The sequence below is a fragment of the Methylobacterium sp. CM6247 genome (assembly GCF_054817925.1).
Genome location: NZ_JBTXKX010000003.1, coordinates 5,358,599 through 5,412,220, shown reverse-complemented (window position 1 = coordinate 5,412,220; position 53,622 = coordinate 5,358,599). Strand labels below are relative to the sequence as shown.

Below are 53,622 nucleotides of genomic sequence, written 5' to 3'. Positions count from 1 at the left end.
TCCCGTCGCGCACCGACAAAAAGGACGCGCCGACCTACGCCATCCAAGGCATCCGCAACCAAGCGACCCCTGACGGCGTGATCCCCTTCATCCTCGGCAAGGTGCGCTATGCCCCGGTTTATGCTGGCCTGCCCTACACCGAGACGGTGGGCGACGAGCGCTACATCCGAGCGCTCTTCACGTTCGGCTATGGCCCGCTGCGCCTGACGAACTTCCGGATCGGCGACACTCCGATCGAGAAGTACAAGGACGTCCAGTACGAGGTCCGAGAGGGCTACGCCTCTGATGCGCCTGTCACGCTTTATCCGGATCAGGTCATTGAGCGCGCTCTTTCGATTGAGCTGAAGTTCGCGGGGATCGGCGCTGGTCCGCAGTCTCGGTTCACGGCGGCTGACGCGGCGAACGCCTCTATCGACCTCACCTTTCCGGGCGGCTTGGGCGGCGTCGACAAGGACGGCAGAAAGGTCGCCGTCACTCTTGAGTTCGCCGCCCGCTATCGCAAGGCAGGCACCGAGGCTTGGACAAATGCTGCTCCCATCTCCGTGACGGCAAAGCTCTCAGGCAAGCCCTTTACGCGGACCTTCCCGTTCAGCTTCCCTGAGCGCGGTCGCTATGAGATTGAGCTGACCCGCAACAGCGGCGATTTCGACAACCCCGATCAGGATTTCTCGAAGAAGGAGATCCAGCGCACTGGACGCTCTGTGTGGTCGGCGCTGCGCTCGTTTCGCCCCGAGTACCCCATCAACTTCGGCAAGCCCCTGGCGGTCGTGGCGGTTCGCATCCGCGCCACCGGACAGCTGAATGGCACGCTCGACGAGTTCAACGCGGATGCGCAGACGCTCTGCCCGGATTGGGATGCGGCGACCAACGCCTACATCACGCGAGAGACCCGCAACCCAGCCTCGCTGTTTCGCTATGTCCTGAACGGGCCTGGGATCACCTACCCGCTCGCCCAGAACGAGATCGATGCCCTGAAGGAGTGGCACGCATTCTGTGTCGCCAACAGCCTCTTCTACAACCGCGTTCACGACTACGAGGCGTCCGTCCTCGACGTGCTCTCTGACATCGCCGGCGCCGGCCGGGCGAGCCCGCATGACAGCGGAACGAGTTGGGGCGTCGTCGTCGATCGCGCGTTGACGACTATTACGGCGCACATCACGCCGCGCAATTCCTGGGGCTTCCAGGGGGAGACCTCCTACTCACAGTTCCCCGACGCCTTCCGCGTCACCTTCCTCGACGAGACGAACTCTTACGCCCAGGCCGAGCGCATCGTGCCGTGGCCCGGCTTCTCTGGCGATCCGAAGGTGTTCGAGAAGCTGGACCTCCCCGGCATCACGAACCCCGATCAGGTCTGGAAGGAGACCCGCAAGCGCCAGTACGAACTGATCCACCGGCCGCACAGCTACACAGTCAACCAGGACTTCGAGAGCCTCGTCGTCACTCGTGGCGATCGGGTAGAGCTCGGACATGACGTTCTCGACCGCAACCAGGTTGCTGCGCGCGTCCGCACCGTCGTCGGCAACAAGGTGATGCTCGACGAGCCTGTGACGATGGAAGCCGGAAAGAGCTACGCCTGCCGGTTCCGGCGCGCTGACGGCGCCTCGCTCATCCAGCCGGTCCAGACGATCGCCGGCACGACCAACACCATCACCTTGACGGGTACGGGCGACACACCGGCCCGCGATGACCTCGCCATGTTCGGTGAGGCGACGCGCGAAACCCTGGCTTGCACCGTCAAAGGGGTCGAGGCGATGGAGAACTTCACCGCCCGCCTTTCCCTTGTAGACCACGCGCCTCAGATCGAGACGCTGGTGGCGAACGATGTGCCTCCGGCCTGGAGCGGTCGCGCGGGCGGGCCGGCCCAGAGCATTCCGGACGTTCCGCTGGCTCCGATGGTGACAGGCATCGCATCGGGCAAGCTCGCTCTCGACTCCGTCACGACGGCCAATCCCTATCCGGTCATCGTGTCGTTGCAGGCGATCCCGCTCAGCTATGTCCCGCTCGCCTCCTTCGACGTTCAGACCCGCAAGGCTGGCGTCACGGCATGGACCACGACGAGCCGGCCTTCCGGCGCCGGGGCGGTCGTCATCGCCGGCTACACCAAGGGCGATGCACTCGAAATCCAAGCGAGGGCCGTGTCGGCCCGCGGTACGCCCGGCGAATGGACCGCCAGCGTCTTTCACACCGTCGCCGCTTCTGATGCCACCACCCCCATCAATCTCGTCGCTGCGATTGAGCGCTCCGCGATCAACGGCTCGACCACCGCGGCCTTCCTCCGGCTCACCTGCGATACGCCCGCGCGGGATGACCTGTCCCTCATCGGCCGCTACCGCGCGACAGGCGCAACGGCGTGGACCGCGATCCCGCTCAACTCGTCCAGCCGGACTTCTATCCTGGCCGGGCCCCTGACGGACGGAGAGACCTACACCGTAGAGGGCGCGCTTTCCACGGATGCGGGATCGGACATCAGTTCGTACATCCCGGCCGCCGGCTCGCCCATCAAGGCGGTGGCCGACGCCAATCCGCCGGCGGCGCCCACCTACACCTCGGCTGCCTCGTCCGGTGCCGGCACTTACTCAGTCGATCACGCCTTCAAAAACTCGGTCTCTGTCAACGCTCAGGCAGTCCAGGTCTATCAGGCCATCGGGTTCGGCAAGGTCGCGGCCGATGCCGTCGCCGTCGGATCGCCCGTCGCGGGTGGCCCGAGCCAGGCCCTTACGACCACCACCCCGATCGACCTCGGGCTCTACAATTACTGGCTCCGGGCGCTCAACGGGTCGGGGGTCACGTCGGCGGTGGCGTCGGGGGCGAAGACCGCCCTCAACCTGATGCAGGCGAATAATCTCAGCCAGAAGCCCTACGACCTGACGGATGCGGCGATCTGGGTTCGGACCAACCTGTCCACGCCGACCATTAGTGGCACCGGGCCGGATGGTGGCGCGGCGACCCTGCTGACCGAGAGCACCGCCAACAGTTCGCACCGCTTCGCCAACACGGTCACCGGTCTCACGTCCGGCAACCGGGTCCGCACGGCCCTTGCCGTCAAGGCATCCGGCCGGACTAAGGGCCGTCTTGACCTCTACGATACATCCCTCGGTTCTTCGGTGCGCTTCACCTTCGATCTTACGGCCGGGACCATCACGGCGATCTCGACGTCGGGCGCTCTGGTCACGGCTGGCGCCGGGGTGATCTCGAAGCTCACCGCCGATGGTTGGTGGCTACTCACCCTTACCGGCACGATCGCGGCCACGGGCGCAGAGATGCGTTTGCTCTTCGCCGACGATGCAAGCGCGACCTCCTACGTCGGTGACACCACCAAGGGCTTCCTCGTCTCGGCCGCCACCATCGCTGTCATCGCCTAGCGGCACGCTTACTCGACCACCCTCGTCCATCCCATCCCACGATCAGCCTGACGCTATGCCGCTTCCGCGGCCGATGGCGCGCGGGGAGACCCTTGTATGTCGAACGGCCTTCGCACCACCGGTCTAGACTTTGGCGATCTCGTCGAGGTCTTCGGCCATTTCCAGAAGGACGGCATCGGCCCGCTGACGACCGGGCGATGCACGTTTGGCCAGTTTCAGTCCCTCCTCCTCGGGAGCACGACGCTCGTCGGCATGCGCTTCTTGGCACTCGAAGGGCGGGTCACCAACGCCGAAGGGACTATCGCCACCCATACTGGCCAGATCGCCGTTCTTCAGGCGTCGCAGGCCTCCGGCACCCCGGACTATGCGACCCGCGCCGATCTCTTCGCGGACCTCTCCCGGCCGGATAAGTCCACGGCCACCGTCAGTTCTGACCCGACCGCCGCCTACAACGGCACCTATCGCAAGACCGGTGCGCCCGGCACAGGATCATGGTCTCAGACGGTCGGCGAAACGCTTGCCAGCCTCACGGGCAAGGTCCGGACCCTTACCAGCCTCGGTACGCCCGTCACCTTTGGCGGCCAATTGATCTTCGACCAGAAGAACGCGAAGGGCGGCGGAATCGCCGTCTACTTCCCGCGCACCGTGACGGTGATGCGCGGCACGACGGTCATCCTGAATACGACGACGCTTGGGACCGAAAGCACCGAGATCAGGCGCCACATCAAGGTCGCCATTCCGTCCGGCGATCTAACGACGGCTCGGCTTTGGTACCTCGATATCGCCGACACGACCATCAAGGTCGTCTCGGGCACGACCGGCATCGATCTTGGCAGCCTCGGCAACGTCATTCCTCTTTTCGCCGCGCAGGGCGAAGGCTGGTGGTCGCCGCACGAGTCACACCGCGTTGGTGAGAAGCTAGAATACATCGACATCCCTGGTGGACCGAAGTTCGGATACATGGACGCGCAGGGCTACGCGCGCGTTGGCAGGGACGGGACCTACGTCGAAGACTTCGGCGGGCCGGAAGAGGTCGCGCTTATCGACCCCCAAGGCTACGCCCGCCCGCCGCGCGCCGCATCGGCCTCATCTACGGGCGACTCTGCTGCCGCCGCCTACGCCCTGCGCGACAGCCAGAATGCGGCCTACAGCAAGGCCTACATGGAGCGCGCCAACATTCGGGCGGCTCGGCTCTTCTGGAAGTACAACGTGGTGTTGGGTGACGGGCAGTCCTTCATCATCGCGCAGGAGGGCATGCCGCCCAAGACGAAGACGCCGCTGTATGGCAACGTCATGTTGGGCAACAGCCCGCGCCCCTCTTCCCAGATCGAGACTGACACGGGCACGAACGCGGGCATTTACACGCAGTTCGGCACGGCGACATTCCAACCGCTACTTGCCAACGCCGTCTATCAGGGTGCGATCCTGACTGACGCGCAGGTTGCCGCGATCCAGCCCGGCGACAACCAGGCCGGTGCCTTCGGCGAAGACATGGGGGTGGGGTTCTGCAACTACCTCAAGCACCTGTGGAACCGTGCCAAAGGTGTAGAGAACGACCCCGATCACCTCTTCGCCTATGCCTCGTGTGGCATCGGAGCGCGGCGACTGGACCAGTTGGTTAAGGGCGCCGCGAGCACGCCCGGCAATTATCGGCGCCTCGTCAATGCCGCCACGAAGATGAAAGCCGCCGCAGATGCGCAGGGGGCGACCTCCGGGCTCTTCGCCGTGCCATTTGATCAGGGGCAGCAGGATTACACATTCGACACATCGAAAGAGACTTGGAAGGCTCTCTTCGTTCAGTTCATGGCCGATGTAATCGCAGATATCGCGGTCGGCATTTTCGGGCAGACTTCGCCGCCGCTCTTCATCCTCTACCAGACGGGCGGCACCTACACGCGGGACATCAACGGGTCCGTAGCAATCGGGCAGGCACAGCTTGAGTTGGCGCAGGAATATCCGGATCAGGTCGTCATCGTCGATCCGGCAGGCTACGTCCCAAACAACGCGAGCGGCCATCTGACGGCGAACGGATATCGCTGGCGCGGCATGCAGGGTGCCAAAGCCGCCTTCCGTCACCTGATGAACGGCCGGCATACGGCCCCTTTCATCCGCGGCGCCACTGTTTCCGGTGCCACCATCGTCCTCGATTATTGCAGCATGTTCGGCCTGCAGTGGAAGGTTCCATACGTTGGCAGCACAGCTGTGGATAGCAGCTCTAAAGGCTTCTTCGTCAAAGACAGCTTAGGCATCGTCAATGTTGTTCCACAAATCGTCGGGTCGCGCACGGTTGTTCTGACATGCGCTCGGGCTTTGTCAGGTTCGGTGACTGTCAACTGCGGGGACTCAACGACAGGCGGCAACACCTACCTTGCCGACATGGACCTGACGCCCGCGCTCTATAACTACGAATACGCAGCGGGCAGCGGCGACTTCGTTGAAGCCAACATTCCAGCACTCGTAGGCAAGCCCTACGACCTGTCGACTTTCGCCCTTGCGCAAACTCTAACCATCGCGGTGTGATCCCATGACCCTTGTAAACGAGGTTCCGCAGAGCTTCCGGTTCGACACCATGGCCGTGCTGCCCAAATACCCGGTTCGCGGGCTGCGCGGGCTGTGGCGAGCGGAGCCGGATCTGGACTCGACCCGCCGCAATCTCGGCGCCAAGTTCGGGTTGCCGCAGCTCGCGGCGGTCTCCGGTGCGCCCGTTCCGTCGCAGGCCGGGCTCGCCTGCAAGAGTGGCTCGAACTTCCTCGACACCGGGCTACCCGAAGTCCCCACCATGACGGTGTGCATGGTGGTCAAAAGCCTGGACACGTTTGCCGCCAACGCTAATCGGCCGATGCTCTATTCGAATAACCAGGGCGACGGGATGTCGATCTACGTCGGTCAGGCGGGCGACTCTGGCGACGGCTACGCCCGTCTCAACACTAACAGCTACGGCACTCCGCCGGGCGGCTCATCGACCCCGACGTTTACGGTGCTCACCAACGTTCCGATGACGGCGCCGGTGTTCCTGGTCACGATCCACACGCCGACACAGGTCAAGCTCTACGCGCCGGCCCTTGGGCTGACGGCGGCTGTAGCAACCCGCGCCGCCGGCAGTACCCGCGACATGGCCCCGCGCAACATGCGGATCGGCAGCTCATATTCGGTCTATGGTGGGACCAGCAACATCCTGTTCGTTGCCGACTTCAACGTCGAGCTGACGCCGGCCGAGTACAATTTGGTTCGCGCGACGGAACTCAACTGGCACAGTGAGATCGGCTCGGGGATCACGTTCTGAGGGGATGGCACCATGAAGACCGAACTTCTCTCCGGGGTTTCTCATCGCATGGTGGTGGGGGACATCGGGTCAAAAATCGCCTACGGGTCATCGATATCTCTCGGCGTCGAGGGCTGGACGCCGAAGCGCCATCCGCGCAGGCTGCGCCTCCTCTCCGACTGCATCGTCACGGACATCGCGCCCGTTGAGACAGTGACCCTTCACATGACCGCTTGGGATCTGGATCATTAGGCATGACCCTCGAACCCTACGCCTGGGTGCTCGCGGTATTCGAGCCCCGCGTCACCCACGATCTCAGCGACGCGACCAAGACCCTCATCGGACAGACGGGCGTGTTTGAGGTCTACTGGCGGATCGAAGAGGGTTACGACTACGCCGGCGAGTGGGCCATGGCTCTGCCCGCGGAATGGCGAGATCGATCCAGCGAGGTCTGGGTACCGTCTGGCGACCTTCGGATACTGAAACACCTCGACCGCGATGCTCGTGATCCGGACCCCGAACTGAGCCGCATCCGAGAACTCGCCTAACCGACACGCACCTCAGTTGGACCCCAAGGCCGGCGGCAGGGTGAAGGTCAGTGCGGGCCGAACGCCCGGCGCGAACGCCCGACCCGCCGTCGCCCCGCTTGCTTGTTGTGAGGCGAGCACCCGAGGCGACGCGGCGGGATAGCAATCTGATTGTGAGGCGGTCAACCGCCCTCCCGAGCCGGCCGGTCGCCGCGCAACCCCTACATCGTGAGAACTGAACCATGGCAGCCAGCCTGGACCGCGCGGCGTTCTTCGCCAGCGCGCGCAAATCCGTGTTCGGAGGCTCCCTGAGCCAGGGGCAGGTTTCCGGCATGGAGGCCATCCTTGACGCCTGCCCGCCCGATCTGGGAAGCGACTCGCTGGCGTACTGCTTGGCGACCGCCTTCCATGAGACCGCGCGCACCATGCTCCCGATCAAGGAGTATGGGGGTACGGCCTACTACACGAAGATGTACGACCCTGCCGGAAGCCGACCAGCGGTCGCCAAGGCGCTCGGCAATACGATCCCTGGCGACGGCGCCAAGTTCGCGGGCCGCGGCTACGTTCAGCTCACAGGCCGGGCTAACTATCGGCGCGCGACAGGCGAACTCCAGAACCGTGGGTACCTCACCCGCTCGCAGGATCTGACACAGACCCCCGACAGCGCCATGGTGCCCGACATCGCCGCGGCGATCATGTTCATAGGCATGCAGGAAGGCTGGTTCACCGGCCGCAAGCTGTCCGACTATTTCGGCCCGACGAAGAGCATTCCGGTCGGCGCACGGGCCATCATCAACGGCACGGACAAGGCCTCGACCATCGCCGGCTACTTCCGGGGCTTCCAGACGGCCCTGTTGGCCGCTGGGCACCTTCCTGGCGGCGTAGTGGCGACTGTGCCCGTCCCGCCCGTCACCGTGGCCCCAATCCCTCCGACCTCCCCCGGCCCCCTCGTCCAGCCCGCGCCTCGGAACAGTGGCGTGCTGACGCCTGCGAAGCCGCTGCCGGAGCCGACCTACGTGGCGCAGCCCAATCTACTGGCCCGCATCTTGGCCCGTTTCCGCGCAAAATATCCCTTCGAAGGTTGACCCCATGGCTGGCGGTATCATCGGCTCCATCATCGGCGCAGCGTTGCCTGGCGTCCTCCCCAGCATCACGGAAACGGCGAAGATCCTCGTCGAACGGCTGGTGCCCGACCCGGTGGCGCGCGCTCAGGCGCAGCGCGAGGTCGAGGAGGTCATCTCGGCGCGCGAGGCTGCCATCGCCTCCGTCATTTCCGAGCAGAACAAGGCGCAGAACGATCTCAACCTCGCCGAGGCGCAAGGGAACGATCGGTTCAGCTCACGGTGGCGGCCCAGCGTGGGTTGGATCTGCGTCGCTGCGCTGGGGTATCAGTATCTCTTCGCGCCGATCTTCACGTGGCTGGGTGCCATGATCGGCGTCGCGCTCGGCATCGCCTTCCCGGCACCGCCAACGCTCATCATGACCGACATCCTGCCGATCCTCGCCGCTTTGCTCGGCCTCGGCGCACAGCGCACCTACGAGCGCGTCAGCGGCGTCTCCACGGCTGTTCCGGCGAAGCGCTAAGGCATGGCCCTCTCCGGCACGATCTACCGCGTCGCCGTTGAGGTGCCGACCGGCATCCCTACGGGGGCGGGGAGCGATGGCGCAGCTCTGCCTGGCGTGAGCGAAGCCCTCACGCGCATTGCCACGCAGTACGGCTTGCTCGGTTCGCTCTTGGCCTTGGCCTTGGTGGCGATCTGGTACCTCGACAAGAAGGCAAGCAATGCGGGCAAGGCCCATGACGAGGAGCGTGAGGACTGGCAGCGTCAGTTGAAGGCGTCCTACGACGCGCGTCTCGCAGATCAGCGGGAACTCGTCACCGCCCTTCAGAACGCCACGGGCGTCATCAGCGTGAACTCTCAGCGCATGGCCGAGACGGCCGCTTCCTCGCAGGAGGTCGCGAAGAAGCTCGGCGAAGTCGCACTCATCACTCACGGTAACGCCGCTGCCATCACCCCCCTGACCGAAGCAGTGACTTGGCTGACGCGTAGCGTGAAGTCGGGTGGTGGGGGCGGCGCATGACGAAATGGCGCTCCATGATCAACGCCCTTCGATCTTTCTGCGGTTGCCCCGCCCAAACGGAGCGACGCCACTTCGTGCTGCGCGAGCTGCCCGGCGAGGAGAAGCGCAAGGTCGCAGAGGTCGCAAAGAGCTTCGAGCAGGCGCGGATGGCAAACGCGCGCGTCTCAATGGGAGCCATCGTGACAGCCTCACAAGCCATGGCGAACGAGAGCCGGGCGCAGGCCTTCCTGCGCGGGATGCTGGACGAAGTGGACAAGGGTAGGGATCACGATGGCCGGCATTAGGACATTTCTTGGTAACCGGCTGACGTGGTTCACCGTCGCCTACATCGCGCTCTTTTCGACATTCGCACACTACGCGTCGGTTTCATCGGTCGCAGAGACCGCCAGAGCAGGCGCCGCAACCATGGGCCTCATCGGCATGGTGGCCTACGGGGAGACCGCGATCCGGGCCTACAAGGCGCATCGCTGGCCGAACCCGGAACTCATCGGCGCGCTCGGGATGTTCGTCCTCTGCGTCGGCGTCGGGGTCGGCGGCCTTTTCCAGATCCTATGGCGGCTGTCGGAGTTCCAAAACCATGTCGTGAACAACGACATCTACAGCTTCACGGTCTCACTGATCGCGCTGGGGATCTTCATGCTAGTAGCGGCACCCAACATCATCGGGACCGGCGTACCGCGGTGGACCCGCTTCCGCATCAGTCTGGCATGGGCAATCGCTGTCGGTGTCGTCGCGGGCCTCGTCGCCCTGTCACCTGATCTGAAGTGGGTAGCGGAATGGCTACGTCCCGCGCTCTGCGAAAGAGCGGCTTGCGCGCGACCCCCTCCCTAACCCACACCCGACGCGCTACCGCGCCTGTCGGTCTTCCTGAGAGCACGATAGGGCCTCGTTCAGCTTCGGCTGGGCGAGGCTTTCTTCGTTTGGAGAAGATATTCGATTGCGCCATCTGCCATTCAGGATTTCGGTGATATGTGTCCTCCGAATCGCACAGGAGCATCAGAATGGCAGATGGTACTGAAGATCGGCCCCAAGCGACCTCGATCGCCGCCACACAGACGATTTCAGTTTCCCAGTTCGCGCTTGGCCTGAACCCCTCAGAATTTCTTTTGTCGGTGGGACATTCTAGGGTTGTAGTTAATGTCACCGGCGGCATGAATGTGCCAGAAGTGTATACTGAGTGGCTTGCCACGCTTTCTATGAGCCCGACTGCGACTAAGGGCATGGTTGCCGCCCTGCAAGGCGCAATAACTGAGTATGAAAGACAGTTTGGTACCATTCCAATGGACCCTAAGTTTACTGTAAGTACACAGTAGGCTTGGAAGTGCAGATTTCCCGACAGACGCAATTTATAGCTATAACGCCGTATCCCGGCGCCACGCAGGTTGTTTGCTATGCTGATACCTGGGTTAAGAAGCTCGTTCAGCGCGTGCCAATAGAAACTCCCACGATCGTGCAAGCGACTCTATCGACACCAACTGCGGTTGTGGCGGGGACAACCAACCAGGATTACATTGCGTTTGTGAGCGCTTCACACTCTTCCGGTTCAGGAAGCCCGTTCGTTGTGTTCGTAGACCCTCAAGCCAACCCACTGGCCGCGGTTGCCAGCGTTGGACATCGGAAAGATTTTAAGGATTTACAGCAGCACGAACTTTTATGGTCGCCGGATTTGCAGCTGGTGGGGGTGAAAAAGTGAGAGCGGAATACGACGACTCTGTCGACGTCCTGCATATCTTGCTTGGACCAACCATACCCGTAGAAGGCGATGGCCTGCCCCGTGGGGTGGAGCTCGATTGGGCGCTTGACGGAGGCTATCCCTGCGGCGTGACCGTGATTGGGTTCAAACGTAATGGCTGGGCATCTGCGACGGGCGAACTGGTACGGATAACCTCACAGCATCTTTCGATACCGATCGTGACTGTGGAAGAAACGATAAAGGCCGCGATGCGATAAGCCGCCTCGGCTATCCCCTCACCCGCCCGGCTCACGCCGCGGCGGGTTTTTCGTTTTCAATCGAACCAGCGTCGGGGCGTAAATCCGTAGACCGCTAGTAGCGCCAGCGTCGCGATTAGCCAGGGTAGGTCGCTGAGCAGCGCGAACACCAGTAGGCTGACGTAGGTGACAGCCGTTGAGACCATGATCGCTGCCACGCGCGGGTTCATTATGTTGTGCTCTCGTCAGGGATTGCTCCGGGATACATACTCCGATTGCAGCCGCAAGAATTCGTCCGGGACCGTACAGTTCTGGAAATCTAGCGTAATAATGCCAATGCAATCTTGCGTACCCATCGCTCGAAACGTAGAACGGCGAAAAGAAACGTCGGGCGCTAATTATAATGCCAGTTTTTGTAATCCGTTCGGTAGATAGACTGATAAACTGGTTTGTGGACTTATTTTATTCCTTCTATCCAGGCTATCGACTTCGAAAAATTGAAACTGAGATAGCAAGTTTGGACCGTGCGATTGATAAAGAATTGATGATGAGTTCCCCTAAAGAGTCCACCATTACGGAACTTGAGACAAAAATCAGCGAACGTAAGGCAGACAGGGCAAGAATCCTGAAGCAGTGATTGAATAATTGCCTAGTTGCACACTCAAGCCCGGCCGCCGTCAGGGCGGGGAAGGGACCTGACCTCAAACCAACGAAGCAAATAGCCACACACGACCCCGCCTGCAGCGAACCCTCCAGCGGGGTCCATATCCGCCATCCGAAGACCTTGCCGGGCAATCAGCGATACGACTACGCACAGCGCCATATTCAGGATCATGAAGCCGGCCCAACGGAAGATCGCTTCCATGCGCTCGTTCTCCTCTCCGCAGTGCGGATCAGTCTGGGGTGGTGGTCAATCCCCAAGGGTCGATAGAACCACTCGGATCAGAGCGAGAGCAGGGGTGTTCCCGTATTCCGTGTAATCCGTAGGCTCGTCGCGCTCAGGGAAAAGCTCAGCGTGGTAGCCGCCGGTGTCCTTCAAGCTGCCGATTGACCAATCCCAGCCCGGTCGAACCTTTTCGGCTAGCCACGCGGACTGCTCAACGCTTCGGGTATAGCAAAGCCTCGGGGCCTCACCGCGCGCGACCCGCCGTGTCGGCAGGCCGAGGAATGCCCCGAGGTCGTGATCCAATGCACGATCCGGTCCCTTAGCTTTGTCTACCCGCGCGATGAGGTCTTGAAGGGTCATGATGCCTCTACCCCGCAGAGGGGGTAACAATGCCGGCTTCGCATCTTGCGAGTGCCGCATCCCGTTCGATGCGGAGCTTGTAGCAAGCCGCGAAGTAGGACCACGCAGGGACGGGAGACCACACGCCACCCTTCTCATCGGTCCACGTCTCCGTGGCCTTAGCTAGTTCAGCGCGCAGTTTGCTGTTCTCATTCGCGAGCCTTATAATTTCTTTCGCAGCATCACGACATAACTTGTCGGGAAACCAGTCGCACCTCTCTTCAAGCGGTCTTTTCCCCTGTGGATCATCAATAAGTCGGTACTGCAGGCTTGCTACCAGCCAGTTCTGAGCATGGCTCAACGCTTGCTTATTTGAAGAGTCGCTCTCCGCTTTGTTTGTCTCGCTCACCCTTCCCCTCCTTGATCCACCACGTCGAAACTCAGCGCCTCCAGCTTGGAGAGGGGGCGGTTACTTCTCGGCGTTGATGTGCCCCAAGACGTGCCCGGTCGCCTCAGCCGCACGTAGGGCATCGGCAATGTCCGTGAGGTGCCCTTTCGGTAGAGCGAACTCGCCGCCGGCCAGCAAGGCGGATTGCATCCACTTCACGCGGATATTCTTGGCGATTTGCATGGCCCAATCGTCGCCATGCTCGTCGACATGTCTATCGGTCAGCGGAAGAGGGGCGGGGGCCGTGATGCTCTCTCGCGCCCACCGCAATAGCTCGGCATTGCAGATCGCACCTTGCTCACGCTGGTGCTTCTCCCATTCTTCCAGCCCTTCACGGAGCGTCACGCCATTTGCGTTTCGAATTTCATTCATCGTTTCACACCTCGTTGGCGGTCTGGGACGGGACAGGACGGCTCGGGATCAGGCTGCGGAGGTATGTGGCGGCATTAGCGCACGAGTCGGCCGTGGCAGGCTTGTTCAGCTTTCTGAGAACGGCTGCCGCAAGCTCAAGCGAATGGGCGTGGTGGGCTATCTTACTTGTCTCACTCATCACCTGATCTCCTCTTCTCCCGCCGGATGCCCGAGGTGAGGGTTAGGGGGTGGGGGTCTTGCAAGCGGGCGTCAGGATGAGATTTTCGCCTTCCCAAAGGGCGTGCGGCTGATGCTGCTTCGGTGCGGCGTCCACGATCCTGCGTGCGTCCGGCTTGTGGATCTTGAGACGATGCGGCGTGGCGCTCTCGGTGTAGCCAGAGGCGAGGAGGACGAACACGTCGCCCTTCGCGCGCGCCAGTGCCTGCTTAATTGTCTCCGTCATGCGAACTGCCTCCGAAGCTCGGCGATCTTGGCTTCGGCCTCCTCAATGGTCTTGAACGTGAGGCGGCTGTCGCCATCGTCATCTCGTGCCCATCCCGCCCAGCCGTCGCCGTCCACATACCCGTCGATGCCGAAGACCATCGGGTACGATGCGACGTCGGCAACGCTCGTATCGAGCAAGGTGCTGACCCGGAAGTCGGTGATCTTCAGGCCCATTGCAATCTCCAAAAGGCATATGCGATTGCCTAGATAAGCCATCGCTTGCTTACTGATGTTCCGCAAGTTACACATGTTGCCCAACGGCGGCAAGTGGGAGTAGGGCGCGGTGATCGAAATCGTGAGGGCGGGGCGCGGTGTGACGCGGAGGGTCGAACCCGAAGGCCAGCTTGCGAAGGTGCGAAAGCAACTCGTCGTCACTGAGCGCTGGGACGCACGGGTCGAAGAATGGCGATCGACACAGCGCCCGCTGCCGACATGGTCAGAAGCCGTTCGTGTTCTCGTCGAGGAGGCTTTGGACGCCAGGGAGAAGCGCAATGGCAAGCGCTGAGCCTGCATTCCTCTACGTGATAGGAAGCCGCGAGGACGGCCCACATAAGGTCGGACTGTCCGTAGATCCGGGCCGACGGCTCAAGGGGCTGCAGACCGGCAACCCGCGACGCCTAGTCGTCAAGCGCGCGGCACCGTCGCCAACCAATGACGCCAGCGCAGTAGAGCGTTATGCGCATTACCTGCTCCGAGAGAGCGCCATTCTGGGCGAATGGTTCAATGTGACGGAGGAAGCCGCCTGGGTAGCCCTCGTCGCCGCTACGGAAGCCGTCGCCAACGGGCTTTCGGCCCCAGGAAGACCGGGCTTTGGTGGCGCGGGCAGGCCGATGCTATGGCCGGACAAGATCGTCGCGCCGCTGCCGAAGGGCTCGCTGGCAAGGATGGAGGCTGTCCTTCAACCTGCCGAGGACAAGACCGACTTTCTGCGCACCGCCGTCGAAGCCGAACTCAAGCGCCGCGAGCGCAAGCCGAAGACCGGTCCGGGGGAGTGAGGGAGATGGAAGCGCATCAAATCTGGGACGCCTCAATCTATCGCGGACGGCCTCTTTCCGAAGAGCGCACTCGGGCTTTTACGCTTCAACTTCGCAGCTTGCTGGATTGCGAGGACGACTTTGTCGAAGCGGGCATCCAGCCCTCGCTCGCATCTTTTGAGGGGCTGGCCGACCTGATGCGCGTCAATCCTGGCATGAGGCATCCGAACATCTCTATCGACATGCAAGGCCGCTTCGTCGCGTCATGGGTGCCGTATCCACGGGCGAAGCTAGCGTTGACGTTCGCTGGCCCATCTGATGGAACTTGGGTCGGACTGGATCTCCGTGGGCAGACCAGGGACCGGGAATTCGGACTGTTCCGAGTGGATGATACCAGCGGCATCCCGAACCGATTTGCCTGTTGGATGATTGCCACCGAACCCCGTTAGGGTTCCGTTAACCCTTCCCCCGGCATCTTTCGGACTACCCCCGGAGATCGCCATGACGCTCACCATCCTCGATCCGATCTCGGGCAAGCTGGTGACGATCGAGGTTCCGGTCAGGAAGTAGGGCCAAACTCCGCCGTCAGCGCCCGAGCGATGATCTTCGCCATCTCCACCGCCTCGGCCTTCGTGACGCGCTTGGTGCTGGATCGGCGGATCGGTTCGTCCTCGTGGTAGATGTACGCGCAATGCGTCCCCACGGCGTCCAGCACGGCGATGGCCTCGCCTACCTCGGTGATGCGAAGGGGAAAGCGGATCGTGGGTTGGGTCACTTCCCCTCCCTCTCCATCTTCTCGGCCAAGGCCTTCAGCGCCTCAGCATAGACCCCAACCTGATCCTTGGGGATGAACGCGCCCGTCTGGGTCATCGTGGCGAGGCGGGCGGCTGTGGCGCGGAGGTCGGTGGGGGTGTCCATAGAGCTAGGGTAGGCGCGGGGATGCGGCGGGCAAGGGTTCACCCATGGTCAGGTGCTTCCAGGTCTGATTTCCTCGGGAAGACACCATCCACGATGTTCGGTCGTTCCATCCTCTTCGGCCGATAGTCGCCGCGCTTGCGCCGATTGCCGCCCATAGTGACGAACGATCCGCGCGTCACGGAGCCTGCAACCATGGCGGCCTCATCCAGCGCGTTGTCATCATCTCCGTAGCCGCAACAGACGACCTCATGGTCTTCTGCGCCGGTCAGCACTACCAGCGCCGCGTCGGGCTCGGTCTCAAGCTCGTCCCGCTCAATGAAATCCGCCAGCTCGCGAAGGTAGGAGACGAGGCGTGCCCGCTTGGTATGAGAGCGGGCAGCTTCGACTGGAAACCTCACAATTGTCATCGGTCACTCTCCGTCTTTCGCGAGCCCGAGGCCTGCGCCGGGGAGGGGGAGGGTCGGACGGAAGGAGACGATAGGGAACGCCTCTTCGCCGATGTCCGCGAGGTGCTGACGCATCCCGGACACAAAGCCCATCAGCTCTTTCTCGGCCACTTCGCGCGGCGTGCCCTTGATGGTGACGGTGACGTCCATGACCATCATCTCCAAGGGTCCATACGACTCGTAGGGTTCGCCGACCGCGACAGACACGATTTCGTCCGCGAGGAAGCTTGTCCGAACGTACTGGTCGATTTCTGACTGTAGGCTCATCGTCCCGCTCCCAAGAGGTCGTTCGTGCATCCCGCGAGGGGGAGGGGGCGGGGCTCTTGCCTGCGGCCATCAGACAATCCGCGATCATATCCGACCTGTTGCGAGGCAACGGCTGTCACGATCAGCATCGCCCCAAAGACCACGCCGTGAAGTAGGTTTACCCTCATTGTCCGGGTCTCCGGTTAGTGCGAAATTGGGCCACACTACTCATGACCGGAGCCCTCCGATTTGGCTGCGCGAGCGCGCCGAGCGAGTTCCATTTCTCGCGAAAACGATGACGTGCCTTTTTCGATATCCTCAGGCAGCAAGACGTCTCGGCAATGGGGGCAGACAACCCCCATCTTGGCGTTCCAGGTGCGTTCCATTTCTTTTGCCGCCCGTCGATTGACGGTAGCGGTCATTGCCTCATCCGCCTTGGCGTTCTTCCGGCGGACCTCGGCAATCATCGCTTGGAAGCTGCGAGCAATGACCATGAAGGCGTCGAAGTTCTCGACCGTCCGCTCGCAGTCCTGGCACCAGACGCGGCTTTCACCCTCATTGTAGACCAGTGACTTGTGCGCGCACTTCGCCTTAGGGTTCTGATTGCGGCCCCACTCGACGCGAACCGACGCAAGGTCGATCACGTCGCAGACGAAGCGGTCTGTTTCGGCCGGCGGGATAATTGGCTCGTCGCTCACGGCTCCGTCCCTCCCTCAATTGCGGAGGCGGGGAGGGCGAGGGACGGGGCAACCTCAGGACGATCAACCTCGTAGTAGCCCCAGCGCATCCGCGACCAAAGGTTTGCGAAGAACGCCTCGATCTCGGCGATGGTGTCGCCTTGGACGCCAGAAACGTCCACCGTCTCATCCATGTCGTCTCTGACGGAGAACTGGACGTTCGGTCCGACGCTGCGGTGTTCAAGGCCGTCCTGGCGCGCCTTCGTAAAATCGTAGAGGTCGACGTTGATGAAGTAGCGTGTGCCGCGATAGTCTCGGACGCGCTTTTGAACGCTGCCCTGGTACATTCGGTCGTCGATCGGCGTGTGCCGTTCGCCACTGTCCTTCAGGCCGTCGCGGTAGGGCTTGTAGCCGGCGACGAGGAAATCTTCCCGCCAGAGGGTCGTCCGTCCCATTTCAGCGTCCTCCCTGAGCGGCGGGGAGGGGGGACAAGATCCACACGTCGCGCTTGTCTAAGAGAGCGCGAGCCTTCACCTTGCCTTCGTCGGTAAGCACCTCGGCAAGGGTTCGTGTGCACCAATCCGTGCCAAGGCGCTGAATACGGCGGACCAGCCGTCTCGTGATCCGCACCGGCGGCCCATCGTAAACGATGGCTCCCGACCCGGGCATGGGCCAATCTGGCTGGCTCGGCGAGCCTTCGGTACCACCGTCGCCGTCGACATAGACGTACAGCAATCCGCCGTTCGCCATGTCCTCGATTGCACCGCGCTCTTTATCGTTGAGCTTGGGGAACTTAGGGGCGCCCATCGTTCACATCCCCCCAATGTTGGCGGGAAGGCTCAGGCCCAAGCCTGCGGCGAGGAGGAGAGAGAGGGGGGAGGGTGCGGCGAAAAAGACACGTCGAAAAAGTGTGCCGACCATTGTGCGGCCGACAAACACCTTCTGTTCCGCTCTGTCCGGTTTGTCCTGGCGTCTTGAAGGCCATTTCCCTAGGGGGAGATGGCTGGGGCGGGAGGATTCGAACCTCCGAATGGCGGTACCAAAAACCGCTGCCTTACCACTTGGCGACGCCCCATCGACGCAAGGCCGCGCGTTGTCTAGACGCCGCGTCGGCCCGTTGCAACAGCCTGTTCGCTCCGGCCGACGAGGAAATGGAGAGCGCGCATGTCGAAGCGGATCGCGATCGTCACAGGGGCGGGGTCCGGGATCGGCCGGGCGGTGTCGCTCGGGCTCGCACGAGCCGGGTTCGATCTGGCTTTGGCCGGGCGTCGACGGGGGCCACTCGATGAGGTAGCGGATGCCGCGCGTGCGCTTGGGGCTGAGGCCATGGCAGTGGAGACCGATGTCGGCGATGCCGCAGCAGTCGGGCATCTTTTCGCCGAGGTGAAGACGCGGTTCGGTCGCCTCGATCTCTTGTTCAACAATGCCGGCCTGTTCGCACCTTCCGTGCCGCTGGACGAACTCAGCCTGGCGCAATGGCAGGCCGTCGTGGATGCAAACCTCACCGGCGCGTTCCTGTGCACGCAGGGCGCCTTCCGGATGATGAAGGCGCAGAACCCGCGCGGCGGCCGCATCATCAACAACGGGTCGATCTCGGCCCAGGTGCCGCGTCCGAATTCGGCGCCCTATACGGCGACGAAACACGCGATCACCGGCCTCACGCGGTCAACCTCCCTCGATGGCCGCGACCATGACATCGCCTGTGGGCAGATCGATATCGGCAATGCAGAGACGAATATGACCAAGCCGATGGCGGCCGGCATACGCCAGCCCGACGGATCGTTGAAAGTCGAGCCGGTCATGGACGCCCGTCACGTGGCCGATGCGGTGGTCTATATGGCCGGCCTGCCCCTCGACGCCAACGTGCAGTTCATGACCGTGATGGCGACGAAGATGCCCTATATCGGGAGGGGTTGAGGCCCCGCGCTTTCGCCCGGTCCCCGTTCGCATTACAGACGGGGCACGCCCCCGACCTTGTACAGACAAGCCCGCCCCGGCGGACGAGAGAAGCAACCGCCCGCGATGTTGATGCAGACAGAACCCAAGGACGCGACCGGTAAGGATGCCGACAGGGCGAAGGATCCCGTCGCCCGCCGCCGTACCTTCGCGATCATCTCCCACCCTGATGCGGGCAAGACCACGCTCACCGAGAAGCTGCTCCTGTTCGGCGGCGCGATTCAGCTCGCCGGCGAGGTCAAGGCGAAGCGCAACCGCGTCTCGACCCGGTCCGACTGGATGGGAATCGAGAAGGAGCGCGGCATCTCGGTCGTCACCTCGGTGATGACCTTCGAGTATGGCGATTGCGTCTTCAACCTGCTCGACACGCCGGGCCACGAGGACTTCTCGGAGGATACCTACCGCACCCTGACGGCCGTCGATTCGGCGGTGATGGTGATCGACGCCGCCAAGGGCATCGAGGCGCGCACGCGTAAGCTGTTCGAGGTCTGCCGCCTGCGCGACATCCCCATCGTCACCTTCATCAACAAGCTCGACCGTGAGGCGCGCGACCCGTTCGAACTGCTCGACGAAATCGAGAAGACCCTGGCGCTGGATGTGGCGCCGGTCACTTGGCCCATCGGCCGGGGGCGGAGCTTTGCCGGCACCTACGACCTCGGCAATGGTCGTGTTCGCCGGCTCGACGCGGCGGACGACGCCGGCACCGTGGCCGTGTCTGGAGTGGACGATCCGCTCTTCGACCAGTTGCTCACCGAGGAAGGCGAGGTCGCCACGTGGCGGGAAGAGGCGGAGCTCGCCGAATCCGGCCTCAAGCGGTTCGATCTCGAGGCGTTTCGCGAAGGGCACCTCACGCCGGTCTTTTTCGGCTCGGCCCTGCGCAATTTCGGCGTGCGCGATCTCATCGACGGGCTCGCCCGCTTCGCGCCGCCGCCACGCGGCCAGGATTGCGACAAGCGCCTGGTGGAGCCGACCGAGCCGAAAATGACAGGGTTCGTCTTCAAGATCCAGGCGAACATGGATCCCAACCATCGCGACCGCATCGCCTTCATGCGGGTCTGCTCGGGCAGGCTCAGCCGCGGGATGAAAGCGAAGCTCGTGCGCACCGGCAAGCCGATGTCGCTGTCCGCGCCGCAATTCTTCTTCGCGCAGGACCGAGCTATCGCCGACGAGGCCTTTGCCGGCGATGTGGTCGGCATCCCCAACCACGGCACCCTGCGCATCGGCGATACGCTCACCGAGGGCGAGGAGATCGTGTTCCGCGGCGTGCCGAGCTTCGCGCCGGAAATTCTGCGCCGTATCAAGCTCACCGATGCGATGAAGGCGAAGAAGCTGCGGGAAGCGCTTCAGCAGATGGGCGAGGAAGGCGTCGTCCAGGTGTTCCGTCCGCATGACGGCTCACAGGCCATCGTCGGCGTCGTCGGCGCGCTGCAGCTCGACGTGCTGAAGGAGCGGCTCCAGGCCGAGTATGGCCTGCCCATCGATTATGAGCCGACACGCTTCTCGATCTGCCGCTGGATCGAATCGGATGTGGAAACCGATCTCGATTCCTTCATCGGTACCCATGGCTCGGCCATGGCGAGCGACCTCGACGGTGCGCCCGTCTTCATGGCGACCACCGCCTTTTCCCTCCGCTACGAGGAAGAGCGCGCGCCGAAGGTCCGGTTCACCGACATCAAGGATTACCAGAAGCGCGCCGCCTGATCCCAGGCGTAGGCTTCATGAGAAAAGGGCCGCGCGGTTTGCACCGCGCGGCCCTTTCTTGGTTTCGACCGATGCCGTTGAGGCGATCAGCGACCCTGCTGGATCGCCGAGAGAATCCAGCGCCCGCCGCGCTCGCGCACGAAGGTCCAGAGCTCCAGGGCCTCCGGCTCGCCGGTCTCGACGGTCTGGTTGGTCCGAAGGTCGATCGTCACGTCGGTAATGGCGTAGCGCATCGCCACCGTGGCGTATTCCATCCGGCCCTCGCTCCATGATTCCGACAGGTCGCCCTGCAGAAGCTTCACGTTCGAGATCCGATTGACGACCCCGCGGGATTCGTTGCCACGCAGCTCATCGGCGAAGTAGCCCGCCATTTCCGGTGTCGCGAGGTTGCGCAACGCAGCGACGTCGCCTCGGCCATAGGCCGCCTGCACATCGTTGAGGGCGATCTCGAAGCTCTGGAAGTCGCCCGGGCCGATATCGACCTTGCCGACGGTCGGCTGCGGCGCGCCGCGCGGAGCAGCACCCATGGCCGAACCGGCGCCCATGGCGGGACCAGCACCCGCGCCGGGCGTCGAGCCGTAGCCCGCCGGGTTCGAATTGCCCGACATGCTGGAGCGGGCCATGCCGGCGGGAGCCGGATTGCCCTGACGGCGGCGGAACCAACGCACCGCGAAGGCGACGACCATCACGATGAGGCCGACCTGCAGCAGCAGGCCGATCATCGAGGCGATGCCGCCGAGACCACCGAAGAAGCCACCACCCAGGAGCGCTCCAAGGAGGCCGGCGCCGAGAAGGCCGGCCATGAAGCCGCCACCGAAGCGAGGACGCTGCGTAGCGGCGCTCGTCGTGCCGGGATTACCCATGGTCGAACCGGGCTGCGTCTGCGAGCGCTGGATCGGCGCAGCGCTCGGCGCCGTGTTCGTGGACGAGGGCGCGTTGAAGGTCTTCGAGCCGCGCGAGCCCATGCCACCGCCGCCGCCTGGACGGGCCTCGGCAACGGGCGCAGCAACGGCCAGCATCGCGGCGAGCGCGAAGACGGTCGCGGCGCGGGTGCGACGCGTGGAGGGGATGAACATGAATACGCCTCTGAACGAAGTCTGAGAGAGTCCCGGCGGGAATGCCGGATCTTATATGGTGACGTTCGACGACGAGTTTTAGTCCGGCCGCGCCCTGCTTTTGTAATGACGGCGAGACTTGAGAAAGCCGGTGCATTTCAGAGAGCGGCGGGAAAGATCATCCGTACCGTCGTTCCCTCGCCGGGCTTGCTGTCGAGAGACACGGTCCCGTTCTGACGTTTCACCAGGCCGTGGACGATGGCGAGCCCTGCTCCGCGTCCGGCCTCGCGAGTCGTGATGAAGGGCGCGAGCGCCCGTGCCGCCATCTCCGGTGTCATCCCGTGCCCGGTATCGCGGACGGAAAGACCGACCGCACCGTCGCCCGGACGGCGGATCGCCGGGTCGCTCGGCGGCACCACGAAACTCGCGATCTCGATGCTTCCGCCGGACGGCATCGCCTCGCAGGCATTGGCGACGATGTGAGACAGGGCCAGATCCACCTGGGTCGGGTTGGTGAGCCCGTTGGGCAGGTCCGGCGCCGCGCGGATCGTCAGGGTGACCCCCGGGGGAAGCGTCGCTTGCATGCGCGCGGCGAAGGCAGTGATGAGAGCATTCATATCGACCGGGCGGACATCCGGCGCGATCCGCCGCGAGAAGGTCAGAAGCTGGCGCGTCAGGATCGTCGCCCGCTCCACCGCGTCGGTGGAGCGTATCACCGCCCGTTGGATGAAGGGTTCCTCGCGGTCGCCGAGACGTCGCTTCAGCCCGTCGATATAGCCGATGAGAATCTGCAGGAAGTTGTTGAACTCGTGAGCGACGCTGTTCGTGAGCAGGCCCAGCGCCTCGCGTTGCCGCGATAAAGCCAGCGCACCCTCCGCATCCCTCCGCCTGGTCACGTCGATCACCTGGACGAGGAGAAGGTCGGTATCGGGCAGGCGGACCGTGAAGATCTCCGCCCAGAAGGTCGAGCCGTTCCTGCGCCAGGCCAGCACCTCGATTCCCTCCGGCCGCGTCCCTGCCAACGCGGCGGCGAAAGCGGCGCGAGCGTCCTTGTCGGTATTGGCACCGAGAAGCAGATGGGCATCGTGTCCGACGAGATCGCCGGTATCGTGGCCGGTCAACCGGGCAAAAGCAGGATTGGCCGCAACGATCGTCGTCTTGGATTGGTCGATCAGCAGCGTGGGAAGGGCGCTGGCATCCAGGGCCGAGCGAAGATCGATAGGCGGGCTCGGAGCCTCATCCCGTTCGCCGTCCAGATCGTGCAACGCCATGCTGTATCCAGGCCTGTCGGAGCGGAACGGGCTCCAGCGTTAGTCGCATCGGGCGGAAGCGCCAAGACGTCACGGAGCTTCCCCACGATGTCTACTGCCGCACCCACATCACTCGCGCGATCCAGGCGATCTCCGCCACTTGGACGATGCGTTCCGGGTGGCTCGGGTTGAGCGACAGCAACTCGATCGTCCGGGCGGTCTTGCGGCGCAATTCCTTGGCCAGCACTTCGCCGCTGGCCAGCCGCACCACCACGCGGTCGCCTTTGCGGACGCTGGCGGTGGGAGACACGATCAGCACGTCACCATCGCGGTAGAGCGGTTCCATGGAATCGCCCTGCACTTCGAGGGCGAAGGCGCGATCCTCACCGAGATCGGGAAACTCGATTTCTTCCCAGCCCGGCCCGCCGGTGGGCATGCCTTCCTCAGTGAAGAGCCTGCCCGCGCCCGCCTGAGTCATGCCGATCAGCGGCACCATGGTGCGCGGCATGCCTTCCCGTGCCTCGATGAGGCGAAGGAAATCGTCCAGCGTCGCATTGGTGGCCGCGAGTACCTTCGACACCGATTCGGTGGAGGGCCAGCGCTTGCGCCCGTCCGGCCCGATCCGCTTCGAGCGGTTGAAGCTCGTGGCGTCGAGCCCCGCACGGCGCGCGAGACCCGAAGCGGAGAATCCATGGCGTTCCGCGAGACGGTCGATCGCGGTCCAGATCTGCTCGTGGGACAGCATGGCGAGACTCGATCAGAATGGCTAAGACATCCAGCCTAGCTTTAGGAAAGTAGAACTAAAAAGCGGCGGAAGCAACGGCGCGCCGCCACTATCCTTGAGATGGAGAAATTACAAACTCACGGCCAAAGGTAGAAATAGCCGCTGGTTGCGACGGATGCCTGCCCGTTCTATCGCGGTCGCGGTCGAACCGGAAGGCAACGCGCGATGTCAATGATCTACAAGATATGCCCGCGTGCCTTGTGGCGCGAGGCCGAGGAAGCGGGCCGGTTCACCGGTGCTCCGGTCGACCATGCCGATGGGTTCATTCATTTCTCCACCGCTGACCAAGTGGCTGAAACTGCATCTCGGCATTTCGCCGGTGTTCCCGATCTCGTCCTCGTCGGGATCGACGCCGATGCGTTGGGAGATGCCCTTCGCTACGAGCCCTCGCGCGGCGGGGCGCTGTTCCCGCATCTCTACGGCGACCTCCGGCTCGATGCGGTCAGGTCCGTCACCGATCTTCCGATCGGGCCGGACGGCCGGCATCTGTTTCCCGCCGATCTGGTTTCGCCCACTACTCCCTCGACCGGAGCATCGGTATGATCGGCGCGCTCTTTCCCCTCGCAAAGCCGATCCTGCATGGTCTCGACGCCGAGACGGCGCACAACCTCACCTTACGTGGGCTGGCTCTTCTGCCACCCCGCAAGCCGGCCCCGGACGATCCGAGGCTCGCGGTTGATGCCTTCGGCCGTCGGTTCCCCAACCCGGTCGGACTGGCGGCAGGATTCGACAAGGGCGCGCAGGTGCCCGACGCGCTGCTCGGCCTGGGCTTCGGCTTCGTGGAGGTCGGCGGCGTCGTTCCGAAGCCTCAAGGTGGCAATCCACGCCCGCGCGTGTTCCGTCTCAGCGCCGACGGCGCCGTCATCAACCGCTTCGGCCTCAACAGCGAAGGGCTCGACATCGTGCGCGGTCGCCTCGCGGCGAGAAGCGGCCGGACCGGATTGGTCGGAATCAATATCGGCGCCAATAAGGAGTCGAGCGACAGGATCGCCGATTACGTGGCCTGCACCTCGGCATTGGCGCCGCATGTCGCCTTTGTCACCGTCAACGTTTCTTCGCCGAACACGCCCGGCCTGCGTGACCTTCAGGGCGAAGCGTTCCTGGATGATCTGCTCGGACGCGTGGTCGAGGCTCGCGACAAGGCCTCCGCCGGGACTGCGATTCTGCTGAAGATCGCCCCCGATATCTCGCTCGAAGCGCTCGATTCCATCGTCGCCACCGCTTTGCGGAGGAAGGTGCAGGGGCTCGTGGTCTCCAACACCACCATCGCGCGGCCGGCCAATCTGGCCGACGCCTCCCTGGCCAAGGAGACCGGGGGGCTCTCCGGTCGCCCGCTTTTCGAGCCGGCGACCCGCCTCCTGGCAGAAACCTACCTGCGCGTGGGCGGCACCATCCCGCTCATCGGCGTGGGCGGCATCGACTCGGCCGAGGCGGCCTGGACCAAGATCCTCGCAGGGGCGAGCCTGCTGCAGCTCTACTCTGCGCTGGTCTATGCCGGTCCTGGGCTCGTCGGGTCGATCAAAGCCGGCTTGCTCAGAAAACTCGCCGCGGAAGATGCTCGCGACCTGTCGACGATCGTCGGCCGGGACGCGGCGACACTGGCCAAACTCGGGACAGCTGCCGCTTAGTCCTTCGAGAAAGCCCGGATCCTCGGCGTCTCACTCCAAAAAGGGTGATGACGCGGCAGGACCGTCTTCCGCATCGCGGCACGAACCTCTGTCGGCCGGGTGCTACTCAAGACGCGCGAGCTCTAACCCGGCTTTCGTCGCATGCGGTTCATGCGCCTGACGCGGGGGCGAGTTTAGAACTTCGAAAGACTACTCGGTTTCGCGCCAATGCACCGTCGCAAGCGCATGACTGGCCCGCGTTTATCCGTGTTTGAGTGACCGGTGTGCGGTGCGATATCGCTGGTGGAAGAGGACGTGGTTTCGCATGGCGATACCGCCGTCCAGGCCATTTTTTGCCGAGCCAGGATCGTTCATGGATCACCCGGTCGCGTCCCCCAAGCGTTCCTCCGCCGCTGGCGGTTGGGGCGCGCTGAAGAGCTGCGGCAAACACCTGCTGAGCAGTCGCGCCCCGCTCTCCGGGGCCCGCGCCATGCTCAAGGCCAATCAGCCCGATGGGTTCGATTGTCCCGGCTGCGCCTGGGGTGACCCGGCGCACGGTTCCTCGTTCGAGTTCTGTGAGAACGGCGTGAAGGCCGTCTCATGGGAGGCGACCGACAAGCGTACGCCGCCGAAGTTCTTCGCGAAGCACACGGTGACGTCGCTGCGGACATGGACGGATTACGCGCTCGAAGGCGAGGGCCGCCTGACCCATCCCATGCGCTACGACGCAGCGAGCGACCGCTACCTGCCGGTCAGCTGGGATGCGGCCTTCGCCGAGATCGGCGCCACCCTGCGTGGTCTCGACAGCCCCGACCGGGCCGAGTTCTACACCTCCGGCCGCGCCTCCAACGAGGCGGCTTACATCTACCAGCTGTTCGCCCGGCTCTACGGCACCAACAACTTCCCCGATTGCTCCAACATGTGCCACGAGGCCAGCGGCATCGCCCTTCAGGCAGCCATCGGCATCGGCAAGGGCACTGTCCTGCTCGAGGATTTCGAGAAGGCGGACGCGATCTTCGTGGTCGGCCAGAACCCCGGCACCAACCATCCGCGCATGCTCGGCGACCTTCGCAAGGCGGCGACCCGCGGCGCCCGCGTCGTGGTCTACAACCCCGTGCGCGAGCGCGGTCTGGAGCGTTTCGCCGATCCGCAGAACACCGTGGAGATGCTGCGCGGCGCCAGCGCCCCGGTGGCGAGCCATTATTACCAGCCGCGTCCGGGCGGCGACATGGCGGTGTTCCGCGGCATCGCCAAGGCGGTCTTCGCCGCCGACGACGCGGCACTCGCCGCCGGCCGGCCTTCCGTCCTCGATCGCGCCTTCCTCAGCCACCATGCCGAGGGGCATGAGGCCTATCGCGCCGTCGTGGAGGCGACCACCTGGGAGGCGATCGAGGACCAGTCCGGCCTGTCCCGCGCCGATATCGAGGTCGCGGCCGACGTCTATCTCGGTGCCGACAAGGTCATCTGCACCTGGGCCATGGGCGTGACCCAGCACAAACACTCGGTGGCCACCATCCGGGAGATGACCAACGTCATGCTCCTGCGCGGCAATATCGGCCGTCCCGGCGCTGGCCTCTGTCCCGTGCGCGGCCATTCCAACGTGCAGGGCGACCGCACGGTGGGCATCAACGAGAAGCCGCCCGCCGCCCTGCTTGACGCCCTCGAGCGTGAGATCGGCTTCGTCGCCCCGCGCAAGCACGGCCACAACGTCATCGGCGCCATCGGCGCCATGCTCGACGGATCGTCGAAGGCCTTCATCGGGCTCGGCGGCAATTTCGCCCGCGCCACGCCGGATACGGCGCTGGTAGCCAAGGCGCTCGCCTCCTGCGAGCTCACCGTCCATATCGCCACCAAGCTCAACCACTCGCATCTGGTGCCGGGCCGGGTCGCCTACCTGCTGCCTTGCATCGGCCGCACCGAGATCGACCGGAATTCGAAGGGCAAGATCCAGATCGTTACGGTCGAGGATTCCATGAGCATGGTCCACGGCTCGGGCGGCATCAACAAGCCCGCCTCGCCGGAGCTGCGCTCCGAGATCGCGATCATCGCCGGCATGGCCGCGGCCACCGTCGGCTCGGACAAGGTCGATTGGGCCGCCCTCGCCGACGATTACGACGGCATCCGCGCGCTGATCGAGCGGACCATTCCGGGGTTCACCGGTTACAACGCCCGCGTCCGCCGTCCGCGCGGCTTCATGCTGCGCAACCTCGCTGCCGAGCGCAATTTCGAGACGCTGAACGGGAAAGCGAACTTCTCGGCCGATGCCCTCCCGGAGGCGACGGAGCATCAGCAGGCGCGGACGAAGGCCGGCGCCTTCGTGCTCCAGACCTTCCGCAGCCACGATCAGTACAACACCACCGTCTATGGCCTCGACGACCGCTATCGCGGGGTCTACGGCGAGCGTCAGGTACTGTTCGCGCATCCCGACGACCTGGCCGAGATCCGTGCCGTCGCAGGCGACCGGGTCGATATCGTCGGCACCCATGACGACGGCGTGGTGCGGGTGGCCGAAGGCTTCCGCCTCGTGCCCTTCGACATGCCGCGCGGCAGTCTCGCCGGTTACTACCCGGAGCTCAACGTCCTCGTTCCCCTGTCGTCCTTCGGCAAGGAGAGCGACACGCCGACGTCGAAATCAGTGATGGTGTCGCTTCGCCGTCCGGCGGAGGCCGCGTGAGCGAGCCTCCTGCCGACGCCGAGACCTTTCTCGCCGTCACCGATTCCATCGCCGACCTCCAGCCCGGCCTGTCGACCCTGGAGGCCGGGCTGCTCGCGGGCCTTCATCTGAAGCTCGCCGCCGACAGCCGAAGCTTCGCCCGCGTCTTCGGCGTCGAGCACGCGCTCGTCCTGCGTGCGGTGGAGACCCTGTCCGGGGAGGCCGAGCTTCTGGCGGTCACCGAGCGCAATCAGAAAACCCAGCGGGCGCGCTACGAGGCGACCCCGGCGGGTCTCGCCATCCTGGATCACCTGCACGGCTGAGTGTCTGGGTTGCCGCCGTCAGCTTCCGTAGCTCTGGATCAGCGATCCGGCCACGAGGGTCCAGCCGTCGACCAGCACGAAGAAGATCAGCTTGAACGGCAGGGCCACCGTCGCCGGCGGCACCATCATCATGCCCACCGCCATCAGGATCGAGGCGACGACCAGATCGATGACGAGGAAGGGGATGAAGAGCAGGAAGCCGATTTCGAAGGCGCGGCGCAACTCCGAAATCATGAAGGCCGGCGTGACGATCTCCAGGCCGATGGCCTCCGGCCCGGCGGGGGCGGGGGCCTTCGCCATGTCGAGGAACAGCTTCAGGTCCTTCTCGCGCACGTTGCGCAGCATGAAGGTCTTGAACGGAGCCGAGGCCCTCTCGAACGCCACGCCCTGGGTGATCTGGCCCGCGATGAGCGGCTCGATCCCGGTGCGATAGGCCTCGCGCGCCGTCGGTGCCATGACGAAGGCGGTGAGGAACAGCGCGAGGCTGGTGATCACGGCGTTCGGCGGCGCGCTCTGCGTCCCCAGCGCCGAGCGCAGGATCGACAGCACCACGACGATTCGCGTGAACGAGGTCGCCATCACCAGCACCGAGGGCGCCAGCGCCAGGACGGTGATGAGGGCGACGAGCTGGAGCGCTCGCTCAGTGACGCCGCCCTGACCGAGATCGACCGAAAGGCTCTGTGCCGTGGCCACGCCGATGCCGGCGGCCAGGAAGCCGCCCGCCGCCAGCACGAGTCCGGCGGAACGGAGGGAAACGGAGGTGGTTCGGGTCAGGGGTGCCATGGCGGGGCGCAACCTGCGTCGGCCTGAGCTTGGGTGCAAGCGCCCAAGGCCTGGAAGCCCCTTCGTTGAAAACCCGAGTGACACCGTGGCGAAAATGCCGACGGGACTCTTTGCGCTCGCTTGCCGGGATGACTAGGTTCCCCCGCATAGGCCCGGACGACACCGAAGGACGACCATGACGAGCGCAACCGCCACCGAGACCCGGGACATCGGACCGTTCGCCGAGGCCGTATGGGACACGCCGTTCGGCATTCCGCCCTTCGAGCGGATCCGGCCGGAACATTATCTGCCCGCCTTCGAAGCCGCACTCGACGCGCATGATGCCGAGATCGCCGCCATTGCCGGCAACACCGAGCCGGCACGTTTCCCCAACACCGTCGAGGCCCTGGAGCGCGCCGGCCTCGATCTCGACCGCGTCGCCTCCGTTTTCTTCAACCTCAGCGGCAGCAACACCAGCCCCGAGCTCCAGGCGGTGGAGCGGGCGATCACCCCACGCCTCGCGCGCCACGGCAGCGCGATCTATCTCAACCCGCTGCTCTGGGCGCGGATCTCCGCCGTCGATCCGGATGCGGAGGCCCTCGGCGACGAGGAGCGCCGCGTGCTCGACCGCTACCGCACGCGCTTTCGCCGCGCCGGTGCCGATCTTGCCGCTGAGGCGAAGACCCGGATGGCGGAGATCGCGGGGCGGATGGCTGAACTCGGGACCACGTTCAGCCAGAACCTGCTGGCCGATGAGGGCGCGTTCATCCTCCCCCTCGACGGTGAGGAGGATCTCGCCGGGCTCCCCGAGTTCCTTCGCTCCGCTGCCGCCAGCGCCGCCAAGGATCGGGGCGGCGAGCATGCGCACATCATCACCCTGTCGCGCTCACTCATCGAGCCGTTCCTGGTGTTCTCGACCCGGCGTGACCTGCGCGAGAAGGCCTATCAGGCTTGGATCCGGCGTGGCGAGAGCGGCGGCGCCACGGACAACCGGGCCATCATCGCCGAGATCATCGCCCTCCGCGCGGAGCGGGCCCGCCTGCTCGGCTTCGACAGCTTCGCCCATTTCAAACTGTCAGACACCATGGCGGGCTCGCCCGACGCCGCGATGGAATTGCTGCGCAACGTCTGGACGCCGGCCCATGCCCGTGCCGGCACCGAGCGCGACCGCCTGCAGGCCCTGGCCACGTCCGAAGGGGCCAATATCGCCCTGGGGCCGCATGATTGGCGCCACTATGCCGAGAAGCTGCGGCGGGCCGAGCACGATCTCGACGAGGGCGAGATCAAGCCCTACCTGCCCCTCGATGGTGTCATCGCGGCCTCCTTCGACACGGCTTCGCGCTTGTTCGACCTGCGCTTCGAGGAACTCACCGACTTTCCCCGCTACCACCCCGATGTGCGGGCCTGGGTGGTGCGCAATGCCGACGGGTCCGAGGTCGGCATCTTCCTCGGCGATTATTTCGCGCGGTCTTCGAAGCGCAGCGGTGCCTGGATGAGCGCCTTCCGCTCACAGGAGCGGCTCAACGGCACCATCACGCCGATCATCGTCAACGTGATGAACTTCGCCAAGGCGCCGGAGGGTGAGACACCGCTGCTCTCCTTCGACGACGCGCGCACCCTGTTCCACGAGTTCGGCCATGCGCTCCACGGCCTTCTCTCTGACGTCACCTATCCGCTCCTCTCGGGCACGGCGGTGGCAGGTGATTTCGTGGAACTGCCCTCGCAGCTCTATGAGCACTGGCTCGAACAGCCTCAGGTCCTACGGGCCCATGCCAGGCATCACCGCACCGGCGAGCCGATGCCGGAGGAGTTGCTGAAGCGCCTCTTGGCGGCGCGGGCCTTCAACCAGGGCTTCTCCACCATAGAATACACAGCCTCGGCCATCGTCGACATGACGCTGCACCTGTCGAGCGGCGGCGAGGACGGGCTCGATGTCCTGGCCTTCGAGGCCGACGCGCTCCAGCGCATCGGCATGCCGGCGGAGATCTCCATGCGGCACCGCTCGCCGCATTTCGCCCATATCTTCTCCGGCGACGGTTATGCGGCGGGATATTACAGCTACCTCTGGTCCGAGGTGCTCGATGCCGACGCTTTCGACGCGTTCCGCGAGGCGGGCGATATCTTCGATCCCGAGACGGCGGCGCGGCTGCGCAAGTTCGTCTACGGCGCCGGAAACCTGCGCGATCCCGGTGAGGCCTACATCGCCTTCCGCGGCCGCCTGCCGAGCATCGATCCGCTGCTGCGCAAGCGCGGCTTGGCGGCTGCCTGATTCAGGAGAGGTAGTTCGTCAGCGTCAGTTTCGAGAGCATCGAGGTCACTTGGTAGCTCGCCTGAAGCTGGTTCTGGAGTGCCAGGAGCTTCGCGGTGACTTCCTCGAGGGAGACCGTATCGACGCCGTCGAGACTGTCATGAAGGGCGGCCCTGGCGGCGCGGTTGTCGGCCTTCGTCTCCGTCATGGTCTTGGCCGCCAGGCTGAGATCGCTGGCGATGGACTGTATTCCCTCGCGCCCGGCGGTGGAGGTGAGGAGCGAGCGTGAACGTTCCGAGACGGCGAGGTAGCGTGCCGCCTCCGGCGTTCCGGTCTGCGTGGTGGTGAAGCTCTGCACCGCGACCTGCGCAATCCCGGCGAGGACCGCGCGGATCGGCGCCTCGTTGGCCTGGGCTCCGATTCCGATCTTCCGGTCCGAACCGATCTGCACCGACGCCGTCGCCCGTGGATCGGTCGAGGTATCGTCGCCGGTGTACCATATGACGGTCGTGGTGCTGGCCCCTTCCGCGTAGCCGTTCCCTTCCGCCGATACGCGGCGCGGTGCAAATCCCTCGGTCTTCGACCCGGCGAAGAAATCCTGGGTGGCGCGCGACGCCGAACTCGCCGAGAGGGTCGTCCCGGCCGTCTCCTTCAGCGCGTTCGACAGGGCGGTCGAGATGTTGGCCGCGACGTCACCGGTCAACGAGAACTCGGTGGTGGACTTCGCATCCGCATTCGCCTTCGCGGTCAGCGTGATCGTCTGCGTGGTACCGTCGCGAAGCGCGAGCTTGAAGGTCAGCGTGTCACCCGCTGCCGGAGGGGCTTTTACGGCCAGCTCCACCGAGGCCGGCGTGCCGGTGCCGAAATTCGCGGCGAGCCCGAGGGAGGCCTTGCCCTGGATGCTGGCAACGGCCTGGTTCTCGAATCTCTTGGTGAGGGCGGCGGCGGTGTCGGCGGCAGTGCCGAGCGGAATCGTATTCGTGGCGTCCGCCGGAGGATTGGCGGTAACGATCAGGTCGGTGAAAGTCTGGGTTCCGTCGGGCTGGTTGATCGCCACGCGAATGCGGTCGCCTTCCGCCGGCGCATTGGCCACGGAGAAGGTCACGGCCGGATTCGTGCGCGCCGTCATCGGCCCCGCCGTGATGGCCGCCGGGTTCGAGCTGGCCGCAGAGACGAGGCTGAAGCCGAAATTCGCTCGTGCTTCCGTGCCTCCCGCGCCGAGATCCTCTTCGCTGACCGTCACGGTGGAGCCCGACACGCCCGTGGCGATGCGGCCATTGCCATTCGGACCGAGGTCGGCGGCGATCTGTTCGCTCACCACGGTCTTGAGGCCGTCGAGGTTACGGCTGGGTATGCCGTTGAGGATCGCATCCGACGAGGCGACGGGCGGAGCGTCCGAATCGCGACCGCCGAAGATGTAATTGCCGGCGACGTCCTGGTTCAAGGCGTCCACGGCGGCGTCCAGGCTGTTCCTGGCTACCTGCACGGCGTTCGAACCGGACGCGATCGACCCGTTATTCAACGAACCCTGGACGATGCCGCTGAGGTTGGAGAGCTGTGTCACCGCCGAACTGGCGACGGTCACCCGCGTCGTGTTCGCGTTGATCGCGGCATCGTAGCCATCGAGCGCGCTCAGCGAGGCGTGGGCAGAGAGGCTGGTGGTTCGCGCCGAGCCAATGCCGCCATACGTCTCCGCATTGCGTCCGGTGGTGAGCTGGGCCGTCAATGTTTCGAGGCGCGCCTTCTGGCTGACCAGATTCGCCGTGTTGCGGTCCTGGAAATAGGTGCCTGCCGTGAAGGCGCTGATCGTCATCGTGACCTCGGCGAAAGGGTCTTCACGGGTTTGACCGATGAAAGACGCCGGAGAATTGACCCGAACCGTGGAAACCACGTTTCGGAAGAACCGGATGCCGGAACGAGGCTCTAGATCCGGAGGAGCGTGTCCAACATGTCGCGCGCGGCCGTGAGGACGCGGGCATTGGCGGTATAGGCCGTCTGCAATCCGACGAGCTTCGACATCTCCTCGTCGATCTTGACGCCGGATGTGCTCGCGAACCGGCCCTGGGCCGTGGCAAGGGCGATGCTCTGCCCTTCGTCGAGAAACTGTGCGGTCGCTGTGGCGGCGCCCTGGGCGTCGATGATCTTCTGGGTGAAGTCCTGAACCGAGGTCGTGAAGGGGGCGCTGATGCCCCCGATCCCGCTCGCCGCCGAGAAGGTCCGACTGGTGGTCGTGAGCGCGTCGTAGAGGTATTGCGGTCGCGTTACGTCGTCGGCCGGAGTGGATGACGACATCTTCACCAGCGATTCGGTCTTTGCCGCCACCGCCGGGTTCACGGCGATGCGTTGGGCAAAGCCCGTCAGCTGTGAGCCGCCATCGAACGAGCCGGTGAAGAGGCGGGACTTGCCACCGCCATCCACGAAGAGCGCGATCTGCGGCTGGCCGTTCGTCACCTCATCGGCCGTTTTGGACTGGGTGACGCTCGCGCTGATCCCTTGGATCGTCGTGGTCCCGTTCGCCGGGGCTAGGATCCTGACGCCACCTTTGCCGACCGTGGGGTTGGAGGAGACACTGAAGGGCGAGCCGAGGGCGGCTGCGATCTCGGTGCCAAACTTCGCCGGGTCGCTTCCCACCGTGAACGGGACGATGGTCGCCAGCGGGTCGGTGACATCGGTCCGGTTCACGGCGGCGGGCGGAGTCAGGTTGGACGGAACCAGGATCAGGTTGCGCTGGGCGCCGTTGGCGTCCTTGAGGCTGATCGTGATGGCATTGCCGGCGCTCAGGCCGGTCAGGTCGATGTCGAATCCCGCCCCGCCCGCCGCCGTCGCAGGCGTGCCCACCACCGAGCTATCGGACAGCGACCGCGACAGGCCCGCCGCGAGATCGTCGAGCTGGCGCTGGGCCTGAGGCAGAACCGTATCGCGCAGTTCGATTCCAGCAGCCAGCGAGCCCGAACGGATCGCGTTCGAGGCCACCAGATCGATCGTTCCGCCGCCCGGCGTGGTCGCCGTGATGGTTCCGACGCCGCGCTGAGCGGGGTCCGCGGAATAGCTGTCCTCGGGGCCGAGCGTGCCGCGGCCGTCGAAGCTCAAAGTCGCCGCGCTGGCCCGGTCCACCAGGGTCATGCCGGAATTAGTCATGACCGTGACGGTCCCGTCGCGCTGCACCGAGGCCTGCACGTCGAGATAGCCGGAGAGGGAATTGAGGGCCTGGTCGCGCTGATCGAGCAGGGCGACCTTGGACCCATCGTCGCTGGTGGCCGCGATCTTCACGTTGAGTTGGGCAATGGACGAGAGCAGGCCGCTCGCCGCCGACGTATCGTTGGACAGCTGGCTCTCGGTCGCGGTGCGCAGGGATTGGACCCCCTCCGCAATGCTTCCGATCTTCGTCGCGAGGTTCGATGCCGCCGCGACCACGGCGGAGCGGGCAGGCGCGGAGTCCGGGGCAGCGCCGAGGGTCTGGAGCGACAGGGTGAAGCTGTTCATCACCCCGTCGAGGGCGCTCGTCGTGCCGGGCGTGCCGTAGAGCTTGTCGAGCTGGGTCCGGACGTCCGCCATCATGCCCGTATAGGCCGCGCCAGACGTCTCCAGCCGCAGCTGCTTCAACGAATTCTCGTCGAAGACCCGGTTGATCGTGCCGATGGCGACGCCGGAATTGCCGGGCCCCTGCGCGACGGTGTCGAGCGAGCGCTTGACATAGCCGGTGGTACCGACATTCGCGATGTTCTGCGAGACGATGCCGATGGCGGCCTGAGTGGTCTTCAGGCCGGCCGCGGCCGTGTTCAGGGCTGATAACGACACGCTTGCCCTCCCTCTACGTCACCGGAAAAATCGGACCTCAGCGGATGATGTTGATCAACGCGGACATCATATCCTGCGCGGTCGAGATGACCTTCGTGTTCGCAGAATAGGCCTGTTGGGTTACGATCATCTTCGAGAATTCACTCGCAATGTCCGTATTCGACTGCTCGATGTTTTGACCTTCGATCGTGGTGCCGTTGAGGCCCGTGACTGGGACTCCGGAGTCAAGGGTCTGACGATAATTGCCTGACGAATCCGCCTTCAGTCCATCGGGGTTTGTGAACTGCACCACCTTGATCTTTGCAACAGAGACAGTATTTCCGTTGCTATAGCTTGCGACAACATCTCCGCCTTCGGTGATGTAACTATCCTTAAATGTACCCGATGTAAATCCATCCTGTTTGAGCTCAGACATTGCTATGTTTTTCGCGCCGAAGGATGACAGCCCTTCGCCGTAATTGATAGCAATAGGTTCGAGGTTAACGCCATCAATCGTCGGCGCTGCGAGCGTAATGGAACCTGTATCTGGGTTCACAAGCGTTCCGCCCGCATCGAATTCGAAGGCCGTTCCTGCATTCGTCCATGACGACTTCCCTGGGGCAACCGTAGTGTCGTTTGCATAGAATAGATTCCAAACCGCGTTCTGGGGGGCGGCTGCGTCTTGAACTTTCGCCCATACTGTATTTAGTTGTACAGGTGCTCCGCTGGCTGAGTATATCTGCAGCATTGGGCCTGTAATGCTGCCATTTATGAGTTTATCTGCATCGGTACCCGCAGCAACAGTTCCATTTCCGTTGCCCGTCAGGATAATCGGGCTAGCTGTGCCAGAAAATGTCGTTCCAACCAAAGTGTTAGCGGGATTTTTTGGAAGATCCGCTGCATAGCTGATCGTGCCCGTTGCTTTGCCAGGGATTGGCCGTTGCGAAATCTGGATAGGGCCTTCGCTCCCGGCGTTGCCTGTGATGGGGTCGATATTGGTTCCTGTCAGATAAGCTCCTCCGCCATTACGCAGATAGCCTTCTGAGTCTGTCTTGAAATCGCCTCGGCGCGTATAGAGATTTTCCGGCGAGAACGAAGTCTGACCATTGACGTCGCTGGCCTTCGTCTGCACGGCGAAGAATCCCGGCCCGTTCAGGGCCATGTTGGTCGGTATCTCGGTCGCGATGATGTTGCCCTGGATCGAGTTGGTCAGGACGGAATTGGCCCTGACGCTGCCGGAGACCTGACGGCTGGGCGCCTGCTCGGCGACGAGGTCGACGAAGCTGGTATCGACGCGCTTGAAGCCCGTGGTCTGCGAGTTCGCGATGTTGCCGGAGATGTTTTCCAGAGAGAAGCCCTGGGCCTTCATGCCCGAGACCGCCGTCTGCAGCGCGGAAAACACATCCATGACCGGCAACCTTTGTTGAAAATGACGTGGACCGAAACTGGTTCATGCCATCATCCGCAAGCGGGATGCCAAATCTAAGCCATTGAAATAACGAGATAATATTTATGTCCGGCCGGCAAGAATGGCCTTTTCCCCGAGGCACCCGGCAGCTTTTGCCGGTTCCGTAAAAGCTTGGCGCATCGTTTACCCAGCGTTATGCCTGTGCCGATTATCATCCAGCCGTGAGCGCAACGGGCGGGGATCATGAAGAGCAAGCGGACGACCCTTGTCCACCTCATCTACTTCTCCCGCCTGAATCTCGCGGCGGACGCGGCAGGCCGGACGCGTCAGCTCGGCGAGATCACCCGTCAGGCTCAGAAGAAGAACGAATTTTCGGTGATCACCAGTTTCCTACTGGTGGAGCAGAATTTCGCCGCCCAGATCATCGAGGGCGAGCGCACCTCCGTGAACGACACGTTCGGCCGGATCAGCAACGACACCCGGCATCGCGACGTCCAGATCGTCGAGTGGCGCGAGATCGTGAAGCGGGAATTCGTTAACTCGTTCGTGACCGTCATCCGCAACCCAGCGAACGACGCGATCTTCCAGAAGGCCGGCTTGCTGCCGATGTTTCAGCGCGGCACGCCGAAAGCCGGGGTCATCCATTCTCTCGCGGTTGCGCTCCAGGCCGAATCCATGGCCAAACAGGGTATCGACCATCTTTTCGTCTGATATTCCATCTCAGCCTTCCTGACGTCGGATATCCGACCCTGAGCTTCGAAAGCCCATGAGCGAGACGCCACCGATCCTGATTGTCGACGATCAGGAGAAACTGTTGAAGCTCGTCATCCTTCTGATGACGCGGATCGGTTTCCCCGACGTCGATGGCGTGACCAGCGGCCCCGACGCGTTGGAGCGGCTGCGCGAGCGCAAATACGCCCTGGTCATCTCGGATCTGGCCATGGAGCCGATGGACGGGCTGACATTGCTGCGCGAAATTCGCGGTGACGATGCTCTGATGAACACGCCTTTCATCCTCACCGAAGCCTCCTTCGATTTCGAGGACATCAACCTCGCTCACCAGGCCGGCGCAGACGCCTTCATCCTGAAGCCGTTCGATATGTCGGTGCTGAAATCGAAGCTGAAACAGGTCATCAACCGCAAGCCGCGCCGCCGCGAGGCGCCGCTTGCGGCCGAATCCGCCTTGAACGTCGATTTCCCGATGCTCGGAAAGTTCTGAGCGGCCGAGCGTCGGCGCGATCAGTCCAGCGCTCGCGCCATCGCGACGAAGCCCGCCACCGGTACTTCTTCCGCTCTAGCCGTCTCCACAATTCCCGCCGCGTCGAGCAGGCGCGCCGGGTCGGGGGTGGCGGCCTTCAGGCTCTGGCGTAGCATCTTGCGGCGCTGACCGAACGCCGCGCGCGTCACTCGTTCGAGCGCCGTCACCGAACAGGGGAGGGGCGTGTGCCTCGGCCTCAAATGGACCACGCTCGATGTCACCTTCGGTGGTGGCACGAAGGCCGAGGGCGCCACGTCGAACAGGATATGCGCCTCGGTGCGCCAGCCGCAGAGAACGCCCAGGCGTCCGTAATTCGCACGGTCGGATTCGTCCGCGACGATCCGTTCAGCCACCTCGCGCTGGAACATCAACGTCAGGGATTCCCACCAGGGCGGCCATGACGCTTCGGTGAGCCACCCGGTCAGCAGCGGTGTCCCGACATTGTAGGGAAGGTTGGCGACGATCCGCACCGGCCCGTCGCCGACGAGGGGGCGCGGGTCGAACCGAAGCGCGTCGGCATCGACGACATCGAGGCGCCCGGGGTAATGCGCGGCGATCTCGGCGAGGGCGGGGAGGGCGCGCGGATCGCGCTCGATCGCCACCACGCGGGCGGCGCCCGCCGAGAGGAGGGCACGCGTCAGGCCGCCGGGGCCGGGCCCCACCTCCACCACCGTGACGCCCTCGAGCGGGCCGGCCGCGCGTGCGATGCGGCCGGTGAGGTTGAGGTCGAACAGGAAGTTCTGTCCAAGCGCCTTCTTCGGCGCGAGGTCGTGTTTCAGCACGACATCGCGCAGGGGCGGGAGACCGTCGTCGCTCAAGAGTGCTGACCTGCAAGTCTGGCGGCAAGGCGCAGGGCGCCGATGAGACTGTCCGGCCGCGCGATGCCCTTGCCGGCGATGTCGAAGGCCGTGCCGTGGTCGGGGGAGGTCCGAATGAAGGGCAGGCCGAGGGTGACGTTCACGCCGTCGTCGAAAGCGATGGTCTTGATCGGGATCAGCGCCTGGTCATGGGTCGGTGTCAGCGCGACATCGTAGGTCGCCCGGGCGCGGGGATGAAACAGCGTGTCCGCCGGAAGCGGGCCCCTGATATCGATCCCCTCGTTCTGGAGTTGCGCCACGGCGGGTTCGAGCACGTCGCGGTCCTCCGTTCCCATCGTGCCGGCCTCGCCCGCATGCGGGTTCAGCCCCGACAGGACAAGGCGCGGATGAGCGATTCCGAACCGCTCGGTGAGGTCGCGCGCCACGATCCGCGCGGTCTGGACCACGAGGTCCTGGGTCAACAGGTCCGGCACTCGGCGCAGGGCGACGTGAATCGTCACCGGGACCACGGCGAGCGTTTCGCTCCACAGCATCATCACTGGAAGAGGCGCGGCTTTCCCGGGCTCCACCGCAAGGGCCGCGAGGAACTCCGTATGGCCGGGATAGGCGAAGCCGACGCTGGTCAGGACGTATTTCGCGATCGGATTGGTCACCAGGGCGATCGCCTCGCCCGACCGGACCAGACCGACCGCCGTCATGATCGATTCGAGGGTCGCGCCGGCATCCGCCGCACTCGGTCGTCCGGCCACGGCGCCGACCCGGGTGCCGCTCGGCAGGGGCATCACCGGGAGTGCGCGGGGAAAGACCTCGACTGCGAGATCGGGGCCGACCTCCGCCACCGGAACCTGAAAGCCCAGGCTGCTCGCCCGCCCCTCGATGAAATCGGGATCGCCGATGAGGAAGAACGGCGGAAGCCCGGCCCCTTCGTCCCGGGCCAGCCAGGCCATGAGAGCGATCTCCGGACCGATACCGGCCGGATCGCCCATCGTGAGCGCAATGGGTCTATGCACCGTCATGGCCTGTTTCGTCGCCGAATGAAGGCGAGACCGGGCTCTCGCCCAATCTCACCGGGTCGCCGCGATGCCGTCGGCCGTGCTCGCGATGTTGACGTTCTGGCGCAGGTCGACTTCGCCGAGGGTCTTCAACTCGACGCGCAGCAGCACGGTGCGGTTGCGCTCCGTGACGCCGAGGGCCGCAGCCGTCGGAGAGACGATGTAGTTGAGCGAGAAGGTGGTGCACTCGTCCTGATAACCGCCGCCGATGCTCAATCCGGCGAGGTTGGCGCGGCCGGGATTGGTATAGACGGGCGCCGCGCCGACGGGATTGGCGAGATAGGACGTGTAGGCGTTGGCGAAATTATCGCGCACGTCGAGATAGTGCGTGAGATCGACGAGGGCCGAGCCGGTGACGAACCAGTTCGGGGTGATGTGGTAGGTCGCCGACGCGGTCAGGCCTTCTCTGCGGTTGTTGAAACCGAGCAGGGGCTGGGCAGCGTAGTAGGAGTAGAACATCGACAGGTCGATGGGCGCGAAAGGCGCGAGGCGCGCGATGACGCCCGTCTCCATGCGGTTGACGGAGAAGTCCCGCTGTTCGAAGCGCGCGCGGCTGACGAAGCTGATGTTCTGGTTCGGCGACAGCTGGAACCGTCCGACATAATCGGATTCCCGACGCTCGAGGCCGGAATCGAGGCCGACATTCGCGAGGTCGCCGCGCCGGAACGAGTTGACCCCGGCGACCTGGATGGATTCGCCGAACATCACGTTCGCGTACCAGCCCGACGGCGTCACAACCGAGTATTGTGCGCCGAGATTGGTGCGGACGCCGCCCTCGACGCGGTCGTAGCCGGAGAACTTGTCCCATTCGAACAGCGACGTGTCGTCGAAGACGAGGCTCTGCGCGTCCTCGTTGGGCAGGCGGCCGATATGGGTCTCGCTCGGACGGATCACGACCTGCGCGATGGGTTCGAGCGTATGAACGCCGAGGGGGCCGAAATTGCTCACGAAGGGATAGCGGTAATCGAGGCCCACCGCCGGCATGACCCTCCCTGAAAAATCCGAATCCGTGGTGCTGATCGTCTGCGCCAGGGCGTTCTGATAGCCGGAATTACGCGGGTCGACGAAGAAGGCGTCGGTGCGCAGATAGGCGAAGGGCGTGAACACCTGGCCGGCATCGTCGATGAAGGTCCGGCGCCATGACAACTGCGCCGATGCGCGCGTGTTGCTGCCCGCCAGGCCGCGGATGATGCAGGTGCTGCGCGTGAAGGTGGTGCAGGTTTCGTAGAGCGAATAGGTCGTCCCGTTGACCGTGGGGTTGAAGTAGTAGGAGCCCGTGCGCGGGATCGCCTGGAAATCCGTGGCCTCGCGGTCGAGATGCGTGATGTTTGCCTCGAAGCGCACTTCGCCGCCGAGGAAGCCGGGACCGTTGATCCGCTTATCGTAGTCGATCACCGGAGCAACGATCGGCTGCTCCTTCTGCCAATCGTAGCTCGACAGGCCCTTGAAATAATACGCGCGCGCCTCGAACCACGAGCGGTCACCCTGACCGATCAGGTAGGCCGTCGACACCGCTTCACGGAAGTAATCCGTGGTGATGCTCGAATTGCGAACGCGGTAATTGTCGAGGAACCATTTGTCGGTGACGCCGACGACGTCCCAGCCGGTGCGCCAGCGGTCGTTGATGTAGAAATTACCCTTGGACTCGATCGAACCACGGAAGTCGCGGTCCCCCGCGCCGAGAGGGCCCGGAAGGAAGGCGCTGGGCGTCGTCTGGAAAATGCCGGTGGCGCGAATGGTATAGGAACCGGTCTCGAGCCGGTGACGCAGTTCGCCCTGGCCGAGAATTCCCTGCTCGCTCAGGAAGGAGGGCGACAGGGTGATGTCGAAATTGGGCGCGACGTTGATGAAGAACGGCGTCGAGATGCCGGTGCCGAGCGCGGTGGAGTTGATGAAACGCGGCGTGAGGAAGCCGGTCTTGCGTTTGACCGTCGGATCCGGCGCCTCGAAATACGGCAGATAGCCGACGGGGATGCCCGCGATCTCGAGGGTCGATTCCTCGAACCCGATGATGTGGGTTTCGTTGTTGTGGATGATCTTGGCGGCGCGCACCTGCCAGAGCGGCGGCGTTTCCGGGTTGTTCTTGCACGGCTCGCAAGCTGTGTAGGTGCCGGATTCGAAGGTCGTCTGCTCGCCGTCCACCCGCTCGCCGCGCGGCGCGGAGAAGCGCGTCCGCACCGGCTGGCCCCGCATTTCGACGGTCTGCTGAATGCGCAGGGCATCGACGAACCCGTTCCGGAAATCGTCCGTCAGCTCCATCGTATCGCCGGTCACGACCGCGCCGGTCTCGTCGGTGAGACGCACATTGCCTTCGGCGAAGACGCGACTGCTGGCCCGGTCGTAGCGGACACGGTCGGCCTGAAGGGTACGCGGGCCGTAATGAAGCTCGGCATTGCCGCGCGCCGTGACGGTGTTGTTGTCGTTGTCGTAGATCAGCTCGGCGGCTTCGACGAGAAGCCGCTCGGCCGGCTTGCCCGTGGGGGCAGGCGCGGGCTGCGCGGCGGCCTTGGGCGGAGTAGCCTTGCGGGCCTGGCCCTTGTCGCTTCGACCGGTCGCCTGCGCGCTCGCTCCATCGGTGCCGAGCGTGAGCGCGGCGCCGGAGACGAACGCCAGCAAGCCGGCGAGCTTCGCGATGTCGGAGACTTTACGCAACCCGTGTCCCAACCTCTGCCTCGGCCTCGTTTCGCATCCCGTCACCGACAACGGCATCAGCCGTCCTCCTGATAGAGAAGCGTGAGCGTACCGAGAAGACTCCCTACCACGGCCGGGAACCATGCCGCCACCGGGGGCGACACGATGCCTGATGCGCCGAGGCCTTCCATGACCTGCCGCGCGACGTAGAGGAAGAACCCCGCCGCCACGCCGCCAAGCACAAGCTTGCCCACTCCACCAAAGCGGAAGAACCTTAAGGAAACGCTGGCTGCCACGAGCACCATGGCAACGAAGAGAATGGGCCTCGCCATGAGGACATCATACTGGAGTCGGTAGCGCGTCGCATCCAACCCGGCCCGCTCCGTCCGTGCGATGGTCTCGTTCAGTTGCCAGAAAGGCACAGATTCCGGAGGCGTGAAGCGCTGCTTCACCTGACCGGGATCGAGATTGGAGGCGAGGATATAGGTGTCGTAGCCCTCGGGCGGCTGGCCCTTGGTGAGGAGCCGCGCGTCCTGAAGGGACCAGTAACCGTCGTGCAGCGTCGCACGCGCGGCTTCGATCTGCGACAGGAACACCCCGTTCTCGTCGAACGTGTAGACCGATACCCCCGCCAGGGTGGTGCTACCCTCGATCGCCGTCCCGGCACGGAGGATCGCCTGTCCGTCGAGACTGTTCTGGCGGATCCATAAATCCTTGCCGGAATTGGCCTTCGTAGATTTCGCGAAGATCCTGGCCTCGATCTCGGTCGAGCGCTGCTTCATCGCCGCCGAGAGGGGATTGTAGACCCCCACCGTGAAAGCCCCGATGGCCAGCGCCACCAGAATGCCGGGCTGGAGGAACTGCCAGGCCGAGATTCCGGCGGCGCGCGCGACCACGAGTTCGAGCTTGCGCGACAGCTGCAGCAGGGCCGCCATGGAGCCGAACAGGATCGCGAAAGGCAGGACGCCCTCGGCCACGGCCGGGGTCCGGTAGAGCGAGAGCTGGGCCATCAAACTTGTGGACGCGCCCTCGGTGTCGCCGGCGCGCCGCAGCAATTCGACGAAATCCAGGGTGTAGACCAGGGCGAAGACGGTGATGAACACGCCGAGCACCGTGCGCAGGAAGCGCAGGGCGAAGTAGCGGCCGAGGGTGAAGCCGATCATCATCGCGGCGGCCTCACCTGTCGCCGAGGCGCGGCCGGCGCAGGATGGCGCGGCCGAAATTCGTCAGGGTCATGGAGACGCGCGCGTTCCAGTCCCGCACGGCGGCCCCGTTGAACACGACGAGGCAGGAGATCGCCAACGCCAGAATCGGGGCGGCGTAGATGGCGAAGACGGCGCCCTGGCTTCGCACGGCCGCGCTGCTAGCGGCGAAGCCCGCGATGCGCAGCACGATGACGGCGATGACCGCACCCGCCATTGCCAGACCGCGACCCTGGCGCGTCGTGCGCGGATCGCCCAAAGCCGCGAAGGCGATGAGGGTCAGGGCGAGAGGATAGAGCCAGGCCGAGAGCCGGTCATGCACTTCGGCGCGGAAACGGCCCTTCTGCGTCTGATAGTAGGATTCGCTGGTGTCGGGGAAGAGGAGTTGCGCGGTCGACCGTTCGCGCGGCTTGTAGACGGTCTCGCCGTCAGGCGGCGTGAAGGCCGCGAGGTCCACCGTGTAGCGCTCGAAGGTGATGATCGAGGAATCCCGCGAATCCTTCTGCTGCCGGTGAATGCTGCCTTTCTCGAGGGCGAGATAGCTCTGCCCCTCGTAATCCACCGCCTGTCCCTGCTCGGCGAGATAGACCACCGTCTTCCCGGCCTCGCGCTTGTCCTGGATGAAGATGCCCTGGAGCGTGCCGCCGGGACCGCGCTCGCGGAAATGGAAGGTGATGCCGCTGTCGAGCTCGGTGAACTGGCCCTCCTTCACCACATTGGCGATGAAATCGCCGCGCACGCGGGTCAACACGTCGCGCAGTTCCTGGAACGAGGACGGCATCACCTGGATCGTCAGAAAGGCGACGCCCGCGCTCACGATGAGCCCCAGGGTAAGAAAGGGACGCAGGATCCGGCGCGGCTGCATACCGGCGGCCGACATGACGATGAGTTCGGAATCGCCGTTCAGCCGGTTCAGGGCGTAGACGACGGCGATGAACAGCGCCACGGGAGCGATGACGGTGATCAGCGTCGGCACCGAAAGCCCGGTGATCAGGAAGAAGATGACGAGGGTCTGACCCTTGGCCGTGATGAGGTCGAGCTCACGCAAGGCCTGCGTCACCCATATCGTGCTCGTGAGGCCGATCAGGCAGGCGAGGAAGGCCCCGGCCGCGATCCTGAATATGTAGCGCTCGATTTGCGTCATCGGATCTCGCGGCGGGCCCTAGCGCATGGCGTCCGTGGGACGCGTCCCACGGGCCTTCCTCATGCCCCCCGGCATCGTGCCCGTCCACCGATGTCGATCACTCTGGGGCACTTCAATTCGGGCGGTTTCGCGGCGGGCGGATCGCGTTGCGTTCTCCGCATCAATGGGTACACAGGGAGTGTCGCGGCGGCGCGTGTTCCGTCGCACGCACCAATCCTGACCTTCGGAAAGCGTGACTTATGGCGGACGGTATCACGATCGCATTCGGGCCGCTCGGCCCGGTCGGCCACGGCGACATCGTTCTCTTCGTCGGCGATGATCTGGCTCTCTCCCCCGCTGTCGCACAGGCCGTCGGCCGCGGCGCGTCCGATCTGGTGGCGCGCGCCGCCGCGAGCGAGCGGTTCAAGGGCAAGTCGCTCACCTCCCTGGCGCTGCCCGCGCCCGCCGGGCTCGATGCCGACCGGTTGCTGGTCATCGGCGTCGGTTCGGAGAAGGATCGCGCCAAGATCGATTGGCCGGCGCTCGGCGGTTATGCCGCGAGCAAGCTCAGCGGCCGCCAGGCCCATGTCGCCCTCGATTGGCCCGGCGCGTCGGTGAGCCCGGCCAATGCCGCCGATTTCGCTCTCGGAGCGCGCCTGCGCGTCTACAGTTTCGACCGCTACAAGACGAAGAAGAAGCCCGAGGGCGAAGAAGGCCGCGTCACCGCGCTCACGCTCATGGTCGGCGATCCTTCGGGAGCCGAGGCGGCGGCCAAGCAGTCCGAGGCCGTGGCCGGCGGCGTCCTGCTCGCCCGCGAACTCATCAACGAGCCGCCGAACGTGCTCTACCCGGAGGAATTCGCCCGGCGTGCGGAGGAGCTGACCAAGCTCGGCGTCGAGGTCGAGGTTCTCGGCCCCGGTAAGCTCGAAGCCCTCGGCATGGGCGCGCTCCTCGCCGTCGCGCAGGGCTCCACCCGCGAAGCGCGCGTGGTCGTGATGCGGTGGAACGGCGGCGCCGACGCGTCCGAGGCCCCCATTGCCTTCATCGGCAAGGGCGTGTGCTTCGATTCCGGCGGCATCTCCATCAAGTCCGCCGGTGGCATGGAAGACATGAAGGGCGATATGGGCGGCGCCGCCTGCGTCGTCGGCACGATGTTCGCGCTCGCCTCGCGCAAGGCGAAGGTCAACGCCATCGGGGCAATCGGCATCGTCGAGAACATGCCGGATGGCGGCGCGATGCGCCCCGCCGACATCGTCACCTCGATGTCCGGCCAGACCATTGAGATCATCAACACCGACGCCGAGGGACGTCTCGTCCTCGCCGACGTGATCTGGCACGTGCAGAGCGCCTACAAGCCGAAATTCATGATCGATCTGGCGACGCTCACCGGCGCGATCATCGTCGCCCTCGGCCAGGACATCGCCGGCATGTTCTCTAACGACGATGCGCTTGCCGCCAAGATCGCCGCCGCCAGCGAGGCGACCGGCGAGGCGGTGTGGCGGATGCCGCTGATCCCGGCCTACGACAAGGCCATCGATTCGAAGTTCGCCGACATGAAGAACACCGGCGGCCGCCATGGCGGCGCGGCCACCGCCGCCTCGTTCATCAAGCGCTACGTCAACGACGTTCCCTGGGCCCATCTCGACATCGCCGGCGTGGCGATGTCGTCGAGCCCCAGTGAGATCAACCGGAGCTGGGGTGCGGGCTGGGGCGTGCGCCTCCTCGACCGGCTCGTCCGCGACAATTACGAAGCGTGATGCCATCCGGCGGCGCGTCGGCGGTGCTCGTCCCGGCCGCCGCCACTTCTCCCGTAGGCGCGATCTCACCGCTCGTGCCTGCGGCATTCCCGCTGATGGCCGCGTTCCTCGCGCTGTGCGCCACGGCCGTGACCGGGCTGAGCCAAGCCTCGCCGCTTCCGCCCGAGCTGGCGGCGCGGTTCTACGGCTTCTTCCTGCAGCAATACCCGCTCTTCACCTTCGCCATCATCTATGGCTTGGCGAGGCTCGTCGCGATGGCGGCGGCGAGCACCGCGTCCCTTCCCCGGCGCATCGTCGGTGTCCTGTTGGGGGTCACGCTACTTCTCGCCCTCAGCCTCTATCCGACCTTCGGCGGTTTCGTGCTTCGCGCAGGCTTTGCCACCGGCGGCATGACCTTCCTCACCTATCAGCCGATGAGCGTTGCCTTCGCCCTTGGTTCCGCTTCGTCGGCCTTCGTGTTCGGCTCGGCCCTGGCGGTGGGCGCACTCCTGATCGGCGGCCGAACCTCGGCGGCATCCTGGGGTCGACGCCTCGCCACCGGCCTTCTCCGCAGCGGCGCGGGCTTTCTCGCGTTATGGTTCGCTTTCGCAGTGATCGGGCAGGCTCATATGGCGGGCTTCGGCCCCTGGCCCAGGCGCGCTCTATCGACTGGCGAGGCGGGTTTGGGAGCGTCCCTCGTTCTCGCCGCGTTTCTGCCTCATGCCATACTCGTGTGGCTGGCACTTCGTGACAGATCGCGGCGGAAGAAACCCGGCGCCCCGTCGATTGCGGTTTGATCCGATGACAGGGACGTCGAAAAGATAGTTTACATATGAACGAAGGCGGCACCAAGCCGCTGCGCGGATAACAAGCCGCCGCGCACATCAGAGGGAGGATCGAGATGATCCAAGGCACGGCCCCCGGGCCGGTTTCCGTGCGCCCATGGCTTTCCATGTATCCGCCCGGCATACCCGCCGAGATCGACGTCGGCAGCCCGCGCACCCTCGTCGACATCCTGCGGCTCGGCACGACGCAATGCGCCGCTCGTCCGGCGATCCGATGTTTCGGCACATCCGTCACCTATGCCCAACTCGGTGCCTCCGCCGATGCCATTGCGGCCTGGCTGGTCGCCGAGGGGTTCGGCAAGGGCGACCGGATCGCCATCATGATGCCGAACGTGCCGGCCTATCCGGCGACGATCTATGGAATCCTTCTGGCCGGCTGCGTCGTGGTCAATGTGAATCCGCTCTACACGCCCCGTGAACTGGCGGTGCAGATCAACGATTCAGGCGCGAAGGCGCTCTTCGTCCTCGAGAATTTCGCCCATACGGTCGCCGGCGCGGGCGCCGATCTCGACCTCGATCGGATCGTCGTCGCCGGGCCGGGTGACGGGCTTGGCCTCAAGGGCCGGATCATCGATCTCGCCGCGCGCCATATCAAGAAGGCGGTGCCTCCCTATCGACTGCCCACGGGGAAGACGTTGCGCTTCGACGCGGTCGTGCGCCGCGGGCGAAGCCTGCCGAAAGTGTCCGTCCCGGTCGGGCCGCAGGATCTCGCCTTCCTGCAATATACCGGGGGGACGACGGGCGCGGCCAAGGCGGCGATGCTGACCCATGCCAACGTCGTCGCCAACGTGGCTCAGTGCCGGGTCTGGTTCTGCGTGTCGGAGACCGATGGGGTCGACCGGGTGATGGTCACGGCCCTGCCGCTCTATCACATCTTCGCCCTGACCGGCTGCTTCTTCCTGTTCATGAGCATTGGCGGATGCTGCCTGCTCATCCCCAATCCCCGCGACGTGGACGGGTTCGTGAAGACCCTGAAGGGCAATCGCTTCACGCATATTTCCGGGGTGAACACGCTCTTCAACATGCTCAACAACCACCCGAAGATCACCGAGGTGGATTTCTCCGCAATCCACTTCGTCATCGCCGGTGGCATGGCCGTGCAGGCTCCCGTGGCGGCCAAGTGGAAGGCGATCACGGGCAAAGCCATCGTCGAGGGCTACGGATTGTCGGAAACTTCCCCCGTGGTCTGCGTGAACGACCCGAGGGCGGATTGGACCGGTACGATCGGCTTTCCGGTTCCCTCGACCGATGTGGCGATCCGTGATGCCGAGGGGAGAGACGTCCTTCCCGGCGAGCCGGGCGAACTCTGCGTGCGTGGTCCACAGGTCATGGCGGGTTATTGGAAGCGGCCGGACGAGACGGCGCTGGCGACGACCAGCGATGGCTATTTCCGCACTGGGGACGTGGCGGTGCTTCAGGCAGACGGGCAGGTACGCATCGTCGACCGGATGAAGGACATGATCCTGGTCTCGGGCTTCAACGTCTACCCGAACGAGGTGGAGGAAATCCTCGTCGGCCATCCCGGCGTGCTCGAATGCGCGGTAGTCGGCACCCGATCCGAAGAGACCGGCGAGATGGTGGTGGCGCATGTGGTGCTCAAGGATAAGAGCGTCGATGTCGAGGCGCTGCGGAGCTACGCGCGTTCGCAGCTGACCGGCTACAAGGTGCCGAGGCGCATCGTCTTCCACGACGCGCTGCCGAAGACCAATGTCGGCAAGGTGCTTCGCCGCGCCCTGCGCGACGACGCGGCGCGCCCCTGAGCGGCACGCCGATGTAACCGGTGGCGGCCTCTCATCGAATGGTGACGATAGGCCTCGCTTGCGCTGATGCGCGGCGGGGACGATCTTCGCGGGATACAGCCGCCGCAAGCGGCGATCCCACCATTTTCGAGGACGGCACATGTACATCAAGCGCAGTCGCGGCTGGGAAATGCCTGAGCGCCTCGCGACGCCCGAGAGCGTCTTCCTCAACCGCCGCGCCTTGCTGGGCGGGGCCGCGGGCCTCGCTGCGACGTCTCTCGTCGGCGTCGAGCACGCATTCGCTGCCGCCGATCCGACGAGCGGTCTCTATCCGGCGGCGCGTAACGATGCCTATACGCTCGACCGTCCGCTGACGGCCGAGAAGTTCTCGGCCGATTACAACAACTTCTACGAGTTCGGTACGTCGAAGACCGTGCTGCCGGCTGCTAACGCGTTAAAGACCCGCCCCTGGACCATCAAGATCGACGGATTGGTCGAAAAGCCGTTCGAGATCGGGATCGACGATCTGGTCCGCAAGATGACCCTCGAGGAGCGGCTGTACCGCCATCGCTGTGTCGAGGCCTGGTCGATGTCGGTGCCCTGGACGGGTTTCCCGCTCTCCAAGCTCGTCGCCCTGGCAAAGCCCGCATCCGGTGCGAAATACGTTCGCATGGAGACGTTCATGGACAAGGCCATGGCGCCGGGCCAGCGCTCGTTCCTCTATCCGTGGCCCTATGTCGAGGGTCTGACGATGGAGGAGGCCAACAACGACCTCGCCTTCATCGCCACGGGCATCTACGGCAAGCCGCTCGCCAACCAGTTCGGCGCGCCGATCCGCCTCGCGGTGCCGTGGAAGTATGGCTTCAAATCGGTGAAGTCGATCGTGAAGCTGTCCTTCGTCGCCGAGCGGCCGAAGACGTTCTGGGAAGGCCTCCAGGCCTCGGAATACGGTTTCTGGGCCAATGTGAACCCGGCAGTGTCGCATCCGCGCTGGAGCCAGGCATCGGAGCGCGTACTCGGCACCGACCAGCGTGTTCCGACGCTGATCTACAACGGCTACGGCGAGCAGGTGGCCGGGCTCTACAAGGGTCTCGAAAACGAGCGCCTGTTCGTCTGAGGCCCGGTTTGATCGGCTTTTTCGGTGGAAGCTTATGCCGCAGTCGATCATCCCAGCAGACCACCTCATCCTGAGGAGCCCTTTGCTTGAGCAAAGGGCCTCGAAGGAGAGCTCCAGCTGTCGTGCTATCCCTGGTAGCCTCCTTCGAGGCTGCTACGCGACACCTCAGGATGAGGTAAAGCCCTGGATTAACAACGCAAACAGGCCTTGAGAGACTTCTTCCGGTCAGTAGGTCCAGCGCTGGGCCTTCGCCACGAGGAAGTCCCTGAAGGCCTGGACGCGCGCCACCGAGCGCATCTCCTCGGCATAGACGAGGTAGCTCTCCATATGCGGCATCTCGACGTCGCGCAGCACCTGCATAAGGCCGGTCTGCCCCTCGACCGCGTAATCCGGGAGGATACCGATGCCGGCGCCGGTCTCCATCGCCTTCTGCAGGGCGGCGATATTGTTGACGGTGAAGTGGATCGTTCTCCGCTCCTGGCCTTCACGGCCGACGGTGGACAGCCAATGGGTCGCCAGCAGGTAGGAGGGTTCGTTGCCGCCGAAGGAAACGAGGCGGTGATTGTCTAAATCTGCAATGGATTTCGGCTCGCCGAACCGCTTCACGTAATCGGCCGAGGCGAAGGCATGGTAATGCACCGTGAACAGCCTGCGCTGGATCAGGTCCGGTTGGGCGGGTCGCCGCATCCGAACCGCGACGTCGGCCTCGCGCATGGCCAGATCGAGTTCCTCGTTGGTGAGGATGAGCTCGACGCGGACATCGGGATAGAGATCCAGGAATTCCGCGACACGCTGGGCGAGCCAGGAGGTGCCGAGACCCGTCGTGGTCGTCACCTTGAGGTCGCCGCTCGGGCGCTCGCTTGTTTCCACTAGACGCGCCCGGGTGTTCTCCAGTCGCAGCTTCATGTCCCGCGCGGCCCGGAACAGAAGGTCGCCCTGTTCGGTCAGGATGAGGCCACGTGCGTGACGGTGAAAGAGGGGAGCCTTCAACTCGCGTTCGAGGGCGCTGATCTGGCGGCTGACCGCCGACTGGCTCAGGCCGATATCGTCGCCCGCGCGGGTGAAGCTGCCAGCCTCGGCAACGTTGAGGAAGATCCGGATCTTGTCCCAGTCCACGGCGTCCAACCCCCTCACGCAGCCCCGTTCCGACGACCGGACTCCCGATGCCGGACCCGGTTCGGTCTGGGATCGGTCTTTGCCGTGTCTCGGTGTGCCCGGCCGCCGTTTCCTACGGTTCGGCCAAACAACACGGGACGCCGAGCCGATGGAACTCGGCTCGTGCTGGTTTTAGGACAACGATCTTGCGATTAGGTTGACGCCCGACGCAAGGCGCCGAACGAAAATTTCCCTATTCGGCGGCAGCCTGCTGTGGGGTTTCACCCAGTTCGAGGGCCGCGAGGTACTTTTCAGCCTCCAGCGCCGCCATGCAGCCCATGCCGGCCGCGGTGATCGCCTGCCGGTAGACATCGTCCGTCACGTCGCCGGCGGCATAGACACCGGGGATCGCCGTCTCGGTCGTGCCCGGCTTCGTCTCGATGTAGCCGCCATGGCGCATGACGAGCTGTCCCTCGAAGATCCCGGTCGCCGGCTGATGCCCGATGGCGACGAAGACGCCGTCGGCCTTCCGCTCGGTGATCGCGCCCGACCTCACGTCCTTCAGGCGCAGATGCGTGACCGAGGGCGGTGACTGGCTGCCGCAGATCTCCTCGATCGCGTGATGCCAGACCACTTCGACGTTGGGATGCTTGAACAGGCGCTCCTGCAGGATGCGCTCCGCACGGAACTCGCCCCGCCGATGGACCACCGTGACCTTCGAGGCGAGGTTGGCGAGATAGAGCGCCTCCTCGACGGCCGTGTTACCGCCGCCGACCACCACGACCTCCTTGCCGCGAAAGAAGAACCCGTCGCAGGTGGCGCAGGCCGACACGCCGAAGCCCTGGAACTTCGCTTCGGACGGCAGGCCGAGCCATTTCGCCTGCGCCCCGGTGGCGATGATGAGGGCGTCGCAGGTGTAGGTCTCACCGGAATCGGCTTCCAGATGGAACGGCCGCGCCTGCAGATCGACCTTGGTGATGTATTCCGACACGATCTTCGTGCCGACATGCTCGGCCTGGAGCTTCATCTGCTCCATCAGCCACGGTCCCTGAATGGGATCGGCGAAGCCCGGATAATTCTCGACATCGGTCGTGATCATCAGCTGGCCGCCCGGCTGGAAGCCGGAGATCAGGAGCGGCTCGACCATGGCGCGGGCCGCATAGATGGCGGCGGTGTAGCCGGCCGGGCCTGAGCCGATGATGATGAGCTTGGAATGGTGGGGGGCCATGGTTCGGACGTCTCCTACGGCCGCGACGCAGGTGCGAACCCGGCGCGGTGCTCGATATAGGCGCGGGCCATAGCTTCTGCGATGGTCGGCGTCGCGTCGAGGGGGGTGTAATGCAACTCTTCCAGACGGCCGGTGAAGGGCTTCAGCGCGCCCGCCATGGCCAGCCCGGCGAAGAGCCGCCTGTGCCGGATGTAGGTTTTGGGGAGATCGAAGAGAAGCACCGGCGCGCCGGTGCTCACCGCTTCCCCCACCATATTGGCCGAATCCGACGTGACCACGATGGCGTCGGCAAGCGCCAGCAGCGACACGTAGGGGTTCGCTCCAGTGCCGTCCCAGAAGAATCCCTGTTTCTCTTCGACGAGGCGCTGCAAGGCCGAACGCAGGGGCGACGGCGTGCGGCGGGACACCGTGAGCATGAGCGACGCACCGCCATCGGCCAGCTTCGTCAGATGGGCGAGAAGCCGCTTCATGTCGGTCGTACGGTAGCTCAGATGGCGGCTGTCACCCCCGATCAATACCGCTACGCGAGGCTTCGAAAGTTGGGTCAGACGGGGGTCGGGTGAGCGGCGCGCAGCCGCCAGACGTGCCGCCGTCACCTGGTGCGGCGCCGTCAGCGTGGTGAGCACGTTCGGCCCGCGAAGATCGTCGTAATCCGGTACCCAGATGAAATTCGCAGTGTCGTGGCCTGTCCGCGGATCCTTCAGGAAGGCCGTAAAGGTCTGGCCCTTCGACGCTTTTCGGATCGCGCGAAGATAGGGAACGGCGCGGCGGCCCGAGGCGATCACGATCTCGGGAAAGGGACCGGCCAAGGCACCGCCTCGCTGGCCCGGGCGATCACGCGGGTCGATCGGTCCCCACGGGGCGAGCCAGCCGAAAGGGGGGCGCGGCGAGACGCGGCGGATCTCGTAGTCCAGACCGAGCGTCTCTGCCAGACCGATGCACTGGTTCTCATCGCCGGCCTTGCCGTCCGTAACGATCCAGGCGCCGAGATGAGCGAGTTTTGCGGACACGAGTTCACCAGCAGGTCGCATTACACCGGCCGCTCCCAAGATCGACATGGCTGCGTCAGTTCGACGGGAATGCTCGGCGCAACCAGCCGGCATAGTGCCGAGCTATCGCGGCTACGCGGCGGCGTTCCGAATCCATGTCATACCATGCTCCGCCCGAACTCGACGGCAGGGCTGAAAGCTGCGGATGCCGGGCAAGTACCTCGCCCCGACGTCCGACGAGCAGGGCTTCGCCATCGAGATAGTCGGATTGCGAGCCGCCACCAAAGCCGCTGCGGCCACCTTCGCTGCCGGTA

The 53,622-nt window shown here is 64.5% G+C and carries 57 protein-coding genes and 1 tRNA gene (1 of these 58 running past the window's edge); 28 read left to right on the top strand and 30 right to left on the bottom strand.

Annotated elements, in window-relative coordinates; translation table 11 throughout:
- From ACYQOP_RS26680 to ACYQOP_RS26625, 12 genes are all read left to right on the top strand, one after another.
- On the top strand, positions 1-3,362 hold a 3,362-nt coding region (locus tag ACYQOP_RS26680; RefSeq protein ID WP_461225143.1), incomplete at its 5' end, for a host specificity factor TipJ family phage tail protein.
- Between the two features lie 96 nt (positions 3,363-3,458).
- Entirely contained in the window at positions 3,459-5,882 is a 2,424-nt protein-coding gene (locus ACYQOP_RS26675; protein WP_461220665.1) for a hypothetical protein, read from the top strand.
- 4 nt (positions 5,883-5,886) lie between these two features.
- Positions 5,887-6,645 (top strand): hypothetical protein, encoded by a 759-nt coding sequence (locus tag ACYQOP_RS26670; RefSeq protein ID WP_461220663.1) that lies wholly within the window; start codon positions 5,887-5,889, stop codon positions 6,643-6,645.
- Between the two features lie 12 nt (positions 6,646-6,657).
- On the top strand, positions 6,658-6,876 hold the full coding sequence (locus tag ACYQOP_RS26665; RefSeq protein ID WP_461220661.1) for a hypothetical protein: 219 nt from the start codon (positions 6,658-6,660) through the stop codon (positions 6,874-6,876).
- 2 nt (positions 6,877-6,878) lie between these two features.
- Positions 6,879-7,172 (top strand): hypothetical protein, encoded by a 294-nt coding sequence (locus ACYQOP_RS26660; protein WP_461220660.1) that lies wholly within the window; start codon positions 6,879-6,881, stop codon positions 7,170-7,172.
- 221 nt (positions 7,173-7,393) lie between these two features.
- Positions 7,394-8,236 carry a hypothetical protein gene (locus ACYQOP_RS26655; protein WP_461220659.1) on the top strand — a complete coding sequence of 281 codons (843 nt, stop codon included), beginning with the start codon at positions 7,394-7,396 and terminating at the stop codon, positions 8,234-8,236.
- A 4-nt stretch (positions 8,237-8,240) separates the two neighbouring features.
- Positions 8,241-8,735: a 3TM-type holin gene (locus ACYQOP_RS26650; RefSeq protein ID WP_461220658.1), complete on the top strand. Its 495-nt coding sequence runs from the start codon at positions 8,241-8,243 to the stop codon at positions 8,733-8,735.
- Positions 8,736-8,738: 3 nt separating this feature from the next.
- Entirely contained in the window at positions 8,739-9,233 is a 495-nt protein-coding gene (locus ACYQOP_RS26645; RefSeq protein WP_461220657.1) for a hypothetical protein, read from the top strand.
- 14 nt (positions 9,234-9,247) lie between these two features.
- Positions 9,248-9,517 (top strand): hypothetical protein, encoded by a 270-nt coding sequence (locus ACYQOP_RS26640; protein WP_461220655.1) that lies wholly within the window; start codon positions 9,248-9,250, stop codon positions 9,515-9,517.
- Positions 9,504-10,064 (top strand): hypothetical protein, encoded by a 561-nt coding sequence (locus tag ACYQOP_RS26635; protein ID WP_461220654.1) that lies wholly within the window; start codon positions 9,504-9,506, stop codon positions 10,062-10,064. Before ACYQOP_RS26640 ends, ACYQOP_RS26635 begins: the two co-directional genes overlap by 14 nt.
- 170 nt (positions 10,065-10,234) lie before the next feature.
- The gene (locus tag ACYQOP_RS26630) at positions 10,235-10,546 is read left to right on the top strand and encodes a hypothetical protein (RefSeq protein ID WP_461220653.1); all 312 of its coding nucleotides are present in this window, start codon (positions 10,235-10,237) and stop codon (positions 10,544-10,546) included.
- Positions 10,547-10,548: 2 nt separating this feature from the next.
- Positions 10,549-10,926, top strand: coding sequence for a hypothetical protein (locus ACYQOP_RS26625; RefSeq protein WP_461220652.1), 378 nt, complete (start codon positions 10,549-10,551; stop codon positions 10,924-10,926).
- A gap of 313 nt (positions 10,927-11,239) precedes the next feature.
- On the opposite strand, the gene ACYQOP_RS26620 is transcribed toward ACYQOP_RS26625, so the two are convergent.
- From ACYQOP_RS26620 to ACYQOP_RS26595, 6 genes are all read right to left on the bottom strand, one after another.
- On the bottom strand, positions 11,240-11,368 hold the full coding sequence (locus tag ACYQOP_RS26620) for a hypothetical protein (RefSeq protein WP_461220651.1): 129 nt from the start codon (positions 11,366-11,368) through the stop codon (positions 11,240-11,242).
- Positions 11,369-11,823: 455 nt separating this feature from the next.
- Complete coding sequence (locus ACYQOP_RS26615; protein ID WP_461220649.1) at positions 11,824-12,027, bottom strand: hypothetical protein; 204 nt, start codon at positions 12,025-12,027, stop codon at positions 11,824-11,826.
- Between the two features lie 388 nt (positions 12,028-12,415).
- Positions 12,416-12,796: a hypothetical protein gene (locus ACYQOP_RS26610; protein ID WP_461220648.1), complete on the bottom strand. Its 381-nt coding sequence runs from the start codon at positions 12,794-12,796 to the stop codon at positions 12,416-12,418.
- Positions 12,797-12,856: 60 nt separating this feature from the next.
- Positions 12,857-13,207: a hypothetical protein gene (locus tag ACYQOP_RS26605; protein WP_461220647.1), complete on the bottom strand. Its 351-nt coding sequence runs from the start codon at positions 13,205-13,207 to the stop codon at positions 12,857-12,859.
- Between the two features lie 220 nt (positions 13,208-13,427).
- Positions 13,428-13,649 carry a hypothetical protein gene (locus ACYQOP_RS26600; RefSeq protein ID WP_461220646.1) on the bottom strand — a complete coding sequence of 74 codons (222 nt, stop codon included), beginning with the start codon at positions 13,647-13,649 and terminating at the stop codon, positions 13,428-13,430.
- Positions 13,646-13,864, bottom strand: a complete 219-nt coding sequence (locus ACYQOP_RS26595; RefSeq protein ID WP_461220645.1) for a hypothetical protein — start codon at positions 13,862-13,864, stop codon at positions 13,646-13,648. The genes ACYQOP_RS26600 and ACYQOP_RS26595 overlap by 4 nt, the downstream gene beginning before the upstream one ends.
- 109 nt (positions 13,865-13,973) lie before the next feature.
- Between ACYQOP_RS26595 and ACYQOP_RS26590 the strand changes: the two genes are divergently transcribed.
- The 3 genes from ACYQOP_RS26590 to ACYQOP_RS26580 are packed head-to-tail and all read left to right on the top strand — an operon-like array spanning position 13,974 to position 15,113.
- Positions 13,974-14,195: a hypothetical protein gene (locus tag ACYQOP_RS26590; RefSeq protein WP_461220644.1), complete on the top strand. Its 222-nt coding sequence runs from the start codon at positions 13,974-13,976 to the stop codon at positions 14,193-14,195.
- Positions 14,182-14,685 (top strand): GIY-YIG nuclease family protein, encoded by a 504-nt coding sequence (locus tag ACYQOP_RS26585; RefSeq protein ID WP_461220643.1) that lies wholly within the window; start codon positions 14,182-14,184, stop codon positions 14,683-14,685. Before ACYQOP_RS26590 ends, ACYQOP_RS26585 begins: the two co-directional genes overlap by 14 nt.
- Before the next feature lie 5 nt (positions 14,686-14,690).
- Positions 14,691-15,113, top strand: a complete 423-nt coding sequence (locus ACYQOP_RS26580; protein ID WP_461220642.1) for a hypothetical protein — start codon at positions 14,691-14,693, stop codon at positions 15,111-15,113.
- Between the two features lie 110 nt (positions 15,114-15,223).
- On the opposite strand, the gene ACYQOP_RS26575 is transcribed toward ACYQOP_RS26580, so the two are convergent.
- From ACYQOP_RS26575 to ACYQOP_RS26540, 8 genes are all read right to left on the bottom strand, one after another.
- Positions 15,224-15,439 carry a hypothetical protein gene (locus ACYQOP_RS26575; RefSeq protein ID WP_461220640.1) on the bottom strand — a complete coding sequence of 72 codons (216 nt, stop codon included), beginning with the start codon at positions 15,437-15,439 and terminating at the stop codon, positions 15,224-15,226.
- Positions 15,436-15,582 (bottom strand): hypothetical protein, encoded by a 147-nt coding sequence (locus tag ACYQOP_RS26570; RefSeq protein ID WP_461220639.1) that lies wholly within the window; start codon positions 15,580-15,582, stop codon positions 15,436-15,438. The genes ACYQOP_RS26575 and ACYQOP_RS26570 overlap by 4 nt, the downstream gene beginning before the upstream one ends.
- Before the next feature lie 38 nt (positions 15,583-15,620).
- A complete protein-coding gene (locus ACYQOP_RS26565) occupies positions 15,621-15,989 on the bottom strand; it encodes a hypothetical protein (RefSeq protein WP_461220637.1) in 369 nt (122 codons plus the stop codon).
- A 3-nt stretch (positions 15,990-15,992) separates the two neighbouring features.
- Positions 15,993-16,178: a hypothetical protein gene (locus tag ACYQOP_RS26560; protein WP_461220636.1), complete on the bottom strand. Its 186-nt coding sequence runs from the start codon at positions 16,176-16,178 to the stop codon at positions 15,993-15,995.
- A 320-nt stretch (positions 16,179-16,498) separates the two neighbouring features.
- Positions 16,499-16,972 (bottom strand): hypothetical protein, encoded by a 474-nt coding sequence (locus tag ACYQOP_RS26555; protein WP_461220634.1) that lies wholly within the window; start codon positions 16,970-16,972, stop codon positions 16,499-16,501.
- Positions 16,969-17,406 (bottom strand): hypothetical protein, encoded by a 438-nt coding sequence (locus ACYQOP_RS26550; protein WP_461220633.1) that lies wholly within the window; start codon positions 17,404-17,406, stop codon positions 16,969-16,971. Before ACYQOP_RS26550 ends, ACYQOP_RS26555 begins: the two co-directional genes overlap by 4 nt.
- Before the next feature lies 1 nt (position 17,407).
- A complete protein-coding gene (locus ACYQOP_RS26545) occupies positions 17,408-17,758 on the bottom strand; it encodes a hypothetical protein (protein WP_461220632.1) in 351 nt (116 codons plus the stop codon).
- Between the two features lie 193 nt (positions 17,759-17,951).
- Positions 17,952-18,026 (bottom strand) — tRNA-Gln (locus tag ACYQOP_RS26540).
- An 89-nt stretch (positions 18,027-18,115) separates the two neighbouring features.
- Between ACYQOP_RS26540 and ACYQOP_RS26535 the strand changes: the two genes are divergently transcribed.
- Together ACYQOP_RS26535 and ACYQOP_RS26530 are read left to right on the top strand one after the other, a co-directional pair.
- Positions 18,116-18,868 carry an SDR family oxidoreductase gene (locus tag ACYQOP_RS26535; RefSeq protein WP_461225141.1) on the top strand — a complete coding sequence of 251 codons (753 nt, stop codon included), beginning with the start codon at positions 18,116-18,118 and terminating at the stop codon, positions 18,866-18,868.
- 105 nt (positions 18,869-18,973) lie between these two features.
- Entirely contained in the window at positions 18,974-20,608 is a 1,635-nt protein-coding gene (locus ACYQOP_RS26530) for a peptide chain release factor 3 (protein ID WP_056431206.1), read from the top strand.
- A gap of 86 nt (positions 20,609-20,694) precedes the next feature.
- Here the strand turns inward: ACYQOP_RS26530 and ACYQOP_RS26525 are convergent, their stop codons facing one another.
- From ACYQOP_RS26525 to ACYQOP_RS26515, 3 genes are all read right to left on the bottom strand, one after another.
- Positions 20,695-21,684, bottom strand: coding sequence for a TIM44-like domain-containing protein (locus tag ACYQOP_RS26525; RefSeq protein ID WP_461225138.1), 990 nt, complete (start codon positions 21,682-21,684; stop codon positions 20,695-20,697).
- A 137-nt stretch (positions 21,685-21,821) separates the two neighbouring features.
- On the bottom strand, positions 21,822-22,934 hold the full coding sequence (locus ACYQOP_RS26520) for an ATP-binding protein (protein WP_461225136.1): 1,113 nt from the start codon (positions 22,932-22,934) through the stop codon (positions 21,822-21,824).
- Between the two features lie 91 nt (positions 22,935-23,025).
- A complete protein-coding gene (locus ACYQOP_RS26515) occupies positions 23,026-23,658 on the bottom strand; it encodes a S24 family peptidase (RefSeq protein ID WP_056431196.1) in 633 nt (210 codons plus the stop codon).
- A 204-nt stretch (positions 23,659-23,862) separates the two neighbouring features.
- Between ACYQOP_RS26515 and ACYQOP_RS26510 the strand changes: the two genes are divergently transcribed.
- The 4 genes from ACYQOP_RS26510 (at position 23,863) to ACYQOP_RS26495 (ending at position 28,280) form a co-directional block, all read left to right on the top strand.
- Positions 23,863-24,240 (top strand): DUF952 domain-containing protein, encoded by a 378-nt coding sequence (locus tag ACYQOP_RS26510; RefSeq protein WP_461225134.1) that lies wholly within the window; start codon positions 23,863-23,865, stop codon positions 24,238-24,240.
- Complete coding sequence (locus ACYQOP_RS26505) at positions 24,237-25,325, top strand: quinone-dependent dihydroorotate dehydrogenase (protein WP_461225132.1); 1,089 nt, start codon at positions 24,237-24,239, stop codon at positions 25,323-25,325. The genes ACYQOP_RS26510 and ACYQOP_RS26505 overlap by 4 nt, the downstream gene beginning before the upstream one ends.
- Positions 25,326-25,677: 352 nt before the next feature.
- A complete protein-coding gene (locus tag ACYQOP_RS26500; RefSeq protein ID WP_461225130.1) occupies positions 25,678-27,978 on the top strand; it encodes an FdhF/YdeP family oxidoreductase in 2,301 nt (766 codons plus the stop codon).
- Complete coding sequence (locus tag ACYQOP_RS26495) at positions 27,975-28,280, top strand: hypothetical protein (RefSeq protein ID WP_207411600.1); 306 nt, start codon at positions 27,975-27,977, stop codon at positions 28,278-28,280. The genes ACYQOP_RS26500 and ACYQOP_RS26495 overlap by 4 nt, the downstream gene beginning before the upstream one ends.
- A gap of 18 nt (positions 28,281-28,298) precedes the next feature.
- Here ACYQOP_RS26495 and fliP read toward each other — a convergent pair whose 3' ends face one another.
- Positions 28,299-29,063, bottom strand: coding sequence for a flagellar type III secretion system pore protein FliP (gene fliP, locus ACYQOP_RS26490; RefSeq protein ID WP_461225127.1), 765 nt, complete (start codon positions 29,061-29,063; stop codon positions 28,299-28,301).
- A gap of 175 nt (positions 29,064-29,238) precedes the next feature.
- Here fliP and ACYQOP_RS26485 point away from each other — a divergent pair, with 175 nt between their 5' ends.
- Positions 29,239-31,311: a M3 family metallopeptidase gene (locus tag ACYQOP_RS26485; RefSeq protein ID WP_461225126.1), complete on the top strand. Its 2,073-nt coding sequence runs from the start codon at positions 29,239-29,241 to the stop codon at positions 31,309-31,311.
- A 1-nt stretch (position 31,312) separates the two neighbouring features.
- Here ACYQOP_RS26485 and ACYQOP_RS26480 read toward each other — a convergent pair whose 3' ends face one another.
- The 3 genes from ACYQOP_RS26480 to ACYQOP_RS26470 form a co-directional block, all read right to left on the bottom strand.
- On the bottom strand, positions 31,313-33,103 hold the full coding sequence (locus tag ACYQOP_RS26480) for a hypothetical protein (protein WP_461225124.1): 1,791 nt from the start codon (positions 33,101-33,103) through the stop codon (positions 31,313-31,315).
- Between the two features lie 110 nt (positions 33,104-33,213).
- Positions 33,214-35,088, bottom strand: coding sequence for a flagellar hook-associated protein FlgK (gene flgK, locus ACYQOP_RS26475; protein ID WP_461225122.1), 1,875 nt, complete (start codon positions 35,086-35,088; stop codon positions 33,214-33,216).
- A gap of 37 nt (positions 35,089-35,125) precedes the next feature.
- A complete protein-coding gene (locus ACYQOP_RS26470) occupies positions 35,126-36,475 on the bottom strand; it encodes a flagellar hook protein FlgE (RefSeq protein WP_461225120.1) in 1,350 nt (449 codons plus the stop codon).
- A gap of 243 nt (positions 36,476-36,718) precedes the next feature.
- Between ACYQOP_RS26470 and ACYQOP_RS26465 the strand changes: the two genes are divergently transcribed.
- Both ACYQOP_RS26465 and ACYQOP_RS26460 read left to right on the top strand, forming a co-directional pair.
- Entirely contained in the window at positions 36,719-37,186 is a 468-nt protein-coding gene (locus ACYQOP_RS26465; protein ID WP_461225118.1) for a BLUF domain-containing protein, read from the top strand.
- 55 nt (positions 37,187-37,241) lie between these two features.
- The gene (locus ACYQOP_RS26460; protein ID WP_056431165.1) at positions 37,242-37,694 is read left to right on the top strand and encodes a response regulator; all 453 of its coding nucleotides are present in this window, start codon (positions 37,242-37,244) and stop codon (positions 37,692-37,694) included.
- A gap of 20 nt (positions 37,695-37,714) precedes the next feature.
- On the opposite strand, the gene rsmA is transcribed toward ACYQOP_RS26460, so the two are convergent.
- The 5 genes from rsmA to lptF are packed head-to-tail and all read right to left on the bottom strand — an operon-like array spanning position 37,715 to position 44,580.
- The gene (gene rsmA, locus ACYQOP_RS26455; RefSeq protein WP_056431163.1) at positions 37,715-38,551 is read right to left on the bottom strand and encodes a 16S rRNA (adenine(1518)-N(6)/adenine(1519)-N(6))-dimethyltransferase RsmA; all 837 of its coding nucleotides are present in this window, start codon (positions 38,549-38,551) and stop codon (positions 37,715-37,717) included.
- Positions 38,548-39,567: a 4-hydroxythreonine-4-phosphate dehydrogenase PdxA gene (pdxA, locus tag ACYQOP_RS26450; protein WP_419951813.1), complete on the bottom strand. Its 1,020-nt coding sequence runs from the start codon at positions 39,565-39,567 to the stop codon at positions 38,548-38,550. The genes rsmA and pdxA overlap by 4 nt, the downstream gene beginning before the upstream one ends.
- A 48-nt stretch (positions 39,568-39,615) precedes the next feature.
- Positions 39,616-42,255, bottom strand: a complete 2,640-nt coding sequence (locus ACYQOP_RS26445; RefSeq protein WP_311275077.1) for an LPS-assembly protein LptD — start codon at positions 42,253-42,255, stop codon at positions 39,616-39,618.
- A 56-nt stretch (positions 42,256-42,311) separates the two neighbouring features.
- The gene (gene lptG / locus ACYQOP_RS26440) at positions 42,312-43,400 is read right to left on the bottom strand and encodes an LPS export ABC transporter permease LptG (RefSeq protein WP_056431154.1); all 1,089 of its coding nucleotides are present in this window, start codon (positions 43,398-43,400) and stop codon (positions 42,312-42,314) included.
- A gap of 10 nt (positions 43,401-43,410) precedes the next feature.
- Positions 43,411-44,580, bottom strand: coding sequence for an LPS export ABC transporter permease LptF (gene lptF, locus ACYQOP_RS26435; protein WP_056431151.1), 1,170 nt, complete (start codon positions 44,578-44,580; stop codon positions 43,411-43,413).
- A gap of 239 nt (positions 44,581-44,819) precedes the next feature.
- On the opposite strand from lptF, the gene ACYQOP_RS26430 reads away from it, so the two are divergent.
- The 4 genes from ACYQOP_RS26430 to msrP all read left to right on the top strand — a co-directional run bounded on the left by ACYQOP_RS26430 (position 44,820) and on the right by msrP (position 49,996).
- Positions 44,820-46,316: a leucyl aminopeptidase gene (locus tag ACYQOP_RS26430; protein ID WP_461225114.1), complete on the top strand. Its 1,497-nt coding sequence runs from the start codon at positions 44,820-44,822 to the stop codon at positions 46,314-46,316.
- A complete protein-coding gene (locus tag ACYQOP_RS26425; protein ID WP_461225112.1) occupies positions 46,316-47,092 on the top strand; it encodes a hypothetical protein in 777 nt (258 codons plus the stop codon). The genes ACYQOP_RS26430 and ACYQOP_RS26425 overlap by 1 nt, the downstream gene beginning before the upstream one ends.
- A gap of 104 nt (positions 47,093-47,196) precedes the next feature.
- Positions 47,197-48,900, top strand: a complete 1,704-nt coding sequence (locus tag ACYQOP_RS26420) for an AMP-binding protein (RefSeq protein WP_461225110.1) — start codon at positions 47,197-47,199, stop codon at positions 48,898-48,900.
- A gap of 139 nt (positions 48,901-49,039) precedes the next feature.
- Entirely contained in the window at positions 49,040-49,996 is a 957-nt protein-coding gene (gene msrP, locus ACYQOP_RS26415; RefSeq protein ID WP_056431138.1) for a protein-methionine-sulfoxide reductase catalytic subunit MsrP, read from the top strand.
- Positions 49,997-50,221: 225 nt separating this feature from the next.
- Here msrP and ACYQOP_RS26410 read toward each other — a convergent pair whose 3' ends face one another.
- The 4 genes from ACYQOP_RS26410 to ACYQOP_RS26395 form a co-directional block, all read right to left on the bottom strand.
- Positions 50,222-51,112, bottom strand: coding sequence for a LysR family transcriptional regulator (locus tag ACYQOP_RS26410; protein WP_056431588.1), 891 nt, complete (start codon positions 51,110-51,112; stop codon positions 50,222-50,224).
- A gap of 232 nt (positions 51,113-51,344) precedes the next feature.
- On the bottom strand, positions 51,345-52,319 hold the full coding sequence (gene trxB, locus ACYQOP_RS26405) for a thioredoxin-disulfide reductase (protein ID WP_461225107.1): 975 nt from the start codon (positions 52,317-52,319) through the stop codon (positions 51,345-51,347).
- A 14-nt stretch (positions 52,320-52,333) separates the two neighbouring features.
- Complete coding sequence (locus ACYQOP_RS26400; RefSeq protein WP_461225105.1) at positions 52,334-53,350, bottom strand: mitochondrial fission ELM1 family protein; 1,017 nt, start codon at positions 53,348-53,350, stop codon at positions 52,334-52,336.
- Between the two features lie 34 nt (positions 53,351-53,384).
- A protein-coding gene (locus tag ACYQOP_RS26395; RefSeq protein WP_461225104.1) for a hypothetical protein crosses the window boundary here: on the bottom strand, positions 53,385-53,622 show its final stretch. It continues 299 nt past the right edge of the window; only the last 238 of its 537 coding nucleotides appear in the window; the start codon falls outside the window, past its right edge — the gene reads right to left on this strand; it ends in the stop codon at positions 53,385-53,387.

Excerpts from the sequence above, each read along its gene's own strand:
- ACYQOP_RS26675 (WP_461220665.1), top strand. The coding sequence starts at position 3,459 with ATGTCGAACGGCCTTCGCACCACCGGTCTAGACTTTGGCGATCTCGTC.
- ACYQOP_RS26670 (WP_461220663.1), top strand. The coding sequence starts at position 5,887 with ATGACCCTTGTAAACGAGGTTCCGCAGAGCTTCCGGTTCGACACCATG.
- ACYQOP_RS26665 (WP_461220661.1), top strand. The coding sequence starts at position 6,658 with ATGAAGACCGAACTTCTCTCCGGGGTTTCTCATCGCATGGTGGTGGGG.
- ACYQOP_RS26660 (WP_461220660.1), top strand. The coding sequence starts at position 6,879 with ATGACCCTCGAACCCTACGCCTGGGTGCTCGCGGTATTCGAGCCCCGC.
- ACYQOP_RS26655 (WP_461220659.1), top strand. The coding sequence starts at position 7,394 with ATGGCAGCCAGCCTGGACCGCGCGGCGTTCTTCGCCAGCGCGCGCAAA.
- ACYQOP_RS26650 (WP_461220658.1), top strand. The coding sequence starts at position 8,241 with ATGGCTGGCGGTATCATCGGCTCCATCATCGGCGCAGCGTTGCCTGGC.
- ACYQOP_RS26645 (WP_461220657.1), top strand. The coding sequence starts at position 8,739 with ATGGCCCTCTCCGGCACGATCTACCGCGTCGCCGTTGAGGTGCCGACC.
- ACYQOP_RS26640 (WP_461220655.1), top strand. The coding sequence starts at position 9,248 with ATGATCAACGCCCTTCGATCTTTCTGCGGTTGCCCCGCCCAAACGGAG.
- ACYQOP_RS26635 (WP_461220654.1), top strand. The coding sequence starts at position 9,504 with ATGGCCGGCATTAGGACATTTCTTGGTAACCGGCTGACGTGGTTCACC.
- ACYQOP_RS26630 (WP_461220653.1), top strand. The coding sequence starts at position 10,235 with ATGGCAGATGGTACTGAAGATCGGCCCCAAGCGACCTCGATCGCCGCC.
- ACYQOP_RS26620 (WP_461220651.1), bottom strand. The coding sequence starts at position 11,368 with ATGGTCTCAACGGCTGTCACCTACGTCAGCCTACTGGTGTTCGCGCTG.
- ACYQOP_RS26615 (WP_461220649.1), bottom strand. The coding sequence starts at position 12,027 with ATGGAAGCGATCTTCCGTTGGGCCGGCTTCATGATCCTGAATATGGCG.
- ACYQOP_RS26605 (WP_461220647.1), bottom strand. The coding sequence starts at position 13,207 with ATGAATGAAATTCGAAACGCAAATGGCGTGACGCTCCGTGAAGGGCTG.
- ACYQOP_RS26600 (WP_461220646.1), bottom strand. The coding sequence starts at position 13,649 with ATGACGGAGACAATTAAGCAGGCACTGGCGCGCGCGAAGGGCGACGTG.
- ACYQOP_RS26595 (WP_461220645.1), bottom strand. The coding sequence starts at position 13,864 with ATGGGCCTGAAGATCACCGACTTCCGGGTCAGCACCTTGCTCGATACG.
- ACYQOP_RS26585 (WP_461220643.1), top strand. The coding sequence starts at position 14,182 with ATGGCAAGCGCTGAGCCTGCATTCCTCTACGTGATAGGAAGCCGCGAG.
- ACYQOP_RS26580 (WP_461220642.1), top strand. The coding sequence starts at position 14,691 with ATGGAAGCGCATCAAATCTGGGACGCCTCAATCTATCGCGGACGGCCT.
- ACYQOP_RS26570 (WP_461220639.1), bottom strand. The coding sequence starts at position 15,582 with ATGGACACCCCCACCGACCTCCGCGCCACAGCCGCCCGCCTCGCCACG.
- ACYQOP_RS26565 (WP_461220637.1), bottom strand. The coding sequence starts at position 15,989 with ATGACAATTGTGAGGTTTCCAGTCGAAGCTGCCCGCTCTCATACCAAG.
- ACYQOP_RS26560 (WP_461220636.1), bottom strand. The coding sequence starts at position 16,178 with ATGGACGTCACCGTCACCATCAAGGGCACGCCGCGCGAAGTGGCCGAG.
- ACYQOP_RS26550 (WP_461220633.1), bottom strand. The coding sequence starts at position 17,406 with ATGGGACGGACGACCCTCTGGCGGGAAGATTTCCTCGTCGCCGGCTAC.
- ACYQOP_RS26545 (WP_461220632.1), bottom strand. The coding sequence starts at position 17,758 with ATGGGCGCCCCTAAGTTCCCCAAGCTCAACGATAAAGAGCGCGGTGCA.
- ACYQOP_RS26535 (WP_461225141.1), top strand. The coding sequence starts at position 18,116 with ATGTCGAAGCGGATCGCGATCGTCACAGGGGCGGGGTCCGGGATCGGC.
- ACYQOP_RS26530 (WP_056431206.1), top strand. The coding sequence starts at position 18,974 with ATGTTGATGCAGACAGAACCCAAGGACGCGACCGGTAAGGATGCCGAC.
- ACYQOP_RS26525 (WP_461225138.1), bottom strand. The coding sequence starts at position 21,684 with ATGTTCATCCCCTCCACGCGTCGCACCCGCGCCGCGACCGTCTTCGCG.
- ACYQOP_RS26520 (WP_461225136.1), bottom strand. The coding sequence starts at position 22,934 with ATGGCGTTGCACGATCTGGACGGCGAACGGGATGAGGCTCCGAGCCCG.
- ACYQOP_RS26515 (WP_056431196.1), bottom strand. The coding sequence starts at position 23,658 with ATGCTGTCCCACGAGCAGATCTGGACCGCGATCGACCGTCTCGCGGAA.
- ACYQOP_RS26510 (WP_461225134.1), top strand. The coding sequence starts at position 23,863 with ATGTCAATGATCTACAAGATATGCCCGCGTGCCTTGTGGCGCGAGGCC.
- ACYQOP_RS26505 (WP_461225132.1), top strand. The coding sequence starts at position 24,237 with ATGATCGGCGCGCTCTTTCCCCTCGCAAAGCCGATCCTGCATGGTCTC.
- ACYQOP_RS26500 (WP_461225130.1), top strand. The coding sequence starts at position 25,678 with ATGGATCACCCGGTCGCGTCCCCCAAGCGTTCCTCCGCCGCTGGCGGT.
- fliP (WP_461225127.1), bottom strand. The coding sequence starts at position 29,063 with ATGGCACCCCTGACCCGAACCACCTCCGTTTCCCTCCGTTCCGCCGGA.
- ACYQOP_RS26485 (WP_461225126.1), top strand. The coding sequence starts at position 29,239 with ATGACGAGCGCAACCGCCACCGAGACCCGGGACATCGGACCGTTCGCC.
- ACYQOP_RS26480 (WP_461225124.1), bottom strand. The coding sequence starts at position 33,103 with ATGACGATCAGCGCCTTCACGGCAGGCACCTATTTCCAGGACCGCAAC.
- ACYQOP_RS26470 (WP_461225120.1), bottom strand. The coding sequence starts at position 36,475 with ATGGATGTGTTTTCCGCGCTGCAGACGGCGGTCTCGGGCATGAAGGCC.
- ACYQOP_RS26465 (WP_461225118.1), top strand. The coding sequence starts at position 36,719 with ATGAAGAGCAAGCGGACGACCCTTGTCCACCTCATCTACTTCTCCCGC.
- ACYQOP_RS26460 (WP_056431165.1), top strand. The coding sequence starts at position 37,242 with ATGAGCGAGACGCCACCGATCCTGATTGTCGACGATCAGGAGAAACTG.
- pdxA (WP_419951813.1), bottom strand. The coding sequence starts at position 39,567 with ATGACGGTGCATAGACCCATTGCGCTCACGATGGGCGATCCGGCCGGT.
- lptG (WP_056431154.1), bottom strand. The coding sequence starts at position 43,400 with ATGATGATCGGCTTCACCCTCGGCCGCTACTTCGCCCTGCGCTTCCTG.
- lptF (WP_056431151.1), bottom strand. The coding sequence starts at position 44,580 with ATGACGCAAATCGAGCGCTACATATTCAGGATCGCGGCCGGGGCCTTC.
- ACYQOP_RS26430 (WP_461225114.1), top strand. The coding sequence starts at position 44,820 with ATGGCGGACGGTATCACGATCGCATTCGGGCCGCTCGGCCCGGTCGGC.
- ACYQOP_RS26425 (WP_461225112.1), top strand. The coding sequence starts at position 46,316 with ATGCCATCCGGCGGCGCGTCGGCGGTGCTCGTCCCGGCCGCCGCCACT.
- ACYQOP_RS26420 (WP_461225110.1), top strand. The coding sequence starts at position 47,197 with ATGATCCAAGGCACGGCCCCCGGGCCGGTTTCCGTGCGCCCATGGCTT.
- msrP (WP_056431138.1), top strand. The coding sequence starts at position 49,040 with ATGTACATCAAGCGCAGTCGCGGCTGGGAAATGCCTGAGCGCCTCGCG.
- trxB (WP_461225107.1), bottom strand. The coding sequence starts at position 52,319 with ATGGCCCCCCACCATTCCAAGCTCATCATCATCGGCTCAGGCCCGGCC.
- ACYQOP_RS26400 (WP_461225105.1), bottom strand. The coding sequence starts at position 53,350 with ATGCGACCTGCTGGTGAACTCGTGTCCGCAAAACTCGCTCATCTCGGC.